Annotated in this window: 53 protein-coding genes and 1 pseudogene (2 of these 54 running past the window's edge); 30 read left to right on the top strand and 24 right to left on the bottom strand. The window is 75.2% G+C overall.

The annotated features are described in order from the left end of the window. Nucleotides 1-445 carry the 3' portion of a TetR/AcrR family transcriptional regulator gene (locus ACZ6ZI_RS33830; protein WP_469527461.1) on the top strand. Its footprint begins 209 nt before the window's first position, so the window shows 445 of its 654 coding nt (coding positions 210-654); the start codon falls outside the window, past its left edge; it ends in the stop codon at nt 443-445. 45 nt (nt 446-490) lie between these two features. Here the strand turns inward: ACZ6ZI_RS33830 and ACZ6ZI_RS33825 are convergent, their stop codons facing one another. Beyond that, nucleotides 491-1,108 carry a TOPRIM nucleotidyl transferase/hydrolase domain-containing protein gene (locus ACZ6ZI_RS33825; RefSeq protein WP_469527457.1) on the bottom strand — a complete coding sequence of 206 codons (618 nt, stop codon included), beginning with the start codon at nt 1,106-1,108 and terminating at the stop codon, nt 491-493. A 195-nt stretch (nt 1,109-1,303) separates the two neighbouring features. Here ACZ6ZI_RS33825 and ACZ6ZI_RS33820 point away from each other — a divergent pair, with 195 nt between their 5' ends. Beyond that, nucleotides 1,304-3,019 (top strand): WG repeat-containing protein, encoded by a 1,716-nt coding sequence (locus ACZ6ZI_RS33820; protein WP_469527455.1) that lies wholly within the window; start codon nt 1,304-1,306, stop codon nt 3,017-3,019. A 116-nt stretch (nt 3,020-3,135) separates the two neighbouring features. Here the strand turns inward: ACZ6ZI_RS33820 and ACZ6ZI_RS33815 are convergent, their stop codons facing one another. Continuing rightward, nucleotides 3,136-3,672, bottom strand: a complete 537-nt coding sequence (locus ACZ6ZI_RS33815; protein ID WP_469527453.1) for an NUDIX hydrolase family protein — start codon at nt 3,670-3,672, stop codon at nt 3,136-3,138. A gap of 136 nt (nt 3,673-3,808) precedes the next feature. On the opposite strand from ACZ6ZI_RS33815, the gene ACZ6ZI_RS33810 reads away from it, so the two are divergent. The 4 genes from ACZ6ZI_RS33810 to ACZ6ZI_RS33795 all read left to right on the top strand — a co-directional run bounded on the left by ACZ6ZI_RS33810 (nt 3,809) and on the right by ACZ6ZI_RS33795 (nt 8,571). Further along, nucleotides 3,809-4,186: a hypothetical protein gene (locus ACZ6ZI_RS33810; RefSeq protein WP_469527450.1), complete on the top strand. Its 378-nt coding sequence runs from the start codon at nt 3,809-3,811 to the stop codon at nt 4,184-4,186. Between the two features lie 229 nt (nt 4,187-4,415). Next, nucleotides 4,416-6,455, top strand: coding sequence for a calcium-binding protein (locus tag ACZ6ZI_RS33805; protein WP_469527447.1), 2,040 nt, complete (start codon nt 4,416-4,418; stop codon nt 6,453-6,455). A 281-nt stretch (nt 6,456-6,736) separates the two neighbouring features. Next, on the top strand, nt 6,737-7,018 hold the full coding sequence (locus tag ACZ6ZI_RS33800) for a hypothetical protein (protein WP_363058496.1): 282 nt from the start codon (nt 6,737-6,739) through the stop codon (nt 7,016-7,018). A 92-nt stretch (nt 7,019-7,110) separates the two neighbouring features. Continuing rightward, nucleotides 7,111-8,571, top strand: coding sequence for an MFS transporter (locus tag ACZ6ZI_RS33795; RefSeq protein WP_469527444.1), 1,461 nt, complete (start codon nt 7,111-7,113; stop codon nt 8,569-8,571). A 34-nt stretch (nt 8,572-8,605) separates the two neighbouring features. On the opposite strand, the gene ACZ6ZI_RS33790 is transcribed toward ACZ6ZI_RS33795, so the two are convergent. Continuing rightward, the gene (locus ACZ6ZI_RS33790; protein ID WP_469527442.1) at nt 8,606-9,010 is read right to left on the bottom strand and encodes a DUF3224 domain-containing protein; all 405 of its coding nucleotides are present in this window, start codon (nt 9,008-9,010) and stop codon (nt 8,606-8,608) included. Between the two features lie 106 nt (nt 9,011-9,116). On the opposite strand from ACZ6ZI_RS33790, the gene ACZ6ZI_RS33785 reads away from it, so the two are divergent. Continuing rightward, on the top strand, nt 9,117-10,094 hold the full coding sequence (locus ACZ6ZI_RS33785) for a helix-turn-helix transcriptional regulator (RefSeq protein WP_469527440.1): 978 nt from the start codon (nt 9,117-9,119) through the stop codon (nt 10,092-10,094). A gap of 102 nt (nt 10,095-10,196) precedes the next feature. Here ACZ6ZI_RS33785 and ACZ6ZI_RS33780 read toward each other — a convergent pair whose 3' ends face one another. Both ACZ6ZI_RS33780 and ACZ6ZI_RS33775 read right to left on the bottom strand, forming a co-directional pair. After that, entirely contained in the window at nt 10,197-10,850 is a 654-nt protein-coding gene (locus ACZ6ZI_RS33780) for a sigma-70 family RNA polymerase sigma factor (protein ID WP_469527439.1), read from the bottom strand. Between the two features lie 158 nt (nt 10,851-11,008). After that, nucleotides 11,009-11,905, bottom strand: coding sequence for a hypothetical protein (locus ACZ6ZI_RS33775; protein WP_469527437.1), 897 nt, complete (start codon nt 11,903-11,905; stop codon nt 11,009-11,011). A 262-nt stretch (nt 11,906-12,167) separates the two neighbouring features. Between ACZ6ZI_RS33775 and ACZ6ZI_RS33770 the strand changes: the two genes are divergently transcribed. Both ACZ6ZI_RS33770 and ACZ6ZI_RS33765 read left to right on the top strand, forming a co-directional pair. Then, the gene (locus ACZ6ZI_RS33770) at nt 12,168-13,298 is read left to right on the top strand and encodes an MFS transporter (RefSeq protein ID WP_469527562.1); all 1,131 of its coding nucleotides are present in this window, start codon (nt 12,168-12,170) and stop codon (nt 13,296-13,298) included. Next, nucleotides 13,295-14,371, top strand: coding sequence for a sugar ABC transporter permease (locus tag ACZ6ZI_RS33765; RefSeq protein ID WP_469527434.1), 1,077 nt, complete (start codon nt 13,295-13,297; stop codon nt 14,369-14,371). Before ACZ6ZI_RS33770 ends, ACZ6ZI_RS33765 begins: the two co-directional genes overlap by 4 nt. Before the next feature lie 67 nt (nt 14,372-14,438). Here ACZ6ZI_RS33765 and ACZ6ZI_RS33760 read toward each other — a convergent pair whose 3' ends face one another. Then, nucleotides 14,439-15,647, bottom strand: coding sequence for an acyl-CoA dehydrogenase family protein (locus ACZ6ZI_RS33760; RefSeq protein WP_469527431.1), 1,209 nt, complete (start codon nt 15,645-15,647; stop codon nt 14,439-14,441). Nucleotides 15,648-15,795: 148 nt separating this feature from the next. On the opposite strand from ACZ6ZI_RS33760, the gene ACZ6ZI_RS33755 reads away from it, so the two are divergent. Continuing rightward, on the top strand, nt 15,796-17,691 hold the full coding sequence (locus ACZ6ZI_RS33755; RefSeq protein ID WP_469527430.1) for a CoA transferase: 1,896 nt from the start codon (nt 15,796-15,798) through the stop codon (nt 17,689-17,691). Beyond that, nucleotides 17,688-19,376 (top strand): class I adenylate-forming enzyme family protein, encoded by a 1,689-nt coding sequence (locus tag ACZ6ZI_RS33750; RefSeq protein ID WP_469527428.1) that lies wholly within the window; start codon nt 17,688-17,690, stop codon nt 19,374-19,376. The genes ACZ6ZI_RS33755 and ACZ6ZI_RS33750 overlap by 4 nt, the downstream gene beginning before the upstream one ends. 78 nt (nt 19,377-19,454) lie before the next feature. Here ACZ6ZI_RS33750 and ACZ6ZI_RS33745 read toward each other — a convergent pair whose 3' ends face one another. Genes ACZ6ZI_RS33745 through ACZ6ZI_RS33735 form a run of 3 tightly spaced genes read right to left on the bottom strand, consistent with a single transcriptional unit; the run spans nt 19,455 to nt 21,723 of the window. Further along, complete coding sequence (locus tag ACZ6ZI_RS33745; protein WP_469527425.1) at nt 19,455-20,267, bottom strand: metal ABC transporter solute-binding protein, Zn/Mn family; 813 nt, start codon at nt 20,265-20,267, stop codon at nt 19,455-19,457. Continuing rightward, nucleotides 20,225-21,091, bottom strand: a complete 867-nt coding sequence (locus ACZ6ZI_RS33740; protein ID WP_469527423.1) for a metal ABC transporter permease — start codon at nt 21,089-21,091, stop codon at nt 20,225-20,227. The genes ACZ6ZI_RS33745 and ACZ6ZI_RS33740 overlap by 43 nt, the downstream gene beginning before the upstream one ends. Beyond that, nucleotides 21,088-21,723, bottom strand: a complete 636-nt coding sequence (locus ACZ6ZI_RS33735) for an ATP-binding cassette domain-containing protein (RefSeq protein ID WP_469527420.1) — start codon at nt 21,721-21,723, stop codon at nt 21,088-21,090. Before ACZ6ZI_RS33735 ends, ACZ6ZI_RS33740 begins: the two co-directional genes overlap by 4 nt. A 160-nt stretch (nt 21,724-21,883) precedes the next feature. Between ACZ6ZI_RS33735 and ACZ6ZI_RS33730 the strand changes: the two genes are divergently transcribed. The 4 genes from ACZ6ZI_RS33730 (at nt 21,884) to ACZ6ZI_RS33715 (ending at nt 25,787) form a co-directional block, all read left to right on the top strand. Then, nucleotides 21,884-22,621, top strand: coding sequence for a DedA family protein (locus ACZ6ZI_RS33730; protein ID WP_469527418.1), 738 nt, complete (start codon nt 21,884-21,886; stop codon nt 22,619-22,621). Between the two features lie 299 nt (nt 22,622-22,920). Continuing rightward, complete coding sequence (locus tag ACZ6ZI_RS33725) at nt 22,921-24,018, top strand: sensor histidine kinase (RefSeq protein WP_469527559.1); 1,098 nt, start codon at nt 22,921-22,923, stop codon at nt 24,016-24,018. Beyond that, nucleotides 24,009-24,653, top strand: coding sequence for a response regulator transcription factor (locus ACZ6ZI_RS33720; RefSeq protein ID WP_469527415.1), 645 nt, complete (start codon nt 24,009-24,011; stop codon nt 24,651-24,653). The genes ACZ6ZI_RS33725 and ACZ6ZI_RS33720 overlap by 10 nt, the downstream gene beginning before the upstream one ends. A 39-nt stretch (nt 24,654-24,692) precedes the next feature. Next, entirely contained in the window at nt 24,693-25,787 is a 1,095-nt protein-coding gene (locus ACZ6ZI_RS33715; protein ID WP_469527412.1) for a hypothetical protein, read from the top strand. 16 nt (nt 25,788-25,803) lie between these two features. Here ACZ6ZI_RS33715 and ACZ6ZI_RS33710 read toward each other — a convergent pair whose 3' ends face one another. From ACZ6ZI_RS33710 to ACZ6ZI_RS33695, 4 genes are all read right to left on the bottom strand, one after another. Then, nucleotides 25,804-27,411, bottom strand: coding sequence for an alpha/beta hydrolase (locus ACZ6ZI_RS33710; protein ID WP_469527409.1), 1,608 nt, complete (start codon nt 27,409-27,411; stop codon nt 25,804-25,806). A 280-nt stretch (nt 27,412-27,691) separates the two neighbouring features. After that, nucleotides 27,692-28,600, bottom strand: a complete 909-nt coding sequence (gene puuE / locus ACZ6ZI_RS33705; RefSeq protein ID WP_469527406.1) for an allantoinase PuuE — start codon at nt 28,598-28,600, stop codon at nt 27,692-27,694. 90 nt (nt 28,601-28,690) lie between these two features. Then, entirely contained in the window at nt 28,691-29,023 is a 333-nt protein-coding gene (locus ACZ6ZI_RS33700) for a winged helix-turn-helix domain-containing protein (protein WP_469527403.1), read from the bottom strand. Then, nucleotides 29,020-29,436, bottom strand: a complete 417-nt coding sequence (locus ACZ6ZI_RS33695; RefSeq protein WP_469527401.1) for a hypothetical protein — start codon at nt 29,434-29,436, stop codon at nt 29,020-29,022. The genes ACZ6ZI_RS33700 and ACZ6ZI_RS33695 overlap by 4 nt, the downstream gene beginning before the upstream one ends. Nucleotides 29,437-29,683: 247 nt before the next feature. Here ACZ6ZI_RS33695 and ACZ6ZI_RS33690 point away from each other — a divergent pair, with 247 nt between their 5' ends. After that, nucleotides 29,684-31,096, top strand: coding sequence for a hypothetical protein (locus ACZ6ZI_RS33690; RefSeq protein ID WP_469527399.1), 1,413 nt, complete (start codon nt 29,684-29,686; stop codon nt 31,094-31,096). Nucleotides 31,097-31,194: 98 nt separating this feature from the next. Here the strand turns inward: ACZ6ZI_RS33690 and ACZ6ZI_RS33685 are convergent, their stop codons facing one another. Next, nucleotides 31,195-31,836, bottom strand: coding sequence for a GNAT family N-acetyltransferase (locus ACZ6ZI_RS33685; protein WP_469527397.1), 642 nt, complete (start codon nt 31,834-31,836; stop codon nt 31,195-31,197). Nucleotides 31,837-32,120: 284 nt separating this feature from the next. Between ACZ6ZI_RS33685 and ACZ6ZI_RS33680 the strand changes: the two genes are divergently transcribed. The 4 genes from ACZ6ZI_RS33680 to ACZ6ZI_RS33665 all read left to right on the top strand — a co-directional run bounded on the left by ACZ6ZI_RS33680 (nt 32,121) and on the right by ACZ6ZI_RS33665 (nt 35,194). After that, on the top strand, nt 32,121-32,564 hold the full coding sequence (locus ACZ6ZI_RS33680; RefSeq protein ID WP_469527395.1) for a hypothetical protein: 444 nt from the start codon (nt 32,121-32,123) through the stop codon (nt 32,562-32,564). A gap of 201 nt (nt 32,565-32,765) precedes the next feature. Continuing rightward, nucleotides 32,766-33,368, top strand: a complete 603-nt coding sequence (gene sigK, locus ACZ6ZI_RS33675) for an ECF RNA polymerase sigma factor SigK (protein ID WP_469527392.1) — start codon at nt 32,766-32,768, stop codon at nt 33,366-33,368. Next, nucleotides 33,365-34,123: an anti-sigma factor gene (locus ACZ6ZI_RS33670; protein ID WP_469527390.1), complete on the top strand. Its 759-nt coding sequence runs from the start codon at nt 33,365-33,367 to the stop codon at nt 34,121-34,123. The genes sigK and ACZ6ZI_RS33670 overlap by 4 nt, the downstream gene beginning before the upstream one ends. 48 nt (nt 34,124-34,171) lie before the next feature. Further along, complete coding sequence (locus ACZ6ZI_RS33665) at nt 34,172-35,194, top strand: glycosyltransferase family 2 protein (RefSeq protein WP_469527388.1); 1,023 nt, start codon at nt 34,172-34,174, stop codon at nt 35,192-35,194. An 11-nt stretch (nt 35,195-35,205) separates the two neighbouring features. On the opposite strand, the pseudogene ACZ6ZI_RS33660 reads toward ACZ6ZI_RS33665, so the two are convergent. Next, nucleotides 35,206-35,495 (bottom strand): annotated as a pseudogene (locus ACZ6ZI_RS33660) (hypothetical protein); the annotation flags it as partial. 229 nt (nt 35,496-35,724) lie between these two features. Between ACZ6ZI_RS33660 and ACZ6ZI_RS33655 the strand changes: the two are divergent. After that, on the top strand, nt 35,725-35,961 hold the full coding sequence (locus ACZ6ZI_RS33655) for a hypothetical protein (protein ID WP_469527385.1): 237 nt from the start codon (nt 35,725-35,727) through the stop codon (nt 35,959-35,961). A gap of 54 nt (nt 35,962-36,015) precedes the next feature. Here the strand turns inward: ACZ6ZI_RS33655 and ACZ6ZI_RS33650 are convergent, their stop codons facing one another. Continuing rightward, nucleotides 36,016-36,222 (bottom strand): antitoxin, encoded by a 207-nt coding sequence (locus tag ACZ6ZI_RS33650; RefSeq protein ID WP_469527383.1) that lies wholly within the window; start codon nt 36,220-36,222, stop codon nt 36,016-36,018. Between the two features lie 201 nt (nt 36,223-36,423). Between ACZ6ZI_RS33650 and ACZ6ZI_RS33645 the strand changes: the two genes are divergently transcribed. Further along, entirely contained in the window at nt 36,424-37,734 is a 1,311-nt protein-coding gene (locus ACZ6ZI_RS33645) for an alpha/beta fold hydrolase (protein WP_469527382.1), read from the top strand. Here the strand turns inward: ACZ6ZI_RS33645 and ACZ6ZI_RS33640 are convergent. Further along, nucleotides 37,731-38,195, bottom strand: a complete 465-nt coding sequence (locus tag ACZ6ZI_RS33640; RefSeq protein ID WP_469527380.1) for a hypothetical protein — start codon at nt 38,193-38,195, stop codon at nt 37,731-37,733. The genes ACZ6ZI_RS33645 and ACZ6ZI_RS33640 overlap by 4 nt on opposite strands. 156 nt (nt 38,196-38,351) lie before the next feature. Between ACZ6ZI_RS33640 and ACZ6ZI_RS33635 the strand changes: the two genes are divergently transcribed. The 4 genes from ACZ6ZI_RS33635 (at nt 38,352) to ACZ6ZI_RS33620 (ending at nt 45,609) form a co-directional block, all read left to right on the top strand. After that, on the top strand, nt 38,352-39,014 hold the full coding sequence (locus ACZ6ZI_RS33635) for a TetR/AcrR family transcriptional regulator (protein WP_469527377.1): 663 nt from the start codon (nt 38,352-38,354) through the stop codon (nt 39,012-39,014). A 295-nt stretch (nt 39,015-39,309) separates the two neighbouring features. Beyond that, nucleotides 39,310-41,379, top strand: coding sequence for a phosphocholine-specific phospholipase C (locus ACZ6ZI_RS33630; RefSeq protein ID WP_469527374.1), 2,070 nt, complete (start codon nt 39,310-39,312; stop codon nt 41,377-41,379). Between the two features lie 202 nt (nt 41,380-41,581). Continuing rightward, on the top strand, nt 41,582-42,988 hold the full coding sequence (locus tag ACZ6ZI_RS33625) for an SWIM zinc finger family protein (protein ID WP_469527372.1): 1,407 nt from the start codon (nt 41,582-41,584) through the stop codon (nt 42,986-42,988). Then, nucleotides 42,985-45,609 carry a DUF7824 domain-containing protein gene (locus ACZ6ZI_RS33620; RefSeq protein WP_469527370.1) on the top strand — a complete coding sequence of 875 codons (2,625 nt, stop codon included), beginning with the start codon at nt 42,985-42,987 and terminating at the stop codon, nt 45,607-45,609. Before ACZ6ZI_RS33625 ends, ACZ6ZI_RS33620 begins: the two co-directional genes overlap by 4 nt. 53 nt (nt 45,610-45,662) lie before the next feature. Here the strand turns inward: ACZ6ZI_RS33620 and ACZ6ZI_RS33615 are convergent, their stop codons facing one another. After that, nucleotides 45,663-46,703 (bottom strand): MBL fold metallo-hydrolase, encoded by a 1,041-nt coding sequence (locus ACZ6ZI_RS33615; RefSeq protein ID WP_469527368.1) that lies wholly within the window; start codon nt 46,701-46,703, stop codon nt 45,663-45,665. A 280-nt stretch (nt 46,704-46,983) separates the two neighbouring features. On the opposite strand from ACZ6ZI_RS33615, the gene ACZ6ZI_RS33610 reads away from it, so the two are divergent. Together ACZ6ZI_RS33610 and ACZ6ZI_RS33605 are read left to right on the top strand one after the other, a co-directional pair. After that, the gene (locus ACZ6ZI_RS33610) at nt 46,984-47,400 is read left to right on the top strand and encodes a hypothetical protein (protein WP_469527365.1); all 417 of its coding nucleotides are present in this window, start codon (nt 46,984-46,986) and stop codon (nt 47,398-47,400) included. A gap of 10 nt (nt 47,401-47,410) precedes the next feature. Then, nucleotides 47,411-48,106, top strand: coding sequence for a VanZ family protein (locus ACZ6ZI_RS33605; protein WP_469527363.1), 696 nt, complete (start codon nt 47,411-47,413; stop codon nt 48,104-48,106). 91 nt (nt 48,107-48,197) lie between these two features. On the opposite strand, the gene ACZ6ZI_RS33600 is transcribed toward ACZ6ZI_RS33605, so the two are convergent. The 6 genes from ACZ6ZI_RS33600 to ACZ6ZI_RS33575 all read right to left on the bottom strand — a co-directional run bounded on the left by ACZ6ZI_RS33600 (nt 48,198) and on the right by ACZ6ZI_RS33575 (nt 52,148). Then, nucleotides 48,198-48,860, bottom strand: a complete 663-nt coding sequence (locus tag ACZ6ZI_RS33600; RefSeq protein WP_469527362.1) for a DUF4230 domain-containing protein — start codon at nt 48,858-48,860, stop codon at nt 48,198-48,200. A gap of 62 nt (nt 48,861-48,922) precedes the next feature. Continuing rightward, the gene (locus tag ACZ6ZI_RS33595; protein ID WP_469527360.1) at nt 48,923-49,045 is read right to left on the bottom strand and encodes a hypothetical protein; all 123 of its coding nucleotides are present in this window, start codon (nt 49,043-49,045) and stop codon (nt 48,923-48,925) included. Between the two features lie 144 nt (nt 49,046-49,189). Continuing rightward, nucleotides 49,190-49,654 carry an ATP-binding protein gene (locus ACZ6ZI_RS33590; RefSeq protein ID WP_469527357.1) on the bottom strand — a complete coding sequence of 155 codons (465 nt, stop codon included), beginning with the start codon at nt 49,652-49,654 and terminating at the stop codon, nt 49,190-49,192. Nucleotides 49,655-49,837: 183 nt separating this feature from the next. Then, nucleotides 49,838-50,791, bottom strand: a complete 954-nt coding sequence (locus tag ACZ6ZI_RS33585; protein ID WP_469527356.1) for an anti-sigma factor RsbA family regulatory protein — start codon at nt 50,789-50,791, stop codon at nt 49,838-49,840. After that, complete coding sequence (locus tag ACZ6ZI_RS33580; protein WP_469527354.1) at nt 50,788-51,216, bottom strand: STAS domain-containing protein; 429 nt, start codon at nt 51,214-51,216, stop codon at nt 50,788-50,790. The genes ACZ6ZI_RS33585 and ACZ6ZI_RS33580 overlap by 4 nt, the downstream gene beginning before the upstream one ends. An 11-nt stretch (nt 51,217-51,227) precedes the next feature. Next, nucleotides 51,228-52,148, bottom strand: a complete 921-nt coding sequence (locus ACZ6ZI_RS33575; RefSeq protein ID WP_469527351.1) for a SigB/SigF/SigG family RNA polymerase sigma factor — start codon at nt 52,146-52,148, stop codon at nt 51,228-51,230. Between the two features lie 223 nt (nt 52,149-52,371). Here ACZ6ZI_RS33575 and ACZ6ZI_RS33570 point away from each other — a divergent pair, with 223 nt between their 5' ends. Then, nucleotides 52,372-52,719 carry an STAS domain-containing protein gene (locus tag ACZ6ZI_RS33570; RefSeq protein ID WP_469527349.1) on the top strand — a complete coding sequence of 116 codons (348 nt, stop codon included), beginning with the start codon at nt 52,372-52,374 and terminating at the stop codon, nt 52,717-52,719. A gap of 99 nt (nt 52,720-52,818) precedes the next feature. Continuing rightward, nucleotides 52,819-54,678, top strand: partial view of a HAMP domain-containing protein gene (locus ACZ6ZI_RS33565; protein ID WP_469527346.1) — the beginning only. 2,154 nt of this gene lie beyond the right edge of the window; 1,860 of the gene's 4,014 nt are visible here — the first part of the coding sequence; the start codon lies at nt 52,819-52,821; its stop codon lies beyond the right edge, outside the window.

Here is a 54,678-nt window from a genome sequence, read left to right as displayed (position 1 = left end):
GGACGGCCCCGACTGGCGCGCCGCGCTGAGCCGGCGCGCGCACAGCGCCCGCGCCGTGCTGGCCCGCCACCCCTGGGCCACCGCCGTGCTGGAATCGCGCGCGCACCCGGGCCCGGCCACCCTGCGCCACCACGACGCGGTCCTCGGCGTGCTGCGGCGCGGCGGGTTCCCGTACGCCCTCGCGGCGCACGCGTACTCCCTGCTGGACAGCTACGTCTACGGGTTCGCCCTGACGGAGGCGGCGTTGCCGTTCGCCCCGCAGGACGTGGAGGAGGCCGTCGGGGAGCTCCTGGAGGGCTTCCCCACGGGGGAGTACCCGCACCTGGCGGAGTTCGCCGAACACCACGTGCTGCGCCCGGGATACGAGTACGGGGCCGAGTTCGGCTACGGCCTGGAGCTGATCCTCGACGGGCTCGCGGCCCGCCTCGCGGCCGCCGCCCGCTGACATCCCGTCACGCGGGACATCCCGTCACGCGGGCGCGGCCGGCGGTCACAGGCTCGCCAGGAGGTCGTCGAGCGGAGCCGGCACCCGGGCCGGGTCGAGGGCCTCCACCATCAGCCGGCCGTAGCGGATCTTGCGCCCCTTCTTCGTGCCGAGGAAACGCCGCAACCGCCCGTCCCGGGACAGGCCCCGGTGCGCGGGCTGGCGCAGGAGGGTCTGCCAGGCGCGCAGGTCGCCCTCGGCACGGAAGATCTCCTCGACCGCGTCCGCGCCCAGCGCGCGGACGAGTTCGTCCTCCAGGTCCGCCTCGCACACGAAGACGCCCGTGCGCGGGGCGCCGGCCCGTTCCAGACCGCGCTCGTAGTACGGCAGTTCGCGCACGTCGCACAGTCCGGTCAGGCGCAGGCCCAGACCGGGCGGGCCGAGCAGGCCCGCATAGCGGCCGACGTTCATCGCGCCGCCCATCGACAGGACGCACACCCCCTCGGCCGCGAGGTCCCGGCCGCGCGCGGCGGCCAGTGCCTCGACGGCCGCCAGGTCGCTCAGCCCCTCCAACAGGACCGCCGTCCGCAGCCCCAGCCGCACCGCCAGGTCCCGCGCCCGCGCGTCGGGGCCGCCGGCCGCCCAGTCCCCGACGGCTTCCCTGAACGCCCACATGTCCGCCATGCCGTGAGTCTGCCCCCTCGCCGCCCGGCGCGGCACCGAATATCGCCCGCACCGGGGCGTACCCCGCCCGTGCCCCGCCGCACCCCACCCGCTGTCGGACCCCTCGCGCACAATGGGCCGCGTACCCCTCGGTCGGGGCCCGCGCCGCGCCGGCGGACGGGCACCCCGCCCACCCGCACGACCCCGGGAGCCCCCGTGACCCCGCCGCGCCCCGCGCCGCCCGCGCCGTACGCCGTCCCCGTGGACGGCCGCGACCCGTTCGGCAGGAGGTGGGCGCTCGTCGACGGATCGGGAGCGCTGATACGCCCGCCCGACCTCGGCCACGTCGGCCCCTTCCACCCGGACGGCCGGGGCGCATTCGTCGCCCCCGCCGCCGACCTGACGGGGCGGTGGGGCCACCTCGACGCCTCGGGCCGCCCGCTCGCCGCGTTCGACCTCGACTGGGCCGGCCCGTTCGACGGGGAGGGCCTCTCCCGGTTCCTGACGGCGGGCCTGTGGGGGTACGCCGACACCGCGGGCGCCCACGTCGTCCCGGCCCGGTTCACCGACGCGCAACCCTTCCACCACGGGCTGGCCGTCGTCACCACCGAGGAGGGCGCGGGCTACGTCGATCCGACGGGCCGCCTCGTCATCGCCCCCGGCTTCCGGGCCGCCGGCCCCTTCGGCCCCCTCGGCACGGCGGGCGTACGCCTCGCCGACAGCGGCCGCTGCGGCTACGTCGACCGCGAGGGGAACCTCGTCGTCGAGGCCCGGTTCGACGGGGCGCGCCCCTACGGCGCCGGCGGCGCGGCCCCCGTGCGGATCGACGAGCTGTGGGGGCTGGTGGACGTCCGCGGCGAGTGGATCGTCGAGCCGTCCTTCCGGATGCTGGAGCCGTTCGACGAGAACGGCCTCGCGTACGTCATCGGCGGCCGGATCGGCGCCTCGTTCTCCGGCTTCGTCGACAGCCGGGGCGAGTTGGTCATCCGGTCCGCCGACGAGATGGACCGGTACCTGGGTTGCGGCCTGCTCAAGGTGGGCGACGGCTACACCCGCGGCTACGTCGACGCCACCGGGGCGGAGGCGATCGAGCGGCGCTACAGCTGGACCGAGGCCTTCTCCCGCGGCGGCGCGGCCGTCGCCCGCGACGACGCGTCGCAGCGCTGGGGAGTGCTGCGCACGGACGGCTCGTTCACGCCCTGCGACCATCGTGAGCCGCTGACCGACGACGACGCCTGGGTCGTCGGCTTCGACGAGGTCCACGGGCTCGCGCCGTTCGTCACCGACGACGGGGCCGTCGTCCACGTGGACCGGGACGGCCGCGACGTGTGCCGCGTGGTGCCCGGCGAGGCGGGCGCCGCCGTGTCGCTGCGCGACGCGGCGGGCCGGACCACGTGGGAGGGCGCGGCCGGGCCGGACACCTTCCCGCGCGCCTGGCCCTACCTCGCCCCCGACGCCGACCTGTACGTGGACCACGGCCCGTCCTGGCGGGGGGACACCGTCGCCGTCGCCGGGGAACTCCTGGCACGGCCGGAACGCTCCTTCCGACCCCGTTCCCTCATCTTCGACCGCACCGAGGACCCCTACGACATCGAGGCCCTCGACGAGGACGAGCGGGACGACGTGCGGCAGGGCGCGATGCACCGCGTCGCGAGCGCCTTCCTCCGGGCGGAGGTCCTGGCGGAGTACCCCTGGCTCCAGGACCGGGCGGAGGCCTGCTTCGAGGAGGTGTTCGAGACCCTCACGGCCCGCCTCACCGACCGGTACGGGCCCGCCCTGCCGCCGACCGAGGCCGAGTACCTCCGCTGCGGAGACGGGGAACGGTCCTCGACCTGGCGCGTCGGCGAGCGACTGTTGGTCCTCCAGGAGTACGTCCTCGTCGGCGACGGCGACGTGGAGCTCCAGATCTGGTTGGCCGCGACGCGCTCCTGACCGACGACCGACGGCCGACGGCCGCCCGATCGCCCCGGCCCCGGATCCCGTGGCGGGACCCGGGGCCGGGGACGAGGGCGGGGGTCGGGGCGGCCGGTGCCGGATCGGACGAGGCGTCAGTAAATGTGTCCCACGTGCGCCAGCGCCTGCTTCAGCAGGACCCCGTGCCCGCCCGGCATCTCGCTGTGCACGGCGGGGGAGGCCGCCTCCTGCGGGCTGAACCACACCAGGTCGAGGGCGTCCTGACGGGGACGGCAGTCACCGCTCACCGGCACGATGTAGGCGAGGGACACGGCGTGTTGGCGCGGGTCGTGGTACGAGGTGACGCCCGCGGTGGGGAAGTACTCGGCGACGGTGAAGGGCTGGAGCGCGGCCGGCACCCGGGGCAGCGCCACCGGGCCGAGGTCCTTCTCCAGGTGACGCAACAGCGCGTCGCGGACCCGCTCGTGGTACAGGACCCGGCCGGACACCAGGGTCCGGTTGACCGTTCCGTCCGGGCCGATGCGCAGCAGCAGCCCGATGCTGGTGACTTCGCCGCTGTCGTCGACGCGTACGGGCACGGCCTCCACGTACAGGATCGGCATCCGGGCCCGGGCGGTTTCGAGCTCGTCGTCGGTGAGCCAGCCGGGTGAGGTCTCGGTCGTGTCAGACATTGCTTGAGCATACTTACCTGGTGGGGCGCCCCGCAGGATTCGGGGGACGGTTCGCGGGCGGGACTTCGTGCGGTGGGTCGCCCGGAGCGGTCTTCCGCGCGTGCGCGGGCGGATTTCGAGAAGCGGAGGCGCGGCGATGTGGGCGGTACCGGTCCGGGGCGTACGCGTGTTGTCGCCGCAGAGCCGCGGCAACTGCGCGCCGACGTACGGGCGGGTGGAGCTCGACTTCGAGCCGGCCGGCGAAGGCGAGCCCGCGTCGGTGGAGTTCGACGCGGCCGTGTGGCGGCCGGAGTACGACGAGGGCTACGAGAGGGCCCTGACGCGGGGGGTGCTCGCCGGGCTGGGCGCCGCCCGCGCGCGGGCGGTCGTACGGCTGGTGGCCTGGCACCGGACGGACTCCTCGGACCCGGTGTTCGAGCACCTCGGCTCCCTCGCGGTACGCCACGCGACGGGCTGCGCGGAGCGCGGAACGGACCCGGAGCCGTTGATCGACCGCGGCGTGCGGATCTACTGACGCCCCGCGCAGGCGACCGATCCGCCCCGCGCAGGCGCCCCGTCCGCCCCGCGCCGGCGACGCCCCCGCGCGGCCGGTGGCCCGCGCGTCGGCGCGCGCTCCTCCGCCGGGGTGGTTCCCGTGCGCCCGGCGGGCCCCGTACGGCACGGCTCCGGGAACGGCGCCGGGCGACGGTACGAAGCTGTGCGCTGCCCCCCCGTACCCCGCCCAGCCGGAGGTTCGTACGCCCATGACCCACGCACACACCGGACCCGCCGAGCGGCGCCGCAGGCCGGGCCGCACGGCCGGGGCGCTGACCGCGCTCGGCCTGACGCTGGCGCTCGCCCTGCCCGGCACCGCCTCGGCCGCCCCCGGGGACCTGGACCCGACCTTCGACACCGACGGCCGGGTGACCACGCCGTTCGGCGCCTACGCGGAGGGCCACGACATCGCACGGCAGGCCGACGGCAAGCTGGTCGTCGTGGGCCTGGGCGAGGCCGGTTTCGCCCTCGCCCGCTACACGCCGGGCGGCGCCCTCGACCCCGGCTTCTCCGGGGACGGCAAGGCGAGCGACGACTTCGGCGGCGGCAGCCACACGGCCAACGCGGTCGCGATCCAGCCGTCGGACGGGAAGATCGTCGTCGTGGGCACCACCGAGGTGATCGCGGAGGAGGGCGGTGGCTGCTGCTTCTTCTCCGTGGCCCGCTACCTGCCCGACGGCACCCTCGACACGGGCTTCGGCGACGGCGGCCTGGTGCGGGTCCAGGAGTTCGGCGGCTCCGCCGACGGCGCGGACGTGGCCGTCCAGCCCGACGGCAGGATCGTCGCCGCGGGCAAGGGCCCCGGCGGAGGCTTCGCGCTGGTCCGGCTCGAAGCCGACGGGGACCTCGACCCGAGCCTCGGCGGTGACGGCGCGGTGGTCGCGGGGTTCACGCCCACCTCGCCCCAGGACGCCGGTGGCATCGCCCGGGGCCTCGCCCTCCAACCGGACGGGAAGATCGTCGCGGTCGGCCACGTCGGCAACACCGCCTTCGACATCGGCGTCGCCCGCTACCTGCCCGACGGCACCCTCGACACCGGCTTCAGCGGCGACGGCACGGTGACCGCGAACTTCGGCGGCACCGAGTTCGGCAACGCCGTGGCCGTCCAGCCCGACGGCCGGATCCTCGCCGCGGGCTCCGGCGGCGCCGGGCTCGCCCTCCTGCGCTACAACGCCGACGGCGGCCCCGACGCCTCCTTCGGCACCGGCGGCCGCACCACCGTCAACTTCCCCGGCGACGGCGGAACCGCCAACGCCATGGCACTCCAGTCGAACGGCAAGATCGTCCTGGCCGGTCGCGCGGACGACCCGAACGGCTCCGAGGCCAACGACTTCGGCCTGGCCCGCTTCCACGCCGACGGCACCCTGGACACCGGCTTCGGCGGCGACGGCTTCGTGATCACCGGCTTCGGGGACTTCGACGAGGCCCGAGGGGTCCTCGTACAGCCGGACGGCAGGATCGTCGCGGCGGGCTACGGGGCCGGCTTCTCCTTCGCCCTGGCCCGCTACGAGGGCGGCGACGGCACCCCGCCGCCCACGCCGACCGCGGACCTGGCCGTGACGAAGACGGGCACGACCACCGTGAGCATCGGTGACCGGGCCACCTACACGGTGACGGTCTCCAACTCCGCCGCCTCCACCGCCGGCGCGACCGGCGTCACGCTGACGGACACCCTCGCCGGAGCCGGGGCGACCGTGGTCTCGGCGGTGCCCTCGCAGGGCACCTGCACGACCACCGCCACGACGGCCGGCTGCGCCCTGGGCTCCCTGGCCCCGGGCGCGAGCGCCACCGTCACCGTGACGGCCGAGCCGCGGGCCGTCGGTACGATCACCGACACCGCCGAGGCGGGCGCCGCCCAGCAGGACCCGGGGACCTCGAACAACAGGGCCACGGCGAGCACTTCGGTGAACAACTCCCGCGGCTGCACCCTCATCGGCACCAGCGGCGCGGACACGCTGAACGGCGGCTTCTCCCACGACGTGATCTGCGGCCTCGGCGGCAACGACACCGTCAACGCGAGCTACGGCAACGACACCGTCCACGGCGGCTTCGGCAACGACAACCTCGACGGCGGCTTCGGAGACGACACCCTGAACGGCGGCCCGGGCAACGACACCCTGACCGGCTCCTACGGCAACGACCGACTCACCACCACCGACGCCGTCCCCGGCAACGACACCGCGAACGGCGGATCCGGCACCGACACCTGCACCACCGACCCCGGCGACGTCCGCGTCAGCTGCCCCTGACCGGCCCCGCCCCGCCCGTGCCCCCGCCCCCGTCCGTCGGTGCGGGGGCACGACGCGTCCGGCTCCGGTACGGCGTCCGTCCGGGTGAAGGGCCCAGCGGGTGCGCGGGGCTGGGGGCTGCTCTAGCGTCGACGGTAGGAGGGGAAGACCTGCCGAGCCGGTCCGGGGCGGGGCCCCGGGCCCGACGACCGCGCGCCGGCCGCCCGCGCTCGGCGCCGTTCCCACGCGGGTCCGGCCCCCGGGCCGCCCCGCGCCACGACCCCGGAGAGCAGGTGCGTCCCATGCGCACGTCGACCCGTACGTCGACCCGTATCGCAGGTGTCCTCACCGGCCTGACGCTCGCCGTCGGCGGCCTCGCCTTCACGGCCCCCGCCGCGCAGGCGGACGTCTCGGCCTGCATCAACCAGGTCGAGCGCGAACTCATGGGCGGCGAGGTGCCCGTCTCGATCCGCACGGCCTGCACCACGGGGTCGGGCGGCGAACACGAGCAGTGCGTGTCCGGTCTCACCGCGGGCGGCGTCACCAACGGCACCGCCGTGACGGCCTGCCGACTGGCGCCGTAACGCCTCCCGTCCGGCCGGCGGGCCGGGCCCTCGTCCGCCCGCCGGCCGGACGGCTCCGTTTGCGGCCCGGGGGGTCGGGCATGCGCGACCGCATGGCTGATCTGTCGGAGCGGGAGACGGGGACCCTCACCACGAAGGTCCCGGCACGGCTGGACCGGCTGCCCTGGTCGCGGTGGCACTGGATGATCGTGATCGGGCTGGGCACCGTCTGGATCCTGGACGGCCTGGAAGTCACCATCGTCGGAAACATCGCGGGGCGGCTCTCCGAGGAGGGCAGCGGGCTCGACATCACCGACGCCCAGGTGACCGGCCTCGCGGCGGCCCTCTACGTGGCCGGGGCCTGCGCCGGAGCCCTGTTCTTCGGCCGGCTGACCGACCTCTACGGCCGCAAGAAGCTGTTCCTCGTCACCCTCGGCGTGTACCTGGCGGCGACCGCGCTGACCGCCGTCTCCTTCTCGTCCTGGTGGTTCTTCCTCTTCCGCTTCCTGACCGGCTTCGGCATCGGCGGCGAGTACGCGGCCATCAACTCGGCGATCGACGAACTCATCCCGAGCAGGTACCGGGGACGCGTCGACCTCATCATCAACGGCAGCTTCTGGTTGGGGGCGGTCGCCGGGGCCCTGCTGTCGGTCCTGGCCCTCGACACCGACCTCTTCCCGCAGTGGCTCGGCTGGCGACTGACGTTCGCCCTCGGGGTGGTCCTGGGCCTGGTGATCCTCCTGGTGCGCCGCAACGTGCCCGAGAGCCCCCGCTGGATGTTCATCCACGGCCGGTCGCGGGAGGCCGAGCGGCTCGTCACCGACGTCGAACGGCGGGTGGAGGAGGAGAAGGGCGTACGGCTGGTGGAGCCCGAGGAGTCCATCACCGTCACCCGGCGCGGCGCCGTCGGCTTCGGCCTGATCGCGAAGACCGTCTTCCGCTCCTACCCCCGCCGCGCCGTCCTCGGCCTCTCGCTCTTCATCGGGCAGGCCTTCCTCTACAACGCCATCACCTTCGGCTTCGGCAGCATCCTCATCCGGTTCTTCGACGTCCCCAGCGGGGCCACCGGCTACTACTTCGCCGTCATCGCCTTCGGGAACCTGCTCGGCCCCCTCCTGCTCGGCCGGCTGTTCGACACCCTGGGTCGCCGTCCCATGATCGCCGGTACGTACGTGGTGTCCGGGCTGCTGCTGTTCGCCACCGCCTGGCTCTTCGACGCCGGCGTGCTGAACGCCGTCACCATGACCGCCTGTTGGTGCGTGGTCCTGTTCTTCGCCTCCGCCGGGGCGAGCTCCGCCTACCTGACGGTCAGCGAGATCTTCCCGATGGAGACCCGGGCCATGGCGATCGCCTTCTTCTACGCCGTCGGCACGGCGGCCGGCGGCATCTCCGGCCCGCTGATCTTCGCCGAACTCACCTCCAGCGGGGTCGTCGGCGACACCGTGCTCGCCTTCTGCGTCGGCGCCGCGCTGATGGTCGCCGCCGGCATCGTCGCCTTCTTCTACGCGGTGGCCGCCGAGGGCCGCTCCCTGGAACAGATCGCGACCCCGCTGTCGGCCACCCCGCCCCGCTGAGGGGCCGCCCGCGAGGGGCGGCCCGCTCGCCGCGTCAGTCCAGGTCGTAGGTGAAGGAGTAGGCGACCGTCGGTTCGCCGTGCCGGGCGGTGAAGCCGCCGCTTCCGCGCAGCCCGGTCAGTTCGCCGCTGCCCGACCCCGGGACGACCTCGAAGGCGCAGCGCGTGCCGTCCGCGTCGAAGGAGCCCCGCTCCTCGACCGCGAAGGAGCCCGCCCGACCGTCGAGGGTGCCGGTCAGCACCTCCATGCCCGAGAAGGTCCCGGCCAGGTCGGTGACGTAGGCGATCGTGTACGCGCAGGTGGTGTCGGCGGCCTCGATCCCGCCGGTGAAGGTGTTCGCGACGCGGGCGTGCGCGAGCCTCGGGATCGCGGCGCCCGGGCTGAGCGCCGTCTCCTTCCAGTCGGTGAAGGTGAAGTGGCCGTCGGTCTCTACGGGCATGGGCGCGTGTCCTGTCGGATGGGCCGCGCGGTCTGCTCCGCGCGGGACGGGACCAGCCTGTCCGCCGTACCTGACACCTTCTGTCAGGTACGGGGACAATGGCGCCATGCGCGCCGACCGGCTCCTCCGCCTGCTCCTGCTGCTCCAGAACCGCGGCCGGATGACCGCCCCCGAACTCGCCGCCGAGCTGGAGGTCTCCGTCCGCACCGTCTACCGGGACGTCGAGGCGCTCGGCGCCTCCGGCGTCCCCGTGGTGGCCGACCGCGGACCGGCCGGCGGCTACCGCCTGATGGAGGGGTACCGGACGCGACTGACCGGCCTGACGGACGCGGAGGCCGGCTCGCTCTTCCTGGTCGGGGCGCCGGGGCCGGCGCGGGACCTGGGACTCGGCGCGGTGGCGGCGACCGCCCGCCTGAAGCTGCGGGCCGCGCTCCCCGCCCCACTGGCGGAGCGGGCGGTCAGCGTCCAGGACCGCTTCCACCTGGACACGCCGGCCTGGTTCCGGGAGGCGGACCCCGTCCCCCACCTGGAGGCCGTCGCCCGGGCCGTGTGGGAACAGCGCGTGCTGCGCGCCCACTACCGGCGGTGGAGGGGCGAGGTGCACCGGGAACTGCATCCCCTGGGCCTCGTCCTCAAAGCGGGCATCTGGTACGTGGTGGCGCGGGCGGAGGGGACCGTACGGACCTACCGGGTCTCGCGGTTCCTCGCGGTGGACGTGCCGGGAGCGACCTTCGAGCGGCCCGCCGGCTTCGACCTGGCCGGCTACTGGGAGGAGTCCTCCCGGCGCATGGAGGCCGCGACGCGGCAGGGCACCGCCCGGCTGCGGATCTCGCCCCGCGCGCGAAAACTCCTCCCCATGCGCTTCGGCGCGGCGGGCACCCGGGCCGTCGAGGGCGCGGGCCCGCCGGACGGGGACGGCTGGGTGCGGGTCGAACTGGCCGTGGAGGCGGAGTCCGTGGCGGTCGGTGACCTGCTCGCGCTCGGCGCCGAGGCCGAGGTGCTCGACCCTCCCGCACTGCGCGAGGCCCTCGCCCGGACGGTGACCCTCCTCGCGGAGCGCTACGGGAGGCCGGACGCCCCGTGAGGCGCGCGACGAGTCCAACGGTGAGGTGGAGGGTGAGGGTCGGGGCGGGAGGGGCGGGGGAGGTGTGCGCCCCCGCCCCGCTCCGCCGGACGCGACGGACCGTCAGGCGGCCACGCCGGCGCGGTGGTTTCCGTCGGCGGAGCGCCGCTCGCTCTCGGCGTCCGCGATCAGCTCCATGAGCGAGGTGCGGGCCCGGGCCACGCGGGAGCGGATGGTGCCGATCGGGCAGCCGAGGGCGGTCGCGGCCTCGGCGTAGGGCAGGCCCAGGACCTGGGTGAGGACGAAGACGTCCCGGCGCTCGGCCGGGATCGTCGCCAGCAGGTCGGCCAGCGCGATGCCGTCCTCGAAGCCCGGCAGGTCACGCGGCTGGGTCTGCTCGGCGGCGGTCTGCCAGTCGTCCCGGTCGGAGATCCGGGGCCGCGCGGCCTTGTGGCGGAGGCTGTCGATCACGGTGCGCCGGGCGATCGAGAGCAGCCAGGTACGGGCCGAGGAGCGGCCCTCGAAGCGGTGCAGGCTCCCCAGGGCGCGCAGGAACGTCTCCTGCGTGAGGTCGTCGGCGGACTGCGGGTCGGCGCTGAGGTAGGCGACGTAGCGCCGGACGTCGCGGTGCAGGGCGCGCACGAAGCGGTCCACCGCGTCGGGATCGCCGTCGCGGGCGGCGAGCGCCAACAGGGTGGTCGACTCGTCGGGGCCGTCGGTGTGGCGTGGGGGTGCCGTCTCGGTGACGGTCGGACGGGGAAGCAGGGCAGGGGTCATCGCCTGATGTCCTTCTGGGAATCCGGGATCCGGGATCCGGCGCCGCGCACGCGGTGTGGGCGTGGCGTGCGGCCGGTGGGCGGTACGGCCTGCCGGACGGCATGGCCGATGACCGAGGCGCGGGGGCGGTGTGCCGGTGCGCGTCGGTGAGCCGGCTGTCAGATGACAGCGGTCCCGGGGGGCGGACCCCGTGAGGTGATGGCGTGGACGATCAGCAGCCCGCGCATCGGGCGGCGCCGACGGTCGCGGCGGGCGCGCAGGCGCGGGCGGTCGGGGGGCGCCGGGAGGCGGAAGAGCGGGCGCAGCGGTACGAGGAGCAGCCCCGCGAGGGCGCGCAGGATGCGGAAGGCGCCCTGTTCCCCGTAGGCGAGCCAGAGCCCGCACAGGAGGGCGGCGAGCAGGTGCGCGGCCAGCATGCCGGTGGGCGACATGGCGCCCATGTCGTGGCCGGCGGGCATCGGCACGGACGCGAGCGTGGACGTCGACGCGGTCGCGGACGCGGCCAGGTCCGCGCCCGCGCCGCCGTCCGGCATCGCGTGGACGGCGTGCGAGGCGTGCGAGGCGTGCGAGGCGTGCGAGGCGTGCGAGGCGTGCGCGGAGGAGGCGGAGGCCGCGACGTGGTGCGCGTGGCCGGCGGTGGGCGGCGGCGGATGGAGCGCGCCCCCGAGTCCGGCCCCGGCCACGGCGCGTACGGCCTCGGAAGGCGGCGGCGCGGCGGCGTCCGCCGGGCCGCACAGCAGGTACCGGGCCCACCGGCGGGCCAAGGAGCCGCCGCCCGCCGCCGTGGCGGAGCGGCCGGCGACCGCCTGCGCCAGGGAGAACCCCGTGTGCAGGGCCGCCTGGACGGCGACCGTGGCGGAGGTGACGGCGAAGAGGCCGCGCTCGCGGTCCGCGAGGGCCCAGGCGAGCGCCCCGGTGGCCGCGACGGCCGGCGCGACGGCCCACCAGGGGACCGCCTGGCCCGACATCAGGACGTGGCCCAGGGACGCGAGCAGCACGCAGGTGGCCGCGAACATGGCGGCCCTGAGCGCGCGGCAACATCGACCGGGAGTCATGGCGGGCTCATGGTCGCATCCTCCCGGTGGTGCTCCCAGAGGGGCGTCGGAAATTGGCGTCACCTGACAAAACCACTTGTGGCGTACGCCACAACAGCCCCCGGGAACCTGCTCGTTGGCCGCTCCGACTCCTGTCCTGGACCCGAATGACGGCAACGCGGCGAGCGCGGGGAACGGAGTGGCGGTGGGGGAACGGACGTCCTCGGCGAAGGCCGCCGGGGCAGGGGCGGACGGCCGGCTGACGGCCCTGCTCACCAGCGCCATGGCCTTCTCGATGGTGCAGCTGTTCCTGCTCGGCGCGCTCGGCCCGAGGCTGGTGGACGAGCTGGGCGTTCCGGTGACGGTGCTCGGGCTGACGACGACGATCGGTTTCGGATCGGCCGCCGTCCTGTCGCCGTTCGGCGGGCGGTTGGTGGACCGGATCGGGCCCCGGCGCTCGCTCGTCGCCCTGCTGTCGGTGTCCGCGCTCGCGCTCGCCCTGATCGGCGCCGCGCCCGGTCCGGGGTTCCTCCTCGCCGCCGTCGCGCTGGGCGGCCTGCCGCAGGCCCTGGCCAACCCGGCGACCAACAAGGCGATCCTCGCGGCCGTGGCGCCCGCCCGGCGCGGGGCGGTCACCGGGATGAAGCAGTCGGGAGTCCAGTGGGGGGCGTTCGCGGCGGGCCTGCCCCTGGCCGCCCTCGCGGGAGCCGTCGGCTGGCGCGGGGCGGTGTGGACGGCCTCCGCCGCCGCCCTGCTCGCCGCGGTGTGGGCCCGGGGCGCCCTGCCCGCCGACCCGCCGGCGCCCCCTGCGCCGCCGCGCCCCTTGCCGCCGGCGCGCGGCGCCGTCGCCCGACTGGCGGTCTTCTCCGTCTTCCTGGGCTGCGGCATCGCCTCGATCAACACGTACGTGGCGCTCTTCGGCGCCCGCGAGCTCGGCATGGGACCCGGCGCGGCCGCCGCCCTGGTGGCCGTCCTGGGCGTCGCGGGCATCGCCGGGCGGATCGGGTGGTCCAAGGCGGCCCGCCCGGGCCGCGCCGAGTGGCTGCCGGGAGGGCTCGCCGCCGGCGCGGTCGTGGCCGCCGTCCTGCTGGCCGCCGCGCCGCACCTGAGGCCGCTCGTCTGGGTGGCCGCCGTGGCGGTCGGGGTGTTCGCCGTCTCGGCCAACGCCGTCTCGATGGTGCTGGTGATGCAGCGGGCGGCCCCCGGCCGGGCCGGGCAGGACTCGGCGCTCGTGGCCGCCGGATTCTTCACCGGCTTCGCCGTCGGACCACCGCTGTTCGGACTCCTGGCGCAGGGCGACCGGTACGCGGCGGGCTGGCTGCTGGTGGCCGCCGAGTTCGCCGCGGCCTGCGCCGTGGCCACCACCTGGGCGGCCCGCGAACGGCGCCGCCCGGCCGCGGGAGCCCCCGCGTGAGCGCCGCGACCGGCGCGCTCGCCGCGGACCGTGCCCGGGGCGCCCTCGGCGAGCTCCTCGACCGGGTCGCCGTCACCCGCGCCGAGGTCGGCGACCGCTTCCCGCTGTACGCCGACCCGCGGACCGGCCGTTGGGTGACCACCGGCCGCGGTTCCTGGACCGGCGGCTTCTGGGCCGGGCTGCTGTGGCTGCGGGCCCGCCGCACCGGACACCCCGACGACCGCGCGGCAGCCGCCGCGTGCACGGCCCGGCTGGCCGGCTGGGTGGAGGCCGACACCTCCACGCGCGGCCTGATCCTCTGGTACGCGACGGCCCTGGCCGCCCCGGACGCCGCGGCGCGGGAGCTGCGCACCCGCGCCGCCCGGGCCGTGCTGTCCGCGCTGGACCCCCGACTGGGGCTCGTCCCCTGGGGGTCGGCCCTCGGCGGCCCCCGGCTGCTGGCCCGGGTGGACGGGGTGCCCGGCACGGTGCCGCTGCTCGCCGCCGCCGGACCGCGGGGCGCCGAGGCGGCGGCCTCGCACCTCCACCGACACCTCGACCTGTGCCTGCGCGAGGACGGCGCCCTCGTCCCCGCCCGGCTCTTCACGGACGGCGCGGGATGGCGACCGTACGAGGACCCGCCGGCCGGCTGGAGCCGCGGCCGGGCCTGGCTGCTGCTCGCGGCGGCCGACGCCCTGCACCGCCCCGCCGTCCCCCGCGGGACCCCGGACGGCCTGTACGGGGCGGCCGAACTGTTGGCCGCGCCGTGGACGTACCCCCGCGCGCCCCTGGTCCCCCCGGCCGACGAGACGAGGCCCGACGGCCCGCGGGACACCTCCGCCGCCGCGATCACGGCGCTCGCCCTGCTGAAACTCGCCCGCGTACCGGGCCCCCGGGCCCCGGAGCACGCGCGGCGCGCGGCCGAGATCCTGGAGCGCCTGGTGGGCGCGCACCTGAGCCGGGGCCGGCTGCTGGACGGCTGCTACGACGCGCGGAAGGGCGTCGCCGTACGGCACGAGTCGGTGTGGGGCGACTTCTTCCTGGCCCTCGCGCTGGCCGGGCTGACGGGCCTGGTGGACGTCCGCGAGGTGTGACGCCCGGCCCCGCGCCGGCCCGTCCCGCGCCCGTCCGTCCCGCGCCCGTCCGCCCCGCACCGCGCCGTCAGCCGCTCACCCGCTCGCCGTTCGCACGGGCGTGCAGGACCCGGCGCGCCACCGAGGTCACGTGCAGTTCGTCCGGGCCGTCGAGGATGCGGGCCGCCCGACCCGTGCGCAACAGCGCCGGCAAGGCGGTGTCGGGGCCGAGTCCCGCCGCGCCGTGGACCTGGATGGCCGCGTCCGCGACCTGCTGGAGCATGCGCGCCGCGGCGACCTTGGCGAGCCCCACCTCGACGCGCGCGTCGAGCCCGGCCGCGACCCGGTCCGCCGCCTCGTGGACCAGCGGCCGGGTCGTGCGCAGGGCGAGCAGGGCCTCGAAGACGTGCTGCTGCACCAGCTGGTGGCCGGCGAGCGGACCGCCCGACCCCGTACGGCAGTTGGCGCGCTCGCACATGAGGTCGAAGGCGCGCTGCGCCTGCCCGAGCCAGCGCAGGCAACGCAGGGTGCGGCCCCACCGCAGCCGCTCGCCCGCGACGGCCAGAGCCCCGCCGCGCGCGCCGACGAGATGGTCGGCGGGCACGGTGACCCGGTCGAACTCGATCTCCCACTGGCCCGAGGCCCCGAACAGGGGCAGTTCGCGTACGACGCGGAAGCCCGGCGCGTCGGTGGGGACCAGCAGGAGCGAGAGCCCGGTGCGCTCGCCCGGCTCCCCGTCCGTGCGGGCGAGCACGGTGACCAGGTCGGCCCCGTCGGCGCCCGAGGTGAACCACTTGCGGCCGGTGACGGTCCAGTCGCCGCCCGGTCTCCGCTCGGCGCGGGTCGCGGTGAGGAAGGGATCGGTGCCCGGGGTGTCGGGCTCGGTCATCGCGTAGCAGGCGCGCAGCTCCCCGGAGACCAACCGGCGGGCGTACAGCGAGCGGACCCGTTCGCCGCCGTGGTCGCACAGCATCGTGACGTCCAGCAGGGGCGCGGAGCCCAGCGCCGCCGGACCGTGGTCGCTGGCGCCCTCGGCCTCGGCGAGCCGGACGTACCGCGCGAGGGGGAGCCCCTGGCCGCCCAGTTCCACGGGCAGCGGCAGCGCCCACAGGCCGGCCCTCCGCGCCTGCTCCTGCACCGCGCGCAGGGCGGCGGTCGCGGCGGGGCCCCCGGCGTCGAGCACGGGCTCCAGGGGCACGACCCGGCTCCGCACGAACGCGGCGACGCGATCCGTCAACCCCTCGTCCTCCAGGGCCGGTTCGTGCCACCCGCGGCCCGATTCCGCTCGGTCGTCCACCACTTTCCTCCAGTCCGTCGGGAACCCGTGGGAACGACTGTCCGACTGTCTCCCCGAGGAACTGGTCGGGGCCGAACCCGACCTGGTTCCCGCGTCGCGCACATCCGCGGCGCGGGCCACCGCCACGCGCCAGGAGAAGAGGAGGGGCATGGCGTCACCAGCCATCACCCAGACCGTCCGACCGCTCGAAGGGCTACGGCTCTCCGCCTCGGGTCCCCCCGAGCTGACCGACCTGGCCGCCGCCCACCTGCGGCTCCTCGGCGCGGACCCGAGGACGGACCGGAGGGCGGGCCCCAGGACGGACCGGAGGACGGGCCCGAGGACGGAGCCGACCCGCGCGGACGACCGCACGGCGCGCCTCGCCCTGTCGGGCGCCGACCACACCGACGTGCGGGCGTCGTTGGACTGGGCCGCGGATCCGGCGAGCGGCCTGCTCGACGAGGCCACCGTCCAGGCCGCCACCGGCATCGCCGCCGTCCACGGACGCCGGGACGGCGCCCCGCACGGCCTCGCCCTCGACTACGCCGCCACCGCGGCGGGCGTCCTCACCGCTCAGGGTCTGCTCGCCGCCCTGGTCGGCCGGGCCCGGGGCGCCTCCACCGGCCGGCCGAGCCGGGTGGCGACGAGCGTCGACCGCGCGGGCCTGCTGGCGGTGTCCCAGTACCTGGCCGCGGCCGGCGCCGACGAGCCCGAGGCCACCGAACTCGCCCCCGGCGGGCCCCCGTTCACCACCGCCGACGGCACCCACTTCGAGCTGGAGACCCTGGACCCCGGGGCCTGGGCGGCGTTCTGGCGGGCCCTGGAGACCCCCGCCGACGCCGTCCGATCCGGCTGGCGCCCCTTCCAGTTCCGCTACGCCACCGCCTGCGCGCCCCTGCCCGAGGCCCTGCACACCACCGCCCGCGCCCACACCTGGCGGCGGGTACGGGAGGCCGCCGCGCTCTCCGGCGCCGAGGTCTGCCGCCTGTGGACCCTGGCCGAGCGCGCCGCCGAGCACGACGGCGCGGCGCCCTGGGACCTGGCCGCGTACGGCGCCGGACACCGCACCGCGCGGACCTCGTCCACCAGGTCCACCACGCCCGTCACGTCCACCACGCCCGTCACGTCCACCACGCCCACCGTCGAACGCCCGCTGGCCGGGCTGACCGTCCTGGAGGCCGGCCGCCGCATCCAGGCACCCCTGGCCGCGCACCTGCTGGGACTGCTGGGCGCCGACGTCGTGCGGATCGAGCCCCCCGGTGGGGATCCGCTGCGCGCGATGCCCCCCGCCTGCTCGGGCACCTCCGCCCGCTGGCTCGCGCTCAACCGGGGCAAGCGGGCCGTCGAGGTCGACATCAAGTCCCCCGCCGACCGGCGCCGCCTCCTCGACCTGGCCGCCGGAGCCGACGTGTTCCTGCACAACTGGGCCCCCGGCAAGGCCGCCGAACTGGGCCTCGACCACGAGGACCTGGCCGGCGCGAACCCCTCCCTCGTCTACGCCTACACCGGCGGCTGGGGCACCGGCCGCATCGACGACGCGCCGATGGGCACCGACTTCATGGTGCAGGCCCGCACCGGCGTCGGCGAGGCCGCCCGCCCGCGGGGCACCACACCCGCGCCCTCCCTCATGACCCTCCTCGACGTCATGGGCGGGCTCGTCGGCGCCGAGGCCGTCCTGGCCGGACTGCTGGCGCGCGAGCGCACCGGAGGGGGCGTACGCGTGGACTCCTCCCTGCTGGGCGCCTCCGACGTCCTCCTCGGGCCCGCGCTTCACCGGGCGCGCCGCGGCGAGGACCCCCGCCGGCCGGCGGGCTTCCGGCGGCCCCTGCGCACCGCCGACGGCTCGATCGCCCCCACCGACGCGTGCGCGGCGGCCGCCGCCGCGTACGACCTGACGGCCCTGTCCACCCCCGAGGCGCTCGCCCTGCTGCGCGCGCACGGCCTCGCCGCGACCCCGGTCACCACCGACCTGTCCGACCTGCCGCACGACCCGCGCTTCACCGGCTCGATCGGCCGCGACGCGCACGGGGCCCCCGCCGTTCCCGACCCCTGGAGCTTCACGTGACCGTCGCCCTGCACGACCTGCTGCCCGCCGATCTGCGCCGCTCGTGGGTGGCCGACGGCACCTGCCCCGACCTCGACCTCTACAGCCTCTTCCGGGCCCGCCAGATCGCCGACCTGCACGCCACCGCCGTCATCGACGCCAAGGGCGCGCTCTGCTACACGGCGCTGGACCGCAAGGTCCGATGTCTGGCCACCGGCCTGCGCGGCCTCGGCATAGGCCCCGGTGACGTGGTCGGCGTCCAACTGCCCAACGGACGCGAGGCCGTGATCGCCGACCTGGCCCTCGCCGCACTCGGCGCGGTGGCCCTGCCGTTCCCGGTCGGCCGGGGCGGCGGGGAGGCGCGGGGGCTGCTGCGGCGGGCCGAGGCCGTCGCCGTCATCGCCTCCGTCGAACACCGCGGCCACCACCACGCCGCCGACCTGCTGGCCCTCGCCCCGACCCTGCCGACCCTGCGCCACGTGATCGCCGCCGGCCGCGCCGGCAGCGCGCCCGAAGGGACCGTCGCCCTCCACGCGTTGCTGCGCACCGACGCCTCCGCCTTCGTCCCCGCCCGCCCCGACCCCGACGGCGCCGCCCGCATCCTGGTGTCCTCCGGCTCGGAGGCGGAGCCGAAGATGGTCGCGTACTCGCACAACGCCCTCGCCGGCGGGCGCGGCAACTTCCTCGCCTCGCTGATGCCCGACCGGACGCCCCCGCGGTGCCTGTTCCTCGTACCGCTCGCGTCCGCGTTCGGTTCCAACGGCACGGCCGTCACCCTCGCCCGGCACGGCGGAACCCTCGTCCTGCTCGACCACTTCACCCCCGAGGCCGCCCTCGAGGCCGTCCGCGCGCACGAGCCCACGCACGTCCTGGGCGTCCCCACGATGGTGCGCATGATGCTCGAACGGCTCGACGCGGACGGCGGCTCCCTCCCGTCACCCACCGCCCTGGTCCTCGGCGGGTCCGCCCTCGACGAGACGACGGCGGAACACGCGGGCCGGGCCTTCGGCTGCCCCGTCGTGAACCTCTACGGGTCCGCCGACGGCGTCAACTGCCACACGGGGCTGGGCCACGAGGTCCCGGAGGCGGACGGGACCGGGGTCGTCGCCGGCCGACCCGATCCGCGCGTCGCCGACATCCGGATCACCGACCCGGGGACGCGCGAGAGGCTGCCGGACGGGGAGATCGGCGAGATCGTCGCACGGGGCCCCATGACCCCCATGTGCTACGTCGCCGCCCCGGACCTGGACGCCCGCTACCGCACCCCCGACGGCTGGGTCCGCACGGGAGACCTCGGCCTGATCGACAAGGACGGCGTCCTGCACGTCGTCGGCCGGCTCAAGGACATCGTGATCCGGGGCGGGGCCAACATCAGCCCCGCCGAGGTCGAACGGGAACTCGCCTCGCACCCGCGGGTCCGCGACGTGGTGTGCGTCGGCGTACCGGACGAGCTGATGGGCGAACGCCTCGCGGCCTGCGTGGTGCCGCGCGGCCCCGAGGCCCCCACGCTGGAGTCGCTGGGCGAGCACCTCACCCACCGGGGGCTCGATCGGCGCAAACACCCCGAAGGGCTGCTGGTGTTGACGCAGCTCCCGCTGACCCCGGCGGGCAAGCCCGACCGCGCGGCCCTGCGCGCCCGGCTGGCCCCGACCGCACCGCCCGCCCCGGCGGCCGGGGACAGACCGCCGCTCGCCCACGCGGGCTGACGGATCGGACCGTCGACGCGCGGAGGGTGGGAGGGCGCTTCCGGCGCCCTTCCCACCCTCCGCGCGCGGCGCCGTGCGTCAGGAGCCGGCCAGCGCCTTCTTCACCTCGGCCGCCGCGGCGCGGTAGACCGGCAGCAGGTCCAGGTCCTCGCCCGGGTAGTTGACGATCTTCACCTGCCGGGCGCCCGCATCCGGCAGGACGGTCCCCGTCGACATGTGGGCGTTGTCCAGGACCAGGGCCGGCTTCTTGGCGGAGAGCTCGGCGAGCCGCGCCGGGGTGACGGCCTCGGGCCCGTACGTACCCACGGTGGTGGCGCCGGCCAGCTTCGCCGACCAGGTGGTGAACACCTGGGCGACCGCCGTGGGGCTCTTGCCCCCGGGCCAGGCCCCCCGCACGCCCTCGGCGAGCGCCGCGTACTCGGCGTCGAAGGCGGCCGACCACTTCGCGGCCGCCGCCTGGGTGCCGAACAGCGCGCCCAGGCGGGCCACTTCCGCCTTGACCTTGTCGGCGTCGTTGTCGAGGTCGACCTCGACCAGCTTCGCCTTCGAGCCGGCCGCCTCCTTGATCTTCGCCGCGTACGGCTCGAACGGCGCGTACAGCACGAAGTCGGCCTTGCCGACGGCGGCGAGGTCGGACGGCTTGGGGTCGTAGTCCGGGGCGTGGTGCACGGACTGCGGGACGATGACCTTCACGTCCTCGGCGCCGGCGGCCTTCGCGAAGGCGCCCTCCCAGGTCGTGGTGACCACCACGACCGGCTTCCCGGCCCGGCCGGAAGCGCCGTCCTTCGAGGGGGTCGACGCGGTGTCGCCGCCGCTCCCGCAGCCGGTGACGAGCGCCAGTGCCGCGCTCAGTGCGAGGAGGGAAGCGAATCGGACGCGGGTGCGCGCCATGTGCGGATGCTCCGTTCGGGGATGAGATGGACCGCGAGGACGACCGCCCCCGCGGTGAGGACGAGGACCGGGCCGGGAGGCCAGTCCAGCCGCAGGGCGACGAGGAACCCGATCAGGTTCACCGCCACCCCGATGCCGACCGCCCAGAGGGTGATCGACCGCAGCGAGGTGCCCAGCCGGCGCGCCGCGAGGGCCGGCAGCAGGGTGAGGGCGTCGACCAGCAACGCCCCGGTGAGCTTGATCGCCCCGGCCACCGCCACCGCGACCAGCACGAGCAGGGCCGTGGTCAACAGCCGGACCGGTACGCCGCAGCACAGGGCCAGCTCCCGGTCGTACAGCAGCAGCGCCACGTCGCGGCGCCGCCACAGGAAGAGGGCGGGTACGAGGACGGCGAGGGCCCCGAGCACCACCAGATCGGCGGTGCCGACGGACAGGATCGAACCCCACAACAGGGCGAACGCGCCCGAGGCGTTCACCCCGGAGACGGCCAGCACGAGCAGGGCGGCGGCGATGGCCAGGCTCATCAGCAGCCCCATCGCCCCCGACAGGCCGTCCGGCGTGCGCGCGAGCGGCGCCACCCCCGCGCCGGCCAGGGCGCAGGCCACCAGCGCGCACAGCATCGGGTCGAGGCCGGTCAGCAGGCCGACGGCGATGCCGAGCAGGGCGACGTGCATCATCGCGAAGCGCACCGGCATGATGTCGAGGCCCACGATGATCACCCCGATCACCGGCAGGCCGATCGCCGCCAACAACAGCGCGACGCCCGCCCGTTGCACCGGCAGCAGTCGCAACAGTTCGCCGAGGTCGGCGCCCGCGAGGATCACCGGACCTCCCGCAGGCGGCCCGCGGCCATCTCCAGCACCCGGTCGCAGCGCCCCGCGAGCGCCCGGTCGTGCGTGACGACGACGAGCGTGACCGGCAGCGTGACCAGGACCCCGGCGGCCTCCTCCTGCCCCTCGAAGTCGAGGGCGGCGGTCGGTTCGTCGGCCAGCAGCACCTCGGCACCGGCGGCCACCGCGCCCATGGCCCGGGCCAGGTACACGCGTTGCAACTGGCCGCCCGAGAGGGTGTGCAACGGCCGTCCGAGCAGCGGTCCGACGCCGAGCCCGTGCGCGGCGTCGACGGCCTCCCGCGGGGCTCCGCTCGCCGCCAGCAACTCGGCGCCGAGCAGCGGGAACCGGCCGGTCGCGGGCTTCTGCGGGATCCAGGCACAGGCCCGTCGCCGCCAGGCCCACTCGGCGGCCGAACCCGTACCGCGACCGCCGACCAGGATGCTCCCGGACACCTGCCGGTGCAGTCCGAGGACGGCGCGCAACAGGGTGGTCTTGCCCGAGCCGTTGGTCCCGGTCAGCGCGACGCGCTCGCCCGCCCCGACCTCCAGGTCGACGTCGGCGACCGCCTCGACCCGACCGTGGCGGCAGACGACCCCCCGCATGCGTACGTCCAGCCCGCCCATCCCTCGCCCTCCCGCAGCGCCGCGCCCGTTCCACGCAGTTGGTCGCACGAGGACCGCCCCCGGTTCCCGCAAGTGCGGTTTCCCGCAGGAAGGGCCCTGCGGACCACCGCAGCCGGTCGGACGGCAAACCCCATACCGGCGCGGAGCGGTGGTTTCGAGGATGGAGACGTACCCGGGACGGCCGTTCCGGGCGATCGACGCCGACACCCGGAGGCACCCCGTGCAGCTCGTCCACCTCGCCCGAACCACCCACGCGGCGCTGCCGCAGGAGCCCGCCGGGGGATTCGCCGGCTGGGCCGCCGACCTCGTCGACACGCTGGGCGGCCCGGGGGCCGGCCTGGCCATCGCGATGGAGAACCTCTTCCCCCCGCTGCCCAGCGAGGTGATCCTGCCGCTGACCGGCTTCGCCGCGGGACAGGGCGTGATCAGCCTCGCCTCGGCCCTGTTCTGGACCACGCTCGGATCGGTGGTGGGAGCCGTCGCCCTGTACTGGATCGGCATGCTCTTCGGCCGCGAACGCGTCCACGCGATCTGGGCCAGGCTGCCGCTGGTGAAGACCTCGGATCTGGACCGGACCGAGCGGTGGTTCGCCCGGCACGGCACCAAGGCCGTCTTCCTCGGCAGGATGGTGCCGATCTTCCGCAGCCTGATCTCCGTACCGGCGGGCGTGGAGCGCATGCCGATGCCGGTCTTCCTCTCGTTGACGGCGGCCGGCAGCCTCCTGTGGAACAGCGTGCTGGTGATGGCGGGTTACTGGCTGGGCGACCGGTGGGACGTCGTGGAGACCTACGTCGACGTCCTGTCGAAGGTCGTCCTGGTGCTCGTCGTGATCGCCCTGGTCTGCTACGTCGCCGTACGGCTGCGCGGTCGCACCGCCCGGCACCGTCGCACCTCGTGACCGGAGAGACCCGCCCGCGGCGCCCCCCGCACCCGCAACGATCTTGCCCGGGTCGGATCCCCGCACTAGGGTCGGACCCCGTGCCAGGGGAATCGGCGGAAGCGGCGTCGGCGACGGACCGCCTGCGTCCTGCCGAGCCCGCGGGCCCGCGACGCGAGGCGGATGCGGCGGACGTGCCACGCGGCGCGGCACCGGCCGACGACCGCCCGGCCGACGACCGCCCGGCCGACGACCGCCCGGCCGACGACCGCCCCGCCGACGGGCCGCCCACCGCGTGGCCCCGGCGCGCCGTCGGCGCCCTGCTCGGTTGCGCCACCGCCCCGCTCGGCGCCGGCCACCTCCTCCTCGCGGGCGCCGCCCTCGGCCCGTTCCTGCTGTGGCGGCGCACCCGCCCCGACGCCCTGCGCGCCCTGGCGGCCGGAGCCCGCCGGCTCGCCACCCTGGAACGCACCCGCCGGCGCGTCTTCTTCGGCGACCGCTTCCCGCGCTCCTACGAGGCCTCGGACGCGAAGATCCTGCGCTACCTCGCCCGGCGCAGCGCCACGGGACTGCTGTGCGCGGTCGTGATCGGCCTGCTGGGCTTCGGCGCGGTCCTGGCCGGCCTGCTGATCGCGTCGGCCGCCCGGGGCACGCTCGGCTGGAGCGAACTCCTGACCCAGGTGTCGTTGGGCGGCGTCCTGCTCTTCCTCGACCTCCAGGGCCTGTACTCGCTGGCCGCCCTGGACGCGCGGATCGCCCGGGAGTGCTTCGGCCCCTCCGAACGGGAGCTGCTGAGGCGTCGGATCGAGGAGTTGGCCACCAGCCGCGCCGCGGTCGTCCGGGCCGTGGACGCGGAACGCCGACGCATCGAACGGGACCTGCACGACGGCGTCCAACAACGACTGGTGGCGCTCGCCGTGGTGCTCGGCCGCGCCCGCCGCGCCCGCGCCCCCGAACAGGCGAGGGCCCTGCTGCTCCAGGCGCACCAGGACTCCCAGGACATGCTGACCGAACTGCGCGAGGTGGCCTGGCGGGTCTACCCGTCGGCCCTGGACAGCCTCGGTCTGCACGAGGCGCTGGGCGGGGTCGCCGAACGGTGCGGCCTGCCGATGCGCATCGCGTTCGAGGTCGAGGGACCCTTGCCCGGCCCCGTGGAGACCGCCGCCTACTTCGTCGTCTCCGAGGCCGTGACGAACGCGACCAAGCACTCCGGCGCCACCGCCCTGTCCGTCCGCGTGACGCGGCGCGGGGACCTCCTCGTCGTGCGCGTCGAGGACGACGGCAAGGGCGGCGCCGACCCGACCGGCGGCGGACTGACGGGGCTCGGCGGCCGGGTGGCCGCACTGGACGGGACCCTGCGCATCGACAGCCCCCCCGGGGGACCGACCACCCTCACCGCGGAGCTGCCGTGCGCGTGATCCTGGCCGAAGACTCCACCCTCCTGCGGGAGGGCCTGGTCCGCCTGCTGATCGAGGAGGGCCACGAGGTCGTGGCCGCGCTCGGCGACGCGCGGTCGCTGATCGAGGAGGTCGACGCGCGGCGCCCGGACATCGTCGTCGTCGACATCCGGATGCCCCCGACCCACACGGACGAGGGACTGCGCGCCGCGGTGGACATCCGCGAACGGTGGCCCGACGTCGGCGTCCTGGTCCTCTCCCAACACATCGAGCGCAACTACGCCGCCCGGCTGCTCGCGGTCAACGCCGAGCGGGTCGGCTACCTCCTCAAGGACAGGGTGGCCCAGGTCGACGACTTCCTGGACGCGCTCGAACGGATCCGCGCCGGAGGGGCGGTCATCGACCCCGAGGTCGTACGCCGCCTCGTGGTGCGCACCACGCACGGCGACCCGTTGGCCCGGCTCACGCCGCGCGAGCGGAGCGTGCTGGAGGCCCTGGCCGAGGGGCACACGAACACGGCCATCGGACAGAAGCTGCACATCTCCCTGAGCGCGGTGGAGAAGAACCTCAACGCGGTCTTCGACAAGCTGGAGCTGACCCGCGCCACCGGCTACAGCCGACGCGTCCTGGCGGTGCTGAGGTACCTGGAGTCGTAGCCGACGGCGCTGTCGGTGGCGGGGGCTACGGTCGGGGTCATGAAGACGATCTCCGTACACCTGCTCGGTTCGGCCCCCCTGGTGGGCGGGGGTGAACTGATCGACGGGTTCGCCCTGGAGGCCCGGGGCGGCACCAGCCGGCGCGCACTGCTGCGCTCCGGAGACGACCTGCTGGTGTACGACCTGGACGACCTGGACGACCTGGGGCGGGGCGGCCCGCCGGTCCCCGTCGCCGCCTTCCCCCTGCCGTGGCCGGGTTGGCGCCTGGGGGAGCATTCGGTGGCGCCGGACGCCGGCTTCGCCGCCTTCTCCGGGCAGCGCTCCGTCCGCGCCGTCGGGGCGGACGGAGCCACCCTGTGGGAGTACCGGCACGGCTGCTGGGACCAGCGGTTCGGACACGAGCACACCGGTGACGAGCGGCAGGTCTGCGGCGGCAACGAGTCCGGTTCCTGCCGGGTCTCCGACGACGGCGCCCTGGTGTGGGCGCACGTCGTCGCCCCGCACGCTCCCGAGGAGCCCGCCGCCCACGACGAGTGCTGGGTCGTCCTCGACGCCCGCGACGGCGCCGAACTCGCCCGGATCCCGCTCACCAGCGTGACCTCCGGCTCGAACCACCTCTCGCACCCGGACGGCGTCCACATGGGCCTGGGCATCGGCATGGGGCAGGACGGCATCCTGCTGCACTGGGCCCGCTGGGACGGCTCCGAGGTCACCACGTGGGACGTCAACGAGACCGAGGACCGCATCCTCATGGACGTCCATCCCGCCCACGCGGGCTTCCTGACGGTCGAGCACTACGGCGAGGACGTACGGCTGCACGCCCTGGACGGCAGCGTCCTGGCCACCGGGCCGGCGCCGGCCGCCGAGGGCGGCGGCGAGGCGGACGACTGCCGCCCGTGGGACTACGCCTGTGGCTTCGTCGACGCCGACACCGTCATCGCGACCACCACCGAGTACGACGAGGACCCCGCTCTCCCCGGCCACTGGCTACTGGACTCCCGGACGCTCACGGTGCGCGGCACCGTCGACTACCCGCGCCCCGTCGACGGTCTCGTCCGGCCGCTCGGCGACGGCACCTGGCTCACCCACGATGCGAAGGCGGGGCTCCTGCACCGCTGGGCCGTCACGCGCTGAGCCCCGGCGCCGGGGCTCAGCGCGGGAAGGGGATCACGTCGCGCGTCTCGTCGACCTCGACGCCCGGGACACGGAGGCCGACCGGCTCCGGGGGAGCCTCGTCCGCGCAGACGGTGCCCCGCGCGGGCAGCGCCAGCGTGGCGAGGTAGTCCGTGACCAGGGCGCTGACGCACGCGCTCCGGTTGTACGCGGTGTGTCCCTCGGCGGCGAAGGTCAGCAGCCGACCGTTCTCCAGCGTCCGCGCGAGGGCCACCGCGTCCCGGTACGGGGTGTCCGGGTCGCCGGTGGTGCCGAGGACCAGGATCGGGGCGGACCCGGCCGCCCGGTAGGAGCCCTCGAACCGGCCGGTGCGCGGGGCCGACCACTGGGCGCAGGTCGGCGCGTGGTTGTGGTCGTAGGTGGGCGGACCGAGCCCGATCGGGGGACCCAACAGCGGGGAGAGGGCGACGTTCGCGCTCACCACCGTGCCCGCGAGCGGCCGGCCGGTCGGATAGGCGCGGTCGACGCACTCGACGGCCAGGTTGACGTTGAGGAAGTCGAAGGTCGCGGGGGAGGGCGGTGACAACAGGAACGAACTGCGCCGTTCCTGGGCCGACTTCAGGGCCTGCCCCAGGTAGGGCCAGACGACCCTGCCCGCGTTGATGTTGAACATGAGCCGGTAGGCGAGCGTGTGGCCGCTCGCCGGGCGCCCGCTCGGGGTGATCACGGGGTCGGCGTCCAGGTCCCGCTTGAGCCGCTCGAAGGCCTGACGGGGCCGGCCCTCCCCGAACCCGCAGAGCTCGGCCTCGTCGGCGCACCAGTCCAGGAAGCGGCCCACCGCCGCGTCGAGGGCGACGAACTGGGCGGTGTCGTAGGCGTACGGCACGTCCGCGTAGAGATGGGGGTCGTAGGCCCCGTCGAGGGCCATGGCGCGCACGCGCCGGGGGAACAGGGACGCGTACACGGTGCCGACGTAGCTGCCGAAGGAACGGCCGTAGAAGGAGAGCGTCTCCTCGCCCAGGGCCCGGCGCAGCAGGTCGAGGTCCCGGGCGTTGGACGCCGTACCGATGAACGGCACCAGTTCTCCGGCGCGTTCCCGGCAGGCGTCGGCGAAGTCGCGGCCCTGCGCCAGCGCGGTCCGCAGCGCTCCGGGGCCCGGTACGCCCCGCGCGGCGTCGACGGCGGCGGTGTACCGGGCGTCGTCCCAACACTCCACCTGTCCGCTGCGCCCCACGCCCCGCATGTCGTACCCGACGACGTCGAAGGAGTCGCGCAGGGCGGCGGGGAGGGCGTCGTGGCTGCCGCGGGCGAAGTCCACGCCGGAGTTGCCGGGGCCGCCGGGGTGCAGGACCAGGACACCGGTGCGTCGGGCCGGATCGGCCGCGGGGCGCCGGGTGACCGCGAGCGGGATCGTGCGCCCGGTGGGTGCGCGGTGGTCCAGCGGCACCCGGGCGGTCGCGCACTCGAAACCGTCCGCCGGTCCGTCGCAGGGACCCCAGGACAGGACGGGCACGGGTGGGTCGGCGAGGGGCGCCGCCGCGCCGGCCCCGGGAGCCCCGCCCAGCAACGCGGTGACGGCGATCAGCGCGAGGGACGTGCACAAGGCCAGGCGTCCGCGCGGCGCGCCGGTCGAAGGGGTCTGCATGCGCGGTCCTCCGTCATGGGGGGCGGAACGTGCGAGGACGACGGGGTGGCCGGCCCGTGCCGCGGGTCCGCCACCGGGAGTCGACTCCTGCTTACCACCGGGCGGGGCGCCCCGCCCGCCCCGGCGCACGCGCGCGCCCCCGTGGGAAGGCGCACGGGGGCGGCGGGCGGCGGGGCCGGACGGGTGAGCGGGTGACGGCGGACCGCCCCCCGGCGGGGCCCGCGCCCGCGCCGACGCCGGGGGTCGGGCCCATGCCGATGCCGGGGGTCGAGCGGCGGGTTCAGTCCCGGGGCGGGTGCGTGGCGAGCCAGTGGCGCGCGATCTGCTCGCGCGTGGCCACCCAGGCTCCGCCGAGTTGGGCGACGTGCCGCAGGAACCCGTCGAGCGCGCGGACGCGGCCGGGCCGGCCGAGGATCCGGGCGTGCATGCCGACGCTCATCATGCGCGGGCGGTCGGCCCCCTCGGCGTGCAGGGTGTCGTACGTGTCGACGAGGTAGGAGAGCATGTCGTCGGCGGTCGTGAAGCCGTGGACGAGCAGGAACTTGAAGTCGTTGGCGTCGAGGCTGTACGGGACGACGAGGTGCGGTCGGCCGGCCGTCTCGACGTAGAAGGGCAGGTCGTCCGAGTAGTCGTCGGAGTCGTAGAGGAAGCCGCCCTCCTCGACGACGAGGCGTCGGGTGGCGGCGCTGGTCCGGCCGGTGTACCAGCCGACGGGCCGGCGGCCGACGAGCCGCTCGACGGTCGCGACGGTGCTCGCGACGTCGGCGCGCTCGATGTCCTCGGGGACCTCGCGGTAGTCGATCCAGCGACGGCCGTGGCCGGCCACCTCCCAACCGGCGGCGCCCATCGCCCGCGCCGCCTGCGGGTTGCGTTCGAGGGCCTGCCCCACGGCGTGGACGGTGACCGGCGCGTGGTGGGCGGCCAGCGTGCGGTGGAGGCGCCAGAACCCGGCGCGGGCACCGTAGGCGAACATGGATTCGACGTTCAGGTCGCGCCCGCCGACCACGGGCGGCGCGCCGACGATCTCGTGGAGGAAGCCCTCGGAGGCGGGATCGCCCTCCAGGACGTTCCGCTCGCCGCCCTCCTCGTAGTTGAGGACGAGGCTGACGGCGACGCGGGCGCCGCCGGGCCAGGCGGCGTGCGGAGGTTCGGCGCCGTGGCCGACGAGGTCGCGCTGATGCTCGGACACGGCCGCACCCTACCGCCGATGGGCCGCCCGGTCGCGGTGGCGGAGCCGCGTCGTCCGGAGCCGCCGTTCGGCACCGTCCGGCGCGGCCCGTCAGGCCGGCGGCCCCGCGATCGCCGTGAGCGCGGCGATGTGCCGCCGGTACGCGGCCGTCCCCTCCGGCGTCAGGGACAACCAGGTCCGCGGCCGGCGCCCGACCTGCCCCTTCTCCACCGCCACCCAGCCCGCCTCCTCCAGCCGGGAGACCTGCTTCGACAACGCGGAGTCGGTGATCTCGACCAGGTCCCGCACGTAGGCGAACTCGGCCTTCTCCACCGGGGCGAGGGCGGCGACGATCGACAGGCGCACGGCCGAGGACAGCAGCGGCGCGAGCGCGTGGCGCGGATGCGGGGCCCGCACCGCGTCCGGGGACGGTTCCGGCGTCATGCGGTGCGCGCCTCCCGTCGGGCCGCGTAGGCGGCGGGCAGCGCGCAGACGAGGGCGGCGACGACCGCGAAGGGGACGCTGCCCACGAAGAGGGTGAGACCGAGCGCGAGGACCGACAGGTAGGCGAGGGTCCAGACGCCGATCACCCGCAGGTGCAGCCGGGCGTGGCCGCGCGGGACCACGGGCTGCCGGGTGGCGAACACGGACAGCCCGACCACGACGAGGGCGTTCGCGAGCGTGCTGACCACCGTGCCCGTCGGCCCGCGCCACAACAGGACGGAGGGGACCACGACGAGCTGCCACGCGGCGAACAGCCACAGGTAGCCGGTGTACCAGCGCGAGCGTCCCCGCGTGCTCGCTTCGATCAGCGCGATCCCCTTCAACGCGGCCGCGGCGTCGGCGTGTTCGCCCATGACAGACCCCTCCCGTGGTCGCCGGGCCCCTCGGACCTGCCGGCCCGGCATCTACTTTCCACATTAGCAAGTACTTGCCGATCGGGGGAGTGGGTGCGGTGGTGGAGGGAGTCGAGGTGGCCGGCGACCGTCCGCCGGGGTCCGCGTCCGGTCCCCGCGCCGCCCCGCCGGACCCTTCCCGCCCGCCGGCCGGCCGGGGGCCACCTGCCTCGGTCGCCCGCGGGCGTACGGGGCTACTGTGACCCGCATGATCACCGAAGCGGGGGAGCCGACCATGAACGACAACGCCCAACGGCCCGTGACGCTCATGATCGGCGGCGGCGCCGCCGCGCCGGCCCGACCGGCCGGTGCCCTGCTGGTCGACGACCGGGGCGGCCTGTACCACCGGGGCGTCGTCGCCGACCTCGCCCACACGCCCGACCAGCTGCGCGGCCTGGGCCGGTACGGCCTCGACCCGTACGCCTACGCCGCCCCCGCGCAGCGGGTCCCGGCGGCGGCCGTGGCGATGTGGCTGGACCGACTGGCCGCCTCCGGACCGGTGGTCGACGGTACGGCCGAGCTGGCGCTCGACCGGGAGCGTCGACTGGTCGCGGCGATCCACCCCACGGGAGCCGCCGACCGGGTCGTCGTCGACGTCGAGGGCATACCCACCCTGGCCCCCGGTCTGCCCCCGCAACTGGTGCCCGGCACCGGACCCGAGCTGCACTCCTTCGACTGGGCCGCCGGCCAGCTGCTCGCCGACCTCGTCAGGACGGGGCCGGTGGGCAACGGCGCGGCGACGGCTCTGGTCGACCTGCTCAACCGGCAGGGCGGCCCGGCGGACGTACTGGCCCTGCTGGACCACGTCGACCCGCAGCTGCTCGCCCGCGCCACGGCCCCGATCGAGGCGATCCGGGCGTTCGCCGGCTACCTGCGGGCCGGTGAGAGCGCCCCCGGACGGCTGTGCTTCGGTGACGCGCTGGTGTACGGGCGGGTCGCGGCGATGGCGGCCGACAGTTGGATCGTGGCCGGCGGCGGAGACCACGCGCTGGCCGCGGCCGAGGCCGTCCTCATCGGCAACCCCGCCGCCCGAGTGACCCTGGTCGCCGGGGAGATGGAGCCGGCGGCGCTCGGTACCGCCCGCTACCTGGACCTGTGGCGCCGGCACACCGCGGCCGGAGGGGGCGACGGCCGGCTGGAGTTCCGTACCGGGGTCGAGCCCGGCCCGATCGTCCTCACCGCCGCCGGCCGCTTCGCGGAGGGCGGGGTGGAGGCCGACGGCTACGCGGCGTCGATCGGTCGGGCCCGCCGACTGCCGCTCGCCGTGGGCCGCCTGGCGCGCTGGGCCCGCCAGGCGGGCGGGCAGGTCACCGGCGCGCTCCTGTTCGACACGGACCTCCAGTACCTCGGCTACCGGCTGCACTTCGCCGCCGAGGGCCTGCTGCACCAGGTGGACGTGACCGGGGCCGCCTCGTGGTTCCTGCCGGCCGACGTGTTCCCGGCGCAGGAGGCCCGCAGGGTGGAACTGATGGGGCGTCGCGCCGTGCCGCCGGAGTCGGGCGTCACCCCCACCGACCTGCTGCCGGTCGTGGAGCAGGGCGCCCGTCTGGCGGCCGCCCGCGGGCAGTGGGCGGTGCGGGAGAGCGCGACGGTGCCGGAGCGGTGGGTGCCGTCGTACTGAGCCGTTCCCCCGGGCCGCGCGCCCGGGCCGCCCCGCCCGGCGGTGTGTCGGGGTCGTGGGGGAGGCGCCCCCCCCCACGACCCCGAAGCCTCACCCGCTCAGGGGCGCAGGGGCGCCGCCCCCGCCACGGGCAGCTGTGCGGGGCGGTCGAGGAAGGCCAGTACGGCCCGCTTCTCGGGGAGGTGGATCTCCGGGAGGTCGATCTCGGGCAGGGTGATCTCGCCCTGGCGCACGAAGCCGATCCGGCCGAGCAGGGCGATCGCCTTCTCGTTGCGCGCGTCGGGCTCGCCCACCGCGCGCAGGACGGCCGGGTCGCGGAAGGTGAAGCGGATGAGGGAGTCGACGAGGGTGCGGCTGTAGCCGGGACGGGGGCGGTCGGTGATCGGCGCCAGCATCAGGTGGACGCCGATGTCGCCCTCGCGCACCTCGTAGCACTCGCTGACCCGGTCCTCCTCCGGCTGGTACGTCTGGAAGAGCGCCACGGGCTCGTCGTCCAGCCGGACCATGTACGCGTGGTGGGTGTCCCGGCGGTCCACGTCCTCGTAGATCTCCTGCACCAGCTCGCGACCGGCACCGTTCATGCCCCAGAACGCGGCGCGCTCCTCGACGACCCAGGAGTGCAGCACGGCGGAGTCCGCGGCGGGGTCGACGGGGGTGAAGCGGACGGTGCCGAATCCCTCGACGGTCTCGCGGTACACGTCGGCGCGCGGGGTGGTGAGGACGGCGGACTCGGGTCTCATGCGGCTCTCGGTTCCTTCGTGACGGCGGGTTCCGGTCGGGGAGCCCCCGCCGGACCCGCAAGCTCATTAGGTAAGGCTGGCCTAAGTGTAGATCGTCGCTGCGGGGGCGGTGCACGGACCCCACCCCTACCGGGAATCACCTGGGCAAGGCGATTTCGAGCCTGATTCTGGAAATTTCCCATCCTTCGCCCTGTGGGCACCGAATACACACATGAGGCTCCCGAGCCTCTCGGGGCTCAAGGGACGCCGATCCGACTGCGTGAAGAGGGAAGGAGGCGAGGGTGATGACCGCTTCACTGCGCGCCCGGCGCGTGCTCGTCGGGGTCACCTCGGCCGGACTCCTGGCGGGTGGGTCGCTGCTGGGGCTCTCCGGCACCGCCAACGCGGCCCCGGCCGCGTCGACCGCCGTGAGTTCGACGCCCGCGGCCGACCGCGACAACCGTGACCGTGACCGCGATAATCGTGACAACCGGTACAACTGGGACAACCGTGATCACCGGGACCGCCACGACCGCTGCACCTGGGTCAAGGGCAAGTGGGGCAAGAAGTGGGTGAAGGGCCACTGGGAATGGAAGTGGCACTCCGGTGGCTGGCGCCAGGCCGACCGTGACCACGGCGACAAGCACGACGGCCGGTGGGGAAAGGGCTACTGGAAGAAGTACTGGGTTCCGGGCCACTACGTGAGCCAGTGGATCCCCGGTCACTGGAACTGCCACGGCAAGTGGTAGCGCCCCGCCTCGACGCGACGGGGTCCCGCGGCGGTGACACCGCCGCGGGACCTCCGGGAGCCGAGGCGCCGGACGCCGTTCTCCCGACGCCGTTCTCCCGACAAGGACAGCCATGCGACGCAGACGCCGCCCCCGGCCGGCCCGCCCCGACCGCCTCCGAGCCCCCCGCACCGCGCGGGCCCGAGGATCGGGACCCGGCCCGTGAGTCGGCCCCTCCCCTTCGGCCCCGGACCCGGCCCCGGAGCCGGAGCCGGCCGGCGCACCGACCTGGCCCAGGTCATGCGCAGGGTCGCCCACGGTGACAAGGACGCGTTCTCCGACCTGTACGACGTCCTCGCGCCGCTCGTCTTCGGCATCGTGATCAAAGTCGTCCGCGACCGCGCCCAGTCCGAGGAGGTCACGCAGGAAACCATGATCGACGTCTGGCGGCAGGCCGCCCGCTACCGGCCCGAATCCGGCAGCGTCACCACCTGGGCCGCGACCATCGCGCACCGTCGGGCCGTGGACCGGGTCCGCTCCGCGCAGGCGTCCGCGGTCCGCGAGCAGGTCCAGGCCGCCCACGCGCACGAGACGGCGTTCGACGAGGTCGTCGAACAGGTCGAATCCCGGCTCGACGGCGAACGGGTGCGCCGTTGCCTGCGGTCCCTGACCGAGCTCCAGCGCGAGGCCGTGACCCTGGCCTACTACCGGGGCCTGACCTGCCGCGAAGTCGCGGAAACCCTGGACACACCCCTCCCCACCATCAAGACGCGCATGCGCGACGGCCTGATCCGCCTCCGCGACTGCATGGGGGTGACCACATGAACAGGAACCGGCCCGACGACGACGCCCACGCGCTCACCGCCGCCTACGTCCTGGACGCCCTGGACCCCGCCGAACGCGAGCGGTTCGCCGCCCACCTCGCCACCTGCGAGGCCTGCCGCCGCGAAGTGGCCGAGTTCCAGTCCACCACGGCGCGCCTGGCCGCCGCGGTCGGTCGCACGCCGTCCGCCTCCGCGAAGCGCCGGACCCTGGCCGCAGTCGACACCGTGCGCCAACTCCCGCCCCGCGCCGCCGTGATCACCACCCCGGCCACCCTCCGCGACGTGCTGCGCCGCCGGGCCGGGATCCTCATCGCCGCCGCGAGCGTGCTCGTCGCGGCCTCCTTCGCCGGGCTGGCCGTATGGCAGCACCAGGAGAGCCGCGCGTACGAGGAGCGTGCCCGACAGAGCCAGCAGCGCCTCGACGACGTCACCTCCATCCTCGCCGCACCCGACGCCCGCACCGCCCACGGCCGGACGACCAACGGGGCGTCCACGACGGTCGTGGCCTCCGCGCGGCAGAACAGGGCCGTCTTCACGGCCACCGGCCTGCCGCTGCCGGTCGGCGGGAAGACCTACCAGCTGTGGCTCGACCACGGGGGCTCCGTGCGCCCCGCCGGCTTCCTCCGCCAGGACGGCAGCGTGCTCATCGACGGCGACACGACCGACGCCGGCCTGATCGGACTGACCCTCGAACCCGCGGGCGGATCACCGCAACCCACCACGGTCCCGCTGCTCGTGATGGACCTGCCCGCCTGAGGCCGCCGACCCCTGGCGGCCCGCCGCGCCATGGTCCATGATCACCGGATGGCCGGATGGAGACCCACCGAAGGACGGGGCCCCGCGCCCCGCGAGGACCGCCCCGGGGCGGGAACGCCCGTGTTCGTCATGCCGTACTACGGCGACGGGCCCGATGCCCCCGACCACCTGCACCAGGCCGTCGAGAGCCTGCGGGCGCAGACCGACCCGGCGTGGCGCCTGGTCCTCGTCGACGACGCCTCTCCCCGCCCCGGCGGCCGGGACGCGGTCGGCGAGGTGCGCGAGGCGGACCCCGCGCGGATCACCGTGCTCCGGCAGCCCACGAACCGGGGCCAGGGGCACGGCCGCAACGAGGGCGTGCGCTGGGCCGCCGGGCGGGGCGCGCCGTTCGTCCTCTTCCTTGACGCCGACGACATCGCGCACCCGCGACGGTTGGAACGGACCCGAAGGACCTTCGCCGACCGCCCCGAAGTCGACTTCCTCTACTCCTCGTTCACCGTCGTCGACGAACACGGCGAAGGGGTGGCCCCCGACCGACTGACCCCGTCCGTGCGGGAGATACTCGACTCCCACGCCAGCGCGCCCGAAGGACCGGACGCCTGGATCCGGATCGGTGTGGAGACCGGCTACACCTCGCTGACCTCGACGGTGTCCGTCCGTACCGCCCTCGCCTCGGCGCACCCCTTCCCGGAGGTCCGCGGTTCCGAGGACGCGCACACCTGGCTGCGGATGGCCGCCGGCGGCACCTGCGTCGCCTACGAGCCGGGCATCCCCGCCCGGTACCGGATCCCGCAGAGCGCGGACGGCTCCCGCGACCGCGGCCGGATCGGCGTCCACGCCTACTACCGCGGGAAGGCCGAGGTCGACACCGACGGCTTCCGCCGGGCCCTCGCCATCGCGCTGCGGCGCGGCACGATCACCGCCCACGAGGCACCCGAGCTGCTCGCGGCGTTCCTGCGCCGGCTGGCCCTGACGATGGAACGCGAAGGGCGCCCCGAGCTCGCCGCCGAGATCCTCGCGGCCCCGGAGGCCGCTTTTGCGCGGACCAAAGGCCTCCGGCCGACCCGCTGATACGGCGGTTCCCGCAGGTCCCGCGGCCCCTCATCGCCCAGCGGCGTGGTGCGGCCCGCCAACGCCAGGTGGAGGGAGGTGAGTTCGTCATCCGTCGGATCGCCCAGGTGCAGGACCGTCATGCGGTCGCCCGCCGCGGCGATCAGCTCGTCGTGGTGGTCGAGGTGGAGAGCTTGAAGCCGACGGACATCAACGCGGCGTCGAACCTGCGGGCCGCCGCCCCGCCTTCCCCGACCGGCCCGGTGGGGCGGGGGACGCGACGGGTGTGCGGGACGACAAGAGGGGTGAGTCGCCGGACCATTGGGCCATGATCCCGAGGCCGGGCGCACGACCGCACCCGGTTTTCGCCGGGCGGGTCGGCCCCGGGGCGCGGACCGTGCGGTCCACGGACGGCGGGCGCGGCGAGGGCTCCACCCGGCTCCGGTCGGACCGCGCGGCACCGCGCCGCGTTGGGCCGTACGGGAAGCCGATCGGACCCCCGGAACGTGTCGCCGCGCCCGTCACCGGCGCCGGCGTGGAACCGTCGCCGTATGACCGAAGGACTGACACCTCACCTCTCCCCGGCTCGGATCACCGTGCTGGGCGTCCAACCCGGCAACCCGCCCTTTCGCATCGTGGAAGTCGACGGGGAATTCGTCGGCAGGGCCATGTCGATGACGGACGTGTTGCTGGTCGCCGCGGACATGGGCATCCAGATCAAGGACCTCGACGACCTCGACGAGGTGCAGTGGGTCGGCGGCGGCAAGTTCACCTGGACCACGACCTAGGAGGACGCGGAAGAGGCGGCCCGGCCGCGGCCGAGCCGCGGGAGCCCGCCGGGCTCAGGGCCGGGGCGGGCCCTCGCCCCCCGCGGTGGGCGGCGGCTGGGTACCGAGCTGGTCGTTGATCCTCTTCTGTACCTCGTCCACCTGGCCCTGGTACTTGTTCTGGGTCTTGGCGTCGAAGGCGTCTCCGGCCTTCTCGACCCCTTGGCGGGCCACGTCCTCGTGGCCCTTGATGAGCCCCTTGAGCTTGTCGAGCATGGACATGCCTCGTCCTCTCTCCGGGATGGCTGTACACCCAAGTCTCCGACCGAGGGTTCCCCTCCGCATCCGGAGCCGGCGCGGGATCCGCTCCCGGGGCCGCGCCGGTAGCCTGGGCGCCGAAATCCGTACGGCGCGCCGGCCCCGGTCCGGCCTTCCGTCCGGCCTCCCGTCCCTCCGCGCCGGTCACCGCACCCAGGGAGTCCCGTGACCACCGACCGCAGCTACCGTCAGCCCGGCGTCGTCCTGACCGACCACCACTTCACCGTTCCGCTGGACCACGCGGACCCGGACGGCGAGTCCATCGAGCTGTACGCCCGCGAGGTCGTCGCCACGGGCAAGGACCCCGACACCCTGCCCTGGCTGCTGTACCTGGAGGGCGGCCCCGGCTTCGGCGCCCGCCGGTTCGTCGGGCGGCAGGCCTGGCTGGAGCGGGCCCTCGACGAGTACCGGGTCCTCCTCCTCGACCAGCGCGGTACGGGGCGCTCCACCCCGGTGTCCCGGCAGACCCTGCCGCTGCGCGGCACCCCCGAGCGGCAGGCCGCGTACCTCGCCCACTTCCGGGCCGACTCGATCGTGCGCGACTGCGAGGTCGTACGCCCCCTCCTGACCGGCGGCGCGCCCTGGACCGTACTGGGCCAGAGCTTCGGGGGCTTCTGCGCCACCCACTACCTCTCCACCGCCCCCGAAGGCCTGAGCGCGGCCCTGATCACGGGCGGTCTGCCCGCGCTGGACGCCACCGCCGACGAGGTGTACCGGGCCGCGTACGCCCGGATCGAGCGCAAGAACCTCGCCCACTACGCCCGGTACCCGATGGACGTCGACCGGGTCCGGCGGATCGCCGCGCACCTCGCCGAGACCCCGACGGACCTCCCCGGCGGCCACCGGCTCACCGTGGACGCCTTCCGCTCCCTCGGCATCCTCCTCGGCACCGGGGACGGCGGCCACCGGCTGCACTACCTCCTGGAGGACGCCTTCGTGCCGACCCCCGCCGGGCCGGCCCTCTCCGACGCCTTCCTGGAGGGCGTCCGCGCGGAGCTGTCCTTCGCCGGGCACCCGCTCTACGCGCTGATCCACGAGTCGATCTACGCCCAGGACCCGGCCGTGCCCACCGCCTGGGCCGCCGACCGCGTCCTCGCCGAACACCCCCGCTTCGACGCCGCCGCGACCCTGGCCGGCGACGGGCCGCTGCTGTTCACCGGCGAGACCGTGCACCCCTGGCACTTCACCACCGACCCCGCGCTCGTCCCGCTGCGCGAGACCGCCGAACTGCTGGCCGCCCGTACGGGATGGCAGCCGCTGTACGACCCGGCCCGCCTCGCGGCCAACGAGGTGCCCGTCGCCGCCGCGGTCTACCACGACGACATGTACGTGGACACCGCGCACTCGCTGCGCACCGCCCGGGCGATCCGGGGCCTGCGGACCTGGGTGACGGACGAGTTCGAACACGACGGCGTCCGCGCGGGCGGCCCGCGCGTCCTGGACCGCCTGCTGTCCCTCGTGCGCGACGAGGTCTAGCCGAGGGGCCCGCCGAGCGGCCGGAGGTCGGGGCCGGAGAGTTCGGCGTCCGCCCGGGCCGTGACGTGCGCGAGGGCGCGGGCGGCGATCTCGCGGTCGGCCGTGGGGAGGTCGCCGTACAGCCGCTCGGTCAGCGCGGCCACGGCGTCGGTGAACCCCCGGTGCACCCGGTCGCCCGCGTCGGTGAGGGCGCCCGCGGCGTCGACCAGGCCCTCCTCGGCGAGTTCGTCGAGCAGGGCGTGTGCCTGCGACCCGTCGATCCGCAGCGTCGTCGCCACCCGGTCGACGGCGCCGTCGCGGTCGAAGCCGTCGGCGACGGCCTTGAGGGCCACGGACCGGTGGAAGGTCAGGCCCGAGCCGGCGAGGAGGCGGTCGCGTACGGCGGCGATCGCGTGGTAGGCGAGGCCGATGGTCTGACCGGTGAGGAGGGGGGCGGTCGCGGGGGCGGCGGGCGTGGTCATGGTGGTGATCTCCCTCGGGGCGGTGCGTCTGCGGGCTGTGACCGACCGTCATCCGGAGGGCTCTCCGGTTGACGTGTCGCAACCATAAGCGGAGAGGGCTCCGATTCTCAAGGGGTAACCGGAGAACTCTCCGTTCCCTCCGCTACGCTGCTCCGCATGACCGCCCCCACCGAGCGCGCCGATGCCGCCCGCAACCGCCTGCGCATCCTCGACGCCGCCCGGCGCCTCCTCGCGGCGGACGGGTTCGCCGAACTGTCCCTGGACGCGGTGGCCAAGGAGGCCGGGGTCGGAGTCGGCACCGTCTACCGCCGCTTCCGCGACCGGCCGGGACTGGTCTACGCGCTGATCGAGGACAACGAGAACCGCTTCCAGGAGACCTACGCGCGCCGCGGGGGCGCGACCCCCGCGGCGCGCGAGCGACTGCGCGCCTTCCTCCACGGCATGGCCGAACTGGTCGAGCAGAACCGCGCGTTGCTGCTCCTCGCGGAGGCGAGCGCGCCCGCCGGGCGCTACCACAGCGCCCCCTTCCGTCGGCACCACGGGCAGATCGTCGACCTGGTCGCGGAACTCGCCCCCGGCGTGGACGCCGCCTACGTGGCGGACCTCCTCCTCATGGCCTACACCCCGGGGCTGTTCGACTTCCAACGCGCGGAGCGCGGCTGGGACCTGGACCGCATCAAGCGCGGGCTCGACGTGTTCGTCGCCGGCCTCGGCGCGGCGGAGGGCGAGGGGAAGGGTGAGGGAAAGGTCGAGGGAAAGGGCAAGGAGAAGGCCGAGGAGAAGGCCGAGGGGGAGGGGCGCACGTCGTCGGCCGGGTGATCGGGGCCGTCGGGCGGGCGTCACCCCTCGGGCGGCGCGTACGCCCGCGCCGCAGGGCGGTCGACGGCCGCCCGCCGCCGTGCCGGACGGGCGCGCGCCCGGTGTGATCGGCGGTGCCCGCCGCCGGCGGAACGTTCCCCCGGGCGACGGAAAATGGCCGAACTTCTGCGCGAAGAGACTGCCGTTCGCCTGGTGTATCCGCCGACGTCACGCCAGGCTCCCTCTCCGGTACCCCGGGCAGGCTGTTCTGGGTGCGCTCCAGCACCCCTCGATCAAAGCAGAGGTCCCTCTCGCCATGGCAGAACTCAATCGCCGCCGTTTCCTCCAGCTCACCGGCGGCGCCGCCGCCCTGACGCTGCTCAACGAGAGCATCGCGCGGGCCGCCGCCATCCCCGCGCAGGGCGCGACCGGAACCATCGCCGACGTCGAGCACGTCGTGGTGCTGATGCAGGAGAATCGTTCCTTCGACCACTACTTCGGAGCCCTGCGCGGCGTCCGCGGATTCGGCGACCCCCGCCCCGTGACCCTGCCCTCGGGCAAGCCCGTCTGGAACCAGGCCGACAACGCGGGCAAGGAGACGCTGCCGTTCCGGCCCCCGTCGGACGACCTCGGCATGGAGTACCTCCAGGGCCTCAACCACGACTGGGCCGGCGGTCAGAGCGCCTTCAACCGGGGCCGGTACGACAACTGGGTGCCCGCCAAGACGCCGGCCACCATGGCCCACCTGACGCGCGAGGACATCCCCTTCCACTACGCCCTCGCCGACACGTTCACCGTCTGCGACGCCTACCACTGCTCGTTCATCGGCTCCACCGACCCCAACCGCTACTACCTCTGGTCGGGCCACACCGGCAACGACGGCAAGGGCGGCGGCCCGGTCCTGAACAACGCCGAGGCCGGCTACGGCTGGACCACCTACCCGGAGCGGCTGGAGGCGGCGGGCATCTCCTGGAAGGTCTACCAGGACATCGGCGACGGCCTCGACGCCGCCGGCTCCTGGGGCTGGATCAACGACGCCTTCCGGGGCAACTACGGCGACAACTCGCTGCTCTACTTCGACAACTACCGCAACGCCCGGCCCGGCAACCCGCTGTACGAGAAGGCCCGCACCGGCACGAACGCCAAGGCCGGCGAGGGCTACTTCGACCGCCTGCGCGCGGACGTCGAGGCCGGCGCCCTGCCGCAGGTCTCCTGGATCGCCGCCCCCGAGGCCTTCAGCGAACACTCCAACTGGCCCTCCAACTTCGGCGCCTGGTACATCGCGCGGGTGCTGGACGCGCTGACCTCCAACCCCGACGTGTGGGCCCGTACCGCCCTGTTCATCACCTACGACGAGAACGACGGGTTCTTCGACCACCTCGTGCCGCCGTACGCGCCCGCCAACGCCTCCCAGGGCCTGTCCACCGCGCCGACCGAACTCGACGTCTTCCCCGGCGGGCCCGGCTACGTCGCCGGACCCTACGGTCTGGGCCCGCGCGTGCCGATGCTGGTCGTCTCCCCGTGGAGCACCGGCGGATACTCCTGCTCCGAGACCTTCGACCACACCTCGGTGATCCGTTTCATGGAGAAGCGCTTCGGGGTGCACGAGCCCAACATCTCGCCCTGGCGCCGCGCCGTCTGCGGCGACCTGACCTCGGCCTTCGACTTCGCCCGCAAGGACACGACCGGCGTGCGGCTGCCCGACACCGGCATGTGGGAGCCGCAGGACCGCGAGCGCCACCCCGACTTCCGGGCCACCCCGCCCGCCGTGGGCACGATGCCGCGTCAGGAGAAGGGCAACCGCCGCACCCGGCCGCTGAAGTACGCCCCGTACGTCGACGGCGCGGCCCTCACCGCCGAGGGGAAGTTCCGTCTGACCTTCAGCGGCGGCGCGGACCTGGGCGCGCAGTTCCTCGTCACCTCCGCCAACCGCACCGACGCCCCCTGGACCTACACCACGGAGGCGGGCAAGTCGATCGCGGACACCTGGAACACCCGCTACTCGGCCGGGGTCACCGACCTGACCGTCCACGGCCCCAACGGCTTCCTGCGCTCCTTCCGCAACCCCGGCACCACCCCCGGCCCCGAGATCACCGCACGCCACAACGCCACCACGGGAAACCTGGACCTCACCCTCACCAACGCGGGCACCTCGACCGCGACGCTGACCGTCACCAACGCCTACGGCGGCGGCCCCAAGCGCCTCACGGTCGCCAAGGGCGCCACCGTCACCCACTCCGTCCCCCTGCGCAACACGCGCGGCTGGTACGACGTGACCGCCACGGCCTCCGGATCACCCGACTTCCGACGCCGCTTCGCGGGCAAGGTCGAGACCGGCGCGGCCGGCCTCTCGGACCCGGGGATCCTGACGGACGGCGGCTCCTGACGCTTCGCTCCCCCCGTCGGGACGGCCCCCGTCGCGCCCCGGTCCGCCCCGACGGTGCTCCGAGGACCTCGCCCGTGCTGCGGCCATGGACCTCGACCTCACCCTGCGCAGGGCGGACCGGGCGCGGTGCGGCGCCGTCCGACGGGACCCCGCGCCGCCGCCCCCGACGGCGTTGTCAGTGGGTGCCCCTAGCGTCTGCGACATGACGCGGATCGCACACACCTTCGCCTACGCACGCCCCTCTTCGCTCACCACCGCCGGAGCGGGCCAGGCCCTGAACCTGGAGACGGCCGGCGGCCTGACCCCGACCGGCGCGGACGCCCACCCCCGCTTCTTCGCGGGGTTCCTGAGCGCCCCTCAGGCGGCCTCGCGGGCGCTGCTCGCCGTCGCGGACGTGGCCGCCGCGCGCTACTACCGCCGCACCCTGCGGGCCTCGCTCGACCCGGTGGTCACGGGCAACGGCGACCGCCTCCGCTTCGAGTCCTTCTCCGGCTGCTGCGGGGTGTACGCCCGCCTCGACGTGCTGCCCGAGGGCCTGCGCGGCGCCGACACCGGCCACGGCACCACCAACGTCGACGTCAACAACCCGCTGCGCGAGGCGCTGTCCCGCCTGACCGGCGACGACCCGCTGCACCTGCGCGTCGGCCCCGACGAGATGACGGTGACCACCCTCGACGGGCCGGTCGTCGAGAAGAAGGTCCCCCTGCCGGACCGTTGGCTGCGCGGCTTCGCCGAGTCCCAGGCCGTCACCACCGGCTTCGACCTGCGGGCCGAACTGGGCGCCGCCGAGACGAGCCGGTTCCTGCGCTCCCTGCCCCGCACCACCACCGGCGGCGCGGCCACGAGCGCCGTCCGCTGGGTGGTCCCCGCCGGCCGGACGCTGCGCCCCACCACCCGGCCGGTGCCCGGCGCGATCTGCCTGCCCGGCCCCGAGCGCCTCGCCGCCCTCCAGCGCGTCCTGCGGCACGCCACCGGCCTGCGCGTGTACGGCCCTCCGCAGGACGGCTCCCACCCCACCGCCTCCGCCTGGGAGGTGGGCCTTCCCGGCATGCGGCTCACCCTCACCCTCTCCCCGGAGACCGACCGCGGGTTCTCCGGCGAAGGCGGTGTCCTGGAGGCCCTCGCCACCGACGCGGCGGCCGAGGACGCCGAACTCGTCTCCGTCCTGCTCGCCTGGGAACCGCGCATCGACCCCGCCGACCTCGCCGACCAGTCGGGCCTGACCGTGGAGCGCGTACGAGCCGCCCTCGTCCGCCTCGGCACGGCGGGCCGGGTCGGCTGGGACGTGGCCGAAGCCTCCTACTTCCACCGCGAACTCCCCTACGACGCCCGGCGCGCCGAGCGCCACAACCCGCGTCTGGTCGCCGCCCGCGCCCTGCTGGAGGCGGGCGCGGTCACCCTGGAGCGGCCCGACACCGCCGTGGTGGCCTCCGGCGAACGCCACTACCGGGTCCGCGAGTCCGGCGGCGCGCTCAGCTGCACCTGCCAGTGGTGGGCCGACCACCGGGGCCGGCGCGGCCCCTGCAAGCACGCGCTCGCCACCCGGATGGCCCTGCGGGCCGCCACCGCTCCCACCACCGCCCCCGCCCCTTCCGGAGCCGCACGATGAACACCGACGACGTCCTCGAAGCCGTACGGGCGGGCCGCGCCGCCGAACTGCCGGGACTCCTGAAGCCCCTGGACGCCGCGGAGCGCCGGAACCTCCTCACCGCCCTCAAGGCGCTGCGCGCCGAGCTGCGCGCCTCGCGCTGGGAGCGTTGGCAGGACCGGGACCTGATGAGCCCGGCCCTCGTCATCGCCGGAGCCGCCTGCACCACCGGGGCCGCGGCCGCCGCCGGCTGGATCGGCGCCACCGACCTGCGCCGTTGGCGCCCCCTTCCCCCGACCGCCGTCCTGCTCGACGTCATCGCCGACCGGAACCCGAAGTGGCTCGGCGACCTCGCCCACCGGCTGGCCGCCCGCGCCGCCACCGCCGAGCAGGACTACCCGCTCATCCGCGAACTCGTCGGCCGGTCCGGCTGCGCCATGCCCACCACCGACGGCGTCGTGGAGGGCTGGGCGGCGGGCGTGGGCGCCTCCCGCACCCCGCTCGCCGTCGCCCTGCGCGAGGACCCCCACGTCACCGCACTCGTTCCGCGCCTCTTCGAGACCGCCGAGCCCGTACGCGCCTTCGCCCGCCGCTGGGACGCGGACGACCCAGAGAAGTGGCCGGGGGCCCTGGCCACCCTGGCCGAGGAGGGACACGTGGAGCGCGCCGTCCTCCTCGACGGCTGCGCCGCCCGACTGCTGCGCGGCGGCAAGCCCGCCCAACTGAAGCCGTACCAGGCCATCCTGGAGGCCCTGCGCCCGACCCCGCAGGAGGAGGGGGAGCGGATCGCCGACTGGATGGCCCTCGCCGCGGACGGGCCCTCCGCCGTCGCCGGCGCCGCCCAGCAGACCCTCGCCCGGCTCGCCGCCGCGGGCCGACTCACCTCCCGCATGCTCGCCGAGACGTCGGCCGCCGTCCTCTTCCGCCCCGAGAAGAAGCTCGTACGCGCCCAACTCGTCCTGATCGGGCGCGAACTCACCCGCGACCCGGCCACCGCCCCCGAACTGCTGCCGGAGGTCGCCGAGGTCTTCGGGCACGAGGACACCGACCTCCAGGAGCGGGCGCTGAAGCTGGTCGCCGCCCACCTCCCCGACGATCCCGCCCTGCGCGCGGAACTCGCCGACCGGGCCGGGCTGCTCAGCCCCGCCCACCGGGCCCGCGCCGTCGAGGTCTTCGGACAGGACGCCGAACCCGCCGCACAGGCCGACCCCTACCGCGAACTCCTGCCGCCGCCCCCGCTCCCGGCCCCGCTCGCCCCGGCCCCGGAGACGGCCGCCGAGACCGCGGAACTCGTCGCGGCCGTCGTCAACTCCCGCACCGCCGGCGTCGAGGAGTTCGAGCGCGCCCTCGACGGCCTCGTACGCCACGCCCACCACGACCGGGCGGCCCTCGCCGCCGCACTGCGCCCCGCCCTGGAGGGCCGCTGGTGGCTCGACGCCGCGCGGTCCCGGCGGCACACCCACGGACTGCCCGGTCTGGAACGCGTGGCGGCGGCCGTCCTGGGCTCCCCGCCCGGCGACGATCCCCGGGAGGCCCTCGGCACGTGGCGCCACGCGTGCCACCACACCGGACTGCACGGGGTCGTCCACGCGCGCGTCGACGAGGCGGCGCGCGCCATCGCCGACCGGCCGCTGCCCTTCCTCCTGGCCACCCCCACCGAGGACACCGGCACCCTCGACGCCCGGGTGCTCGTCGCCCGCCTCGCCGAGTACGCCCGCCTCGGCGACCGACCCGCCCCCGCGGACCTCGCCCAGGCCCTGCTGCGGGTCCGGCGCGACGCCGCCGTCATCCCCGAGGCCGCCGCCCTCGGCACGCCCGAGGGCGACCGGCTCGCCGCCTGGCTCGGCGAGGACGGCGGGCCGGTGGCCGTCACCCGCCGCACGGCTCCGGCCGTGAGCCACCGCTGGGGCGGCGGGACCCCGGCGCGCCTCGTACTGGACACCGGGGCACGCACGATCGTCCGGCGCGACTTCCCGCACCCCTTCCACGACCTGGCACGGGCCCGCGAGGCGGCCGACCGCTGCTGGGACGGCCGCGACGACGCCTGTCTCCTCGCGGTCCTGCCCGAGGACCGCGAGACCCTGGCCGCCTGGTGGCTGCCGGTCGTCACGGCCTCCGCCGTGCACGAGGCGCGCGAGGGCGCCGCCGTACTGCCCCCGCTCGCCGCGGCCGGCGGACCCGCGGGCCCGGCCCTGCACCTGGCGATCGCCACCGGGCTCGGCGCCCGCCACCCCGAGGACCGGCTCGGCGCCGTGGACGCCCTGCTGACCCTCGCGGCCCGGGGCCAACTCGACGCCGCCCGTCTCGGCGACGACCTCGCCGAGCTGATCGCCCTGGGCACCGTGAAGCCGGGCCGGCTCGCCGACTCCCTGCGCACCGCCGCCGCCGGCGGCGCCTACGCGACCACCTGGGCCGTCCTGGCCGTCGCCCTGCCCGCGCTGCTCAGCGGGACCACCGACGCACGCGGTTCCGGTGACATCGTGGCCACGGCCGCCGAGTGCGTGGAACAGTGCGGGGCCGCCTCCCCGGAGCCGGCCGGGCTCGGCGAGGCCGCCGCCCGCGGCGGCAGGTCCCGCCTGGTCACCCAGGCCGCGCGACTGCGCGACGCCCTCCACCGCAACGCGGCGGCCGCGGCGGCCTGAGACCCGCACGCCGGGCCGGGGGAGGCACCCCGGCCCGGCGTCGCGCGCGCCTCCTACGCCCGGTCGTGCGGGGAGGGCCGCGACCAGGGTGCTCCCGGGTCCCCGGACTCCGGACGCAGCCCGAGCTCGCGGAGCTGGTTGACCGCCGACATCGCGGTGAACAGCGTGTTCGGGTTGGCGCCGGCCGCGCCCGACGCGGCGAGCGCCCGCGCGTAACCGGCGGTGAACTCGTCCGGCCGCGCCCGCCCCTGCCGCCCCGTCAGGGCGAGCGCCGCCTCCTGGAGGGCGCACGCCCGCTCCAGCAGCCCGTCCAGGTACGCGACGGCCTCGGCGCCCCCGCGCACGGCGAAGGTGTGCCCGTCGGTGAGGAACGAGGCCTCGCCCTCCTCGAAGATCAGGGCGACGGCTCCGAGCACGGTCTGGATCTTGAGCTGATCGGCGTCGACCATCGCACCGCAGACTCCGTTGCCCTCGTCGGACAGGTGCAGCACGCCGCAGTCCCTCAGGTGCACGATCACGTGCCCGGCGCAGTGCCCCTGGCTGCGCAGCACCCGGACCGCGCCGTCGACGAAGCTCCAACCGCCGAACCGCGTCGAGCCGATCCGGATCCGCTCCGGGACCAGCTCCTCGTAGGTCCGCGTACCGGCGCCGAAGGGCCGCATCGGGCTGAACAGTGCCATCAGCCCCTCGGCGGCCCCCGCCGGGTCGGGCATCGCCACCATGCCGGCGACACGCGCGAGGGACCGCGCCCAGTAGGCGACCGGGTCCCGCATCTGGTCCAGGTCGGGGGCGGGCACGTAGTGCTCGGCCGGTACGCCCAGTTCGTCCACCAGGTCGTTGTTGCCCACGTGGTCGGGATGCCCGTGCGTGGTCAGCAGCAGTGCCCGGGACCAGGGGCCGACCCGCCGCGTCGCCTCCCGAAGCGCCGCGCGGAAGGCCGTCGTCACACCGGTGTCCACGAGGACCAGGGTGTCGCCGGCCCGGTGCACGAGGGCGTTGGCCACGTCCGGCCGGCCGTGGTCGAGGTCCAGTTCCCGCCCCAGGACCAGCACGGTCCTGTCGTCGATGTCGATCAGGTCGCCGAGCGCGGTCACGCGTCCTCCCGCGGTCTCGCCGGGACCGGCTCCGCCGCGCGACCGCCGCGGGCGGGGGCGACGTCGACGGGCCCCGAAGCCGTGACGGTCGACGGCGGGCGTAGAGCACCGGCCCGTCGGAGCGGGGCCGTGCCGCCCGCCTCGACGATGTCTACCACGGGCCGCCCGCCCGAGGGCGTACGCCGCCCCGGCGTCCGGCCGCGCCGCTTCGCCCCGTGTCCGGGCGGCGGCGGGCGGGCGCGCCCTGGCACCGGCGCGCCGTCGGCGCGAGGCTGGTGCCATGCGCCGTATGTCGTGGAACCTCGCCTTCCTCCTGTTGCCGCCCCTCCTCTCGGCCGCGGCCTGGGCCGCCTGGCTGGGCTGGGACCGGCACCGCGACGTCCACCCCGACGGCTCGCAGACGGGCCCGTACGAGGCCTGGCAGGTGATCGGACTGGTGCTGACCCTGATGGTCCCCGTCTACTGGGCCGCCTCCCGGGGCCACGTCGCGAGCGCGGTCCTCGGCACCACGGCCGGTGTGACCGCCGCCGCCTGGTACGACTGGTCGCACGACGCGAGCGGCCTCTTCGCGGTCGGCGTCGGCCTGGTCGCGGCGACCTGCCTCGTGGCCACCTTCGTCGCCTCCGTCTCGATCACCCACCTGACGCGCGGCGGTCGCGGCCGAGGAGGCACGCGTTCGGGGCGGCCCACGGGGTAGACGCGCCCGCATGACACGGAAGTACGCCTGGTGGCGTGACAGGGAATCAGCAGGCGCGGCCGAACCGGCCCCGGAGCGGACGGCCGCCGCGGGACCGGTCGCCGGCGGACCGGTCGCCGCAGGACCGGCCGCCGCCGGACCGGCCGTCGAACCGCTCGCCGCGGGGCCGAGGGCCCCCGTACACCCGGCCGTCCGCGCGCTGGCCATGACGGCCGCCTTCGCCGGGACCGTCCTGTTCAGCGTGGTACTGGCCCGGCTCACCCTGGAACCGTCCGCGGCCTCCGTACCCCTCGTCCACAGCAACGTGCGCCCGGGACACTCGATCAGCTCCTACCTCCACGGGACCTCGACCACCGAGGCCGTCCGCCAGTTGGGCGGGAACCTGCTGCTCGGACTGCCCTTCGGCGTGCTCCTGCCCGTCCTGATGCCCGTGGCCCGCGGGCTGCTGCGGGTCGGCGTCGTGATGGCCTGTCTGATGACCCTCGTGGAACTGATCCAGGGGGCCCTGGTCACCGGCCGCGTCTTCGACATCGACGACGTCATCCTCAACACGGCCGGAGCGCTCCTCGGCTACCTGCTGATCGGCCGACGGCTCGGCCGCGCCGTCCACCCGCGCCGCCGGCACTGGTGGCACCGGTGGGTCTCGCCCGAGACCGCGGGCCCCCGCGTCCCGGCGCCGGCGCGCGTCCGCCGACGGGACGGGTGACGGACCGCGGTGGACGGGCCGGACGGGCCCGGGTGGGGCGGCGCGGGTCGGCCGGGCGGCGCGGGTCGGTCGGAGCGGGCCGGGAGCCGCCTCACCCGTAGCGGACCTCGACCGTGCGGAAGCCGAGCGACCGCAGCAGGCCCTCCAGCATCGCCGTCGTGTTCCTCTCGGCGCGCTCCGCGAGTCCGCTCTCGCGGGCCGCCTCGGTGATGTGTCGTGCGGCCAGCTTCTGGACGGCCTGCTCACCGGCCGGGTTGTCGGAGAACAGGTCGCCGAGGCGGTCCAGCAGGCCGCGCTGCTTCGAGACCGCGTACGAGCGGTCCGGGTCCAGCGCGGCCTCTCCGAGCACCGGGCGCGGCAACCGGATCGTGGCCGCGGTGCGGTCGCCGTTCACGGTGACGCTCCGCTCGTCCAGCGCGCCCATGTCCACGTAGCCGCCGACCGTGCCCGCCCCCACGTACAGGGTGCGGGTCCCGCGGATGGCGTCCGGCAGGAACGCCGCGTCCTTCTCCAGGTCGACGACCACCTGGAAGTTGCCGACGGCCGCCTCGTAACGGTGCATGTCCCGCAGCGACTCGAGCAACGCCGGCCCGGACCGGTCCCGCGTCCGTTCGCCGAAGAGGTCGTCGAACCCCGGAACCAGGTCGAAGCGCGCCAGGAGCGCCACCAGCACCACGACCGCCGTCACGGCGACGGCGATCCTCACCCACCACGGGCGGCCGGGGCCGCCCCGTCGAACCGAAGAGGTCTCCATGTACCGCGCATACCCCGGGCGTTGATCGACAGGCCTCGACCGCGGCCCCGTCGGGAGACGGCTCAGCGGTGCCGGGCCAGGGAGTGGACGAGGAGCAGCAGCGCGAAGCCGATGACGACCAGGTGGATCCAGACGGGGCCGGGCGCGGGGGCCAGGGCCAGGGACGCGAAGGGATGCGATGTCATGTCCCGCGCCTGCCCCCGTCCGACGCGATGACGCGTCCGCGCCCACCCGGTACCGCGCGGAAGCCGAAGCGGAGCGCCCGCGGGTTCACGGGGAGGCGGTGTGACGCTCCAGGGCACCGCGCGGTCGCGGCGCCCGGCGGCGCGTCACCTGCCCGTGGACCTGCCGGAGGTCAGGCGGGACGCCTCGATCTCCGCCCAGACGGCCTTGCCGGTCTCGTGCGTACGGGTGCCCCAACGGTCCGAGAGGCGCTCCACGATGTACAGGCCGTGCCCGCCCGGCAGGCCGCGCTGCGGGGACGGGTGGCGGCGGGGCGGCGTCGTCGAGCCGTCGAAGACCTCGATCCGCAGGTGCTCGCCCGCCGTGAGGGCGAGTTCGACGCAACCGCCCGCGTGCAGGGACGCGTTCGTCAGCAGTTCGGACACGAGGAGCAGGACGTCGTCGGCGGTCTCGTTCCCGGCCCAGCCCCAGTCCAGCAGGGCCTGGTGGGTGAAGTCGCGGCCCTTGGCCACGTGGCCCCGGACGCCGGACAGGGCGAGCCTGCGCCGCTGCTCCGCGACGGAGGACCCGGCGCGCGGTGGCCCGCCGGTCTCCGGCCCCGTGGTTTCCACTGTGCTCTCCACCCCACCGTCGACACTGGTTTTCCTGCTGCCGGGAACGTCCGCGGTCCCGTACGCGTGGCGGACCACCTCCTGGCCCCTCCGCCCCGGCCGTCCTGACCGTCGCGGATCGCGCCCCGGCCCCCCGACCGGTGGCGGCGAACGCACCCGCGACATTCTAGGCGACGGCCGCTCTCACGAGGTCGCCATGTGCATTCTGAGCGTGAGCCCGGTGGCGCAGGCGCGGATCTCCACGAGGTCGCACAGCTGATGGATCATCCACAGGCCGCGGCCCCCGTCGGTCGACGTCAGGGAGGGGCGGCGGCGCCCCGCCAGCGGGTCGACCAGCCGGCCGCCGTCGCGGATCTCGGCCACGATCCCGGTGCCACCGACGCGCCACAACCGCAGCGAGCCCGATCCGCCCCCGTGGGCACACGAGTTCGCGGCGGCCTCGCTGACCGCGAGGACCAGGTCGCCGCGCCGGGCCGGGCTCAGGGCCGTGCCGCGGGCCCAGGCGTCGACGTACTCGCGCACCGCGCCCAGCTGCCCGCGGGCGTACTCCAGCCGCGGCCCCGCGCCGCCTTCGGGCTCGGGCAGGGGCGGATCGCAGTCGGCGCGGACCCCCGCGGGGTCCACGTGGACCGGGCCGGCCGGGTCCGCCTCCTCCCCGATCACCGTGGGGTGGGTGCGTCGGGCGTCGGCCACCACCGAGGCCGGCAGACCGAGGGCGTCGTACGGGCACAGGACGGTCGCGGGGCGCCCCGCGAAGGCCGTGTCGATCAGCGCCTCGTGCCGGGTGGCCTCCAGGACCTCGGCCCGCGTGCGACCGGGCCAGATGGGCTCGCCCACGATCCGGGCGGGCCGGCCGACGTGCCGGTCGGCGAAGTCCTGGAGCGCGGCCAGGATCCGGCCGGGATTGCGGCCGAGGACCGTCATGTCCGTCCAGGTGACCTCGTGCTCGTCGACGTCGATGCTGTCGCGCAGCGCCTTCAGCCGGGGCCCGGGAACGGCCACCAGCACCGGCTCGTCGGCGGCGAGGGCGTCGGTCACGAACCCTCCCACCGCCTCCAGGTACTGCGCCTGTCCCTCGTAGAACAGGGCGGGGTGGACGAAGGCCCCGGGGTCGGTGGACGCGGGAAGGTTGATCATGCTGCGACCTCCAGCGCGGCACATTCGTCCGGGAACATCTCCACGACCCTGCGGAGCGAGTACGGCGGGTGGTGCAGCAGCAGCCGCCGCCCCTGTCCGGTGACCGCGGCGGTGGCCCCCACCAGGGCGGCGACCGCCGCCGCGTCGAGGAACGGGACGGCGGCGAGGTCGAGGTGGACGACCTTGCCGGGGATGCGGACCACGACACCGAGGGCCGCGCTCAGGATCGGCCGGGTGTCGAGGTCACAGCTGCCGATCAAGAGCGCGCCGGGACGGTCGGGCAACGGCCGGGCCGTCAGGCTCGGATCCTGCCCCGGTCCGGTGTTCGCGCAGCCCGTCACCGCGTCCGCCCATGCCACGTCGTCGTAGAGCGCCCGCGCGCCGACGGGCGGGACGCAACCGTCGTGCCGGTGGGGTGAGGGCATGCGACTCACGCCTACCCGGAGAGCATTCCGGCGCGCAGCCGGGTCAGGGTCCGCGACAGCAGTCGCGAGACCTGCATCTGCGAGATGCCGAGCTCGGCGCCGATCTCCGCCTGGGTCTTCTCCTGGCCGAAGCGCAGCCGCAGGATCAGTCGGTCGCGCTCGTCCAGCTCCTCCAGCAGGGGGGCGAGGGTGTGGAAGTCCTCGAAGAGCTCCATCGCGGGGTCGACCTCGCCGAGCCGCTCCGCCAGCGGGCGCGTCGCCCGGGCCGTCGTCGAGGGCTCGTCGTTGTCGGCGCTGTCGAGGGAGCCGCTGGTGTAGCCGTTCGCGGCGACGAGCCCGTCGATGACCTCCTCCTCGGTCAGTTCGAGGTGCTCCGCCACCTCCCGGACCGTCGGGGCGCGGCCCAGGACGTCCGTCAGCGCCTCCTGCGCCTTCGCGAGCTCCATGCGCAGTTCCTGGAGCCGGCGCGGTACGTGCACGGCCCAGGTGGTGTCGCGGAAGTAGCGCTTTATCTCACCGGTGATGTACGGCAGGGCGAGCGTGGAGAACTCGACCTCGCGCTCGGGGTCGTAGCGGTCGATGGCCTTGATGAGCCCGATGATCCCCACCTGGATGATGTCGTCCATGTCCAGGCCCCCGCCCTGCACGCGGGCCCGGAACCGGCGCGCGGCGAACTGGACCAGTGAGAGGTTCATCTCGATGAGGGTGTTGCGGGCGTACTGGTACTCGCGGGTGCCCTCCTCCAGGGTGCGCAGGCTCACGAAGAAGAGCCGGGAGAGCTCGCGCGCGTCGGAGGGCGCCATCTCCCGGGCGTTCTTCACCTCGGGCAGTTCCACGTCCCGCGCCGGGGCTCCCGCCGGGCCGGACCCGGCGGGGGCGCACTGCGCGACTGCTGCGTGAACGGGGCTTACGGCGGTGGCCGAGCGCGACATGGTGGGCGCTCCCTCCCGATTGACTGACGACTGTTCGGGCGCTCTTGCCCCCGAAATCGCGTCTCACACGGTCCACCCCGAACTTTTCCGTCGGGCGTGCTCTCGACCGACGGTCTGTCAGCCGGCCTCGTCCGCGCGTCCGGAGGCCGGGGGCCGCGAACGGCCGGTGAACAGGCATACTCCCTTGCGGAGACCGTACAGATGACGATCCGGGGAGGCGGACATGACCGGGGCAAGGGACACGAACGACGAGGGCGTGGTCGGCGGCGTCCACCCGGCCGGCGCCGGATGGGTGGTGTCGGCGCGCGGGGAGCTCGACCAGGACACGCTGGGTCCTCTGGAGGAGGCGCTCGCCTCCGCCGCCGCCCGCCACCCGGTGGTGGTCCTCGACGCGGGCGCCATCACCTTCGGGGACTCCTCGTTCCTGAACCTGCTGCTGCGCCTGCACCACTCGACCACGCTGCGCATCGCCTCCCCGGGCGAACAGTTGAGCAGGCTGTTCGCGTTGACGGGCGCCGATTCCGTGCTCTCCCTGCACCCCAGCGTCGAGGCGGCCGTCGCCGCGTCCTGACGGGCGCCGGCCGGCCCCCGGGCCCGCCCCGCCCCTGTTTCAATTCCTGTTCCTGTCCCGTGCACCGGCACGGTCGTTTTCCAGAATGAGGTCGTCGGGATGGCTGAGCGGACGGGCCCGGAGTCGGCGAGCAGGCCTGCCGCGCTGCTGGGCGAGGACGGGATCGGCGAGTCGGAGCTGCGCCGGTTGCTGGCCGGCCTCACCGCCGTGCGGGACGGGGACTTCCGTACCCGGTTGCCCGATACGGCGGACGGGCTCCTCGGGGAGATCGCGACGGTCTTCAACGGGATGACCGACCAGCTGTCGCTGTTCACGTCCGAGGTCACGCGGGTGGCCCGCGAGGTGGGCACCGAGGGGACGCTCGGTGGTCAGGCGGAGGTCCCGGGCGTCGGCGGGGCCTGGCGGGACCTCACGGATTCGGTCAACTTCATGGCCGGAAACCTCACCGCCCAGGTGCGTTCCATCGCCCAGGTCGCCACCGCCGTGGCCAAGGGCGACCTGTCGCAGAAGATCAACGTCGCCGCCCGCGGGGAGATCCTGGAGCTGAAGGAGACCATCAACACGATGGTCGACCAGCTGTCGGCCTTCGCGGACGAGGTCACGCGGGTGGCCCGCGAGGTGGGTACCGAGGGTCGGCTCGGTGGTCAGGCGGACGTCAAGGGCGTCTCCGGCACCTGGAAGGACCTGACGGAATCGGTCAACGTCATGGCCGACAACCTGACCGCCCAGGTGCGTTCCATCGCCGAGGTCACCACGGCCGTGGCCCAGGGCGACCTGACGCAGAAGATCCGGGTGGACGCGCGCGGGGAGATCCTGGAGCTGAAGGAGACCATCAACACGATGGTCGACCAGCTGTCGGCCTTCGCGGACGAGGTCACGCGCGTGGCCCGCGAGGTGGGCACCGAGGGCAACCTAGGCGGCCAGGCCACGGTCCGGGGCGTTTCCGGCACCTGGAAGGACCTCACCGACAACGTCAACGTGATGGCGTCCAACCTCACCGGCCAGGTGCGTTCCATCGCCCAGGTCGCCACCGCCGTGGCCCGGGGCGACCTCTCGCAGAAGATCGTGGTGGAGGCGGAGGGCGAGGTCGCCGCGCTGGCCGGGGTCATCAACACGATGGTGGACACCCTCTCGGCGTTCGCGGACGAGGTCACGCGGGTGGCCCGCGAGGTGGGCACCGAGGGCCGGCTCGGCGGGCAGGCGCACGTCCCCAACGTGGCGGGGACCTGGAAGGACCTCACCGACAACGTCAACTCCATGGCGAACAACCTCACCGGTCAGGTCCGCAACATCGCCCTCGTCACGACGGCCGTCGCCAACGGCGACCTGTCGAAGAAGATCGACGTGGACGCCCGCGGGGAGATCCTGGAGCTGAAGACCACCATCAACACGATGGTCGACCAGCTGTCCTCCTTCGCCGCCGAGGTCACGCGCGTGGCCCGCGAGGTGGGCAGCGAGGGACGGCTCGGCGGCCAGGCCGAGGTCGAGGGGGTCTCCGGCACCTGGAAGCGGCTGACGGAGAACGTCAACGAGCTGGCCGGCAATCTCACCCGCCAGGTCCGGGCCATCGCCGAGGTCGCCAGCGCCGTCGCCGAGGGCGACCTGACGCGCTCGATCACCGTCGACGCCTCCGGCGAGGTCGCCGAACTCAAGGACAACATCAACTCGATGGTCGGCTCGCTGCGCGAGTCCACCCGCGCCAACCAGGAACAGGACTGGCTCAAGACCAACCTCGCCCGGGTCTCGGACCTCATGCAGGGCCACCGCGACCTCGCCGTCGTCGCCGAGCTCGTGATGGACGAGCTGACCCCACTCGTCGCCGCCCAGTACGGAGCCTTCTACCTCGCCGAGGACGGCCCCCACGGCACCGAACTCACCCTCGTCGGCTCCTACGGCCGCCCCGCCGGCACCGGCGAGCGCACCCGCTTCGCGCTGGGCGAGTCCCTCGTCGGACAGGCC

This window comes from Streptomyces sp. NPDC103540 (assembly GCF_055584445.1).
The sequence above is the reverse complement of the archived record's forward strand: the minus strand, read 5'-3'. Positions and strand labels throughout refer to the sequence as shown.

Coding starts and splice junctions, on each gene's coding strand:
- ACZ6ZI_RS33825 (WP_469527457.1), bottom strand. CDS start 1,108: ATGGCGGACATGTGGGCGTTCAGGGAAGCCGTCGGGGACTGGGCGGCC.
- ACZ6ZI_RS33815 (WP_469527453.1), bottom strand. CDS start 3,672: ATGTCTGACACGACCGAGACCTCACCCGGCTGGCTCACCGACGACGAG.
- ACZ6ZI_RS33810 (WP_469527450.1), top strand. CDS start 3,809: ATGTGGGCGGTACCGGTCCGGGGCGTACGCGTGTTGTCGCCGCAGAGC.
- ACZ6ZI_RS33805 (WP_469527447.1), top strand. CDS start 4,416: ATGACCCACGCACACACCGGACCCGCCGAGCGGCGCCGCAGGCCGGGC.
- ACZ6ZI_RS33800 (WP_363058496.1), top strand. CDS start 6,737: ATGCGCACGTCGACCCGTACGTCGACCCGTATCGCAGGTGTCCTCACC.
- ACZ6ZI_RS33795 (WP_469527444.1), top strand. CDS start 7,111: ATGGCTGATCTGTCGGAGCGGGAGACGGGGACCCTCACCACGAAGGTC.
- ACZ6ZI_RS33790 (WP_469527442.1), bottom strand. CDS start 9,010: ATGCCCGTAGAGACCGACGGCCACTTCACCTTCACCGACTGGAAGGAG.
- ACZ6ZI_RS33785 (WP_469527440.1), top strand. CDS start 9,117: ATGCGCGCCGACCGGCTCCTCCGCCTGCTCCTGCTGCTCCAGAACCGC.
- ACZ6ZI_RS33780 (WP_469527439.1), bottom strand. CDS start 10,850: ATGACCCCTGCCCTGCTTCCCCGTCCGACCGTCACCGAGACGGCACCC.
- ACZ6ZI_RS33775 (WP_469527437.1), bottom strand. CDS start 11,905: ATGACTCCCGGTCGATGTTGCCGCGCGCTCAGGGCCGCCATGTTCGCG.
- ACZ6ZI_RS33770 (WP_469527562.1), top strand. CDS start 12,168: ATGGCCTTCTCGATGGTGCAGCTGTTCCTGCTCGGCGCGCTCGGCCCG.
- ACZ6ZI_RS33755 (WP_469527430.1), top strand. CDS start 15,796: ATGGCGTCACCAGCCATCACCCAGACCGTCCGACCGCTCGAAGGGCTA.
- ACZ6ZI_RS33745 (WP_469527425.1), bottom strand. CDS start 20,267: ATGGCGCGCACCCGCGTCCGATTCGCTTCCCTCCTCGCACTGAGCGCG.
- ACZ6ZI_RS33735 (WP_469527420.1), bottom strand. CDS start 21,723: ATGGGCGGGCTGGACGTACGCATGCGGGGGGTCGTCTGCCGCCACGGT.
- ACZ6ZI_RS33730 (WP_469527418.1), top strand. CDS start 21,884: ATGGAGACGTACCCGGGACGGCCGTTCCGGGCGATCGACGCCGACACC.
- ACZ6ZI_RS33715 (WP_469527412.1), top strand. CDS start 24,693: ATGAAGACGATCTCCGTACACCTGCTCGGTTCGGCCCCCCTGGTGGGC.
- ACZ6ZI_RS33710 (WP_469527409.1), bottom strand. CDS start 27,411: ATGCAGACCCCTTCGACCGGCGCGCCGCGCGGACGCCTGGCCTTGTGC.
- ACZ6ZI_RS33700 (WP_469527403.1), bottom strand. CDS start 29,023: ATGACGCCGGAACCGTCCCCGGACGCGGTGCGGGCCCCGCATCCGCGC.
- ACZ6ZI_RS33695 (WP_469527401.1), bottom strand. CDS start 29,436: ATGGGCGAACACGCCGACGCCGCGGCCGCGTTGAAGGGGATCGCGCTG.
- ACZ6ZI_RS33690 (WP_469527399.1), top strand. CDS start 29,684: ATGATCACCGAAGCGGGGGAGCCGACCATGAACGACAACGCCCAACGG.
- ACZ6ZI_RS33685 (WP_469527397.1), bottom strand. CDS start 31,836: ATGAGACCCGAGTCCGCCGTCCTCACCACCCCGCGCGCCGACGTGTAC.
- ACZ6ZI_RS33680 (WP_469527395.1), top strand. CDS start 32,121: ATGACCGCTTCACTGCGCGCCCGGCGCGTGCTCGTCGGGGTCACCTCG.
- ACZ6ZI_RS33670 (WP_469527390.1), top strand. CDS start 33,365: ATGAACAGGAACCGGCCCGACGACGACGCCCACGCGCTCACCGCCGCC.
- ACZ6ZI_RS33665 (WP_469527388.1), top strand. CDS start 34,172: ATGGCCGGATGGAGACCCACCGAAGGACGGGGCCCCGCGCCCCGCGAG.
- ACZ6ZI_RS33655 (WP_469527385.1), top strand. CDS start 35,725: ATGACCGAAGGACTGACACCTCACCTCTCCCCGGCTCGGATCACCGTG.
- ACZ6ZI_RS33650 (WP_469527383.1), bottom strand. CDS start 36,222: ATGTCCATGCTCGACAAGCTCAAGGGGCTCATCAAGGGCCACGAGGAC.
- ACZ6ZI_RS33640 (WP_469527380.1), bottom strand. CDS start 38,195: ATGACCACGCCCGCCGCCCCCGCGACCGCCCCCCTCCTCACCGGTCAG.
- ACZ6ZI_RS33635 (WP_469527377.1), top strand. CDS start 38,352: ATGACCGCCCCCACCGAGCGCGCCGATGCCGCCCGCAACCGCCTGCGC.
- ACZ6ZI_RS33630 (WP_469527374.1), top strand. CDS start 39,310: ATGGCAGAACTCAATCGCCGCCGTTTCCTCCAGCTCACCGGCGGCGCC.
- ACZ6ZI_RS33625 (WP_469527372.1), top strand. CDS start 41,582: ATGACGCGGATCGCACACACCTTCGCCTACGCACGCCCCTCTTCGCTC.
- ACZ6ZI_RS33620 (WP_469527370.1), top strand. CDS start 42,985: ATGAACACCGACGACGTCCTCGAAGCCGTACGGGCGGGCCGCGCCGCC.
- ACZ6ZI_RS33610 (WP_469527365.1), top strand. CDS start 46,984: ATGCGCCGTATGTCGTGGAACCTCGCCTTCCTCCTGTTGCCGCCCCTC.
- ACZ6ZI_RS33605 (WP_469527363.1), top strand. CDS start 47,411: ATGACACGGAAGTACGCCTGGTGGCGTGACAGGGAATCAGCAGGCGCG.
- ACZ6ZI_RS33600 (WP_469527362.1), bottom strand. CDS start 48,860: ATGGAGACCTCTTCGGTTCGACGGGGCGGCCCCGGCCGCCCGTGGTGG.
- ACZ6ZI_RS33595 (WP_469527360.1), bottom strand. CDS start 49,045: ATGACATCGCATCCCTTCGCGTCCCTGGCCCTGGCCCCCGCGCCCGGC.
- ACZ6ZI_RS33585 (WP_469527356.1), bottom strand. CDS start 50,791: ATGATCAACCTTCCCGCGTCCACCGACCCCGGGGCCTTCGTCCACCCC.
- ACZ6ZI_RS33580 (WP_469527354.1), bottom strand. CDS start 51,216: ATGCCCTCACCCCACCGGCACGACGGTTGCGTCCCGCCCGTCGGCGCG.
- ACZ6ZI_RS33575 (WP_469527351.1), bottom strand. CDS start 52,148: ATGTCGCGCTCGGCCACCGCCGTAAGCCCCGTTCACGCAGCAGTCGCG.
- ACZ6ZI_RS33570 (WP_469527349.1), top strand. CDS start 52,372: ATGACCGGGGCAAGGGACACGAACGACGAGGGCGTGGTCGGCGGCGTC.